55 protein-coding genes and 3 pseudogenes (2 of these 58 cut by a window edge) are annotated in these 56646 nt (G+C 50.7%); 34 read left to right on the top strand and 24 right to left on the bottom strand.

The window, feature by feature from the left end:
- Both bamC and C2M29_RS07265 read left to right on the top strand, forming a co-directional pair.
- Positions 1-964: the 3' portion of an outer membrane protein assembly factor BamC gene (bamC, locus tag C2M29_RS07270; protein WP_105189121.1), read on the top strand. Its footprint begins 89 nt before the window's first position; 964 of the gene's 1053 nt are visible here — the last part of the coding sequence; the start codon falls outside the window, past its left edge; it ends in the stop codon at positions 962-964.
- A 110-nt stretch (positions 965-1074) separates the two neighbouring features.
- Positions 1075-2439, top strand: coding sequence for a YjiH family protein (locus C2M29_RS07265; protein WP_105189120.1), 1365 nt, complete (start codon positions 1075-1077; stop codon positions 2437-2439).
- A gap of 51 nt (positions 2440-2490) precedes the next feature.
- Here C2M29_RS07265 and C2M29_RS07260 read toward each other — a convergent pair whose 3' ends face one another.
- Positions 2491-2682 carry a DUF2897 family protein gene (locus C2M29_RS07260; RefSeq protein ID WP_105189119.1) on the bottom strand — a complete coding sequence of 64 codons (192 nt, stop codon included), beginning with the start codon at positions 2680-2682 and terminating at the stop codon, positions 2491-2493.
- A 105-nt stretch (positions 2683-2787) separates the two neighbouring features.
- Here C2M29_RS07260 and C2M29_RS07255 point away from each other — a divergent pair, with 105 nt between their 5' ends.
- Positions 2788-4125, top strand: coding sequence for an ankyrin repeat domain-containing protein (locus C2M29_RS07255; protein ID WP_105189118.1), 1338 nt, complete (start codon positions 2788-2790; stop codon positions 4123-4125).
- A 285-nt stretch (positions 4126-4410) separates the two neighbouring features.
- On the opposite strand, the gene C2M29_RS07250 is transcribed toward C2M29_RS07255, so the two are convergent.
- The 4 genes from C2M29_RS07250 to C2M29_RS07235 form a co-directional block, all read right to left on the bottom strand.
- The gene (locus C2M29_RS07250) at positions 4411-4863 is read right to left on the bottom strand and encodes a DUF2069 domain-containing protein (protein WP_105189117.1); all 453 of its coding nucleotides are present in this window, start codon (positions 4861-4863) and stop codon (positions 4411-4413) included.
- Positions 4856-5407, bottom strand: coding sequence for an NAD(P)H:quinone oxidoreductase (gene wrbA / locus C2M29_RS07245; RefSeq protein ID WP_105189116.1), 552 nt, complete (start codon positions 5405-5407; stop codon positions 4856-4858). Before wrbA ends, C2M29_RS07250 begins: the two co-directional genes overlap by 8 nt.
- Complete coding sequence (arsC, locus tag C2M29_RS07240) at positions 5407-5754, bottom strand: arsenate reductase (glutaredoxin) (protein ID WP_105189333.1); 348 nt, start codon at positions 5752-5754, stop codon at positions 5407-5409. The genes wrbA and arsC overlap by 1 nt, the downstream gene beginning before the upstream one ends.
- Before the next feature lie 125 nt (positions 5755-5879).
- Positions 5880-7325 (bottom strand): M48 family metalloprotease, encoded by a 1446-nt coding sequence (locus tag C2M29_RS07235; protein WP_105189115.1) that lies wholly within the window; start codon positions 7323-7325, stop codon positions 5880-5882.
- A 406-nt stretch (positions 7326-7731) separates the two neighbouring features.
- Between C2M29_RS07235 and C2M29_RS07230 the strand changes: the two genes are divergently transcribed.
- From C2M29_RS07230 to C2M29_RS07200, 7 genes and pseudogenes are all read left to right on the top strand, one after another.
- Complete coding sequence (locus C2M29_RS07230) at positions 7732-7965, top strand: hypothetical protein (RefSeq protein WP_105189114.1); 234 nt, start codon at positions 7732-7734, stop codon at positions 7963-7965.
- The gene (locus C2M29_RS07225) at positions 7958-9043 is read left to right on the top strand and encodes an AI-2E family transporter (RefSeq protein ID WP_105189113.1); all 1086 of its coding nucleotides are present in this window, start codon (positions 7958-7960) and stop codon (positions 9041-9043) included. Before C2M29_RS07230 ends, C2M29_RS07225 begins: the two co-directional genes overlap by 8 nt.
- A 130-nt stretch (positions 9044-9173) precedes the next feature.
- A pseudogene (locus C2M29_RS07220) lies at positions 9174-11416 on the top strand (aminotransferase class V-fold PLP-dependent enzyme).
- Between the two features lie 31 nt (positions 11417-11447).
- Positions 11448-11942, top strand: a complete 495-nt coding sequence (locus C2M29_RS07215; protein ID WP_105189112.1) for a GNAT family N-acetyltransferase — start codon at positions 11448-11450, stop codon at positions 11940-11942.
- Between the two features lie 291 nt (positions 11943-12233).
- Positions 12234-13583 carry a DNA-3-methyladenine glycosylase 2 family protein gene (locus tag C2M29_RS07210; protein ID WP_105189111.1) on the top strand — a complete coding sequence of 450 codons (1350 nt, stop codon included), beginning with the start codon at positions 12234-12236 and terminating at the stop codon, positions 13581-13583.
- Positions 13580-14062, top strand: coding sequence for a methylated-DNA--[protein]-cysteine S-methyltransferase (locus C2M29_RS07205; protein WP_105189110.1), 483 nt, complete (start codon positions 13580-13582; stop codon positions 14060-14062). Before C2M29_RS07210 ends, C2M29_RS07205 begins: the two co-directional genes overlap by 4 nt.
- Positions 14063-14138: 76 nt before the next feature.
- Positions 14139-14726: a thymidine kinase gene (locus C2M29_RS07200; protein WP_105189109.1), complete on the top strand. Its 588-nt coding sequence runs from the start codon at positions 14139-14141 to the stop codon at positions 14724-14726.
- Positions 14727-14751: 25 nt separating this feature from the next.
- Here C2M29_RS07200 and rlmF read toward each other — a convergent pair whose 3' ends face one another.
- Entirely contained in the window at positions 14752-15657 is a 906-nt protein-coding gene (rlmF, locus tag C2M29_RS07195; RefSeq protein ID WP_105189108.1) for a 23S rRNA (adenine(1618)-N(6))-methyltransferase RlmF, read from the bottom strand.
- Positions 15658-15823: 166 nt separating this feature from the next.
- Between rlmF and C2M29_RS07190 the strand changes: the two genes are divergently transcribed.
- From C2M29_RS07190 to C2M29_RS07180, 4 genes and pseudogenes are all read left to right on the top strand, one after another.
- Positions 15824-16108, top strand: coding sequence for a hypothetical protein (locus C2M29_RS07190; protein WP_105189107.1), 285 nt, complete (start codon positions 15824-15826; stop codon positions 16106-16108).
- A 36-nt stretch (positions 16109-16144) separates the two neighbouring features.
- A pseudogene (locus C2M29_RS16570) lies at positions 16145-16369 on the top strand (YcxB family protein); the annotation flags it as partial.
- Entirely contained in the window at positions 16362-16739 is a 378-nt protein-coding gene (locus C2M29_RS07185) for a hypothetical protein (protein WP_105189106.1), read from the top strand. The pseudogene C2M29_RS16570 and the gene C2M29_RS07185, both read left to right, overlap by 8 nt.
- 34 nt (positions 16740-16773) lie before the next feature.
- Positions 16774-17037, top strand: coding sequence for a hypothetical protein (locus tag C2M29_RS07180; protein ID WP_105189105.1), 264 nt, complete (start codon positions 16774-16776; stop codon positions 17035-17037).
- A gap of 121 nt (positions 17038-17158) precedes the next feature.
- Here C2M29_RS07180 and C2M29_RS07175 read toward each other — a convergent pair whose 3' ends face one another.
- Positions 17159-17554 (bottom strand): hypothetical protein, encoded by a 396-nt coding sequence (locus C2M29_RS07175; protein ID WP_105189104.1) that lies wholly within the window; start codon positions 17552-17554, stop codon positions 17159-17161.
- 150 nt (positions 17555-17704) lie between these two features.
- Between C2M29_RS07175 and C2M29_RS07170 the strand changes: the two genes are divergently transcribed.
- Positions 17705-18610 (top strand): alpha/beta fold hydrolase, encoded by a 906-nt coding sequence (locus tag C2M29_RS07170; protein ID WP_105189103.1) that lies wholly within the window; start codon positions 17705-17707, stop codon positions 18608-18610.
- Here C2M29_RS07170 and C2M29_RS07165 read toward each other — a convergent pair.
- Positions 18543-20036, bottom strand: a complete 1494-nt coding sequence (locus C2M29_RS07165) for a tetratricopeptide repeat-containing sulfotransferase family protein (RefSeq protein ID WP_105189102.1) — start codon at positions 20034-20036, stop codon at positions 18543-18545. The genes C2M29_RS07170 and C2M29_RS07165 overlap by 68 nt on opposite strands.
- 112 nt (positions 20037-20148) lie before the next feature.
- Entirely contained in the window at positions 20149-22731 is a 2583-nt protein-coding gene (locus C2M29_RS07160; protein WP_105189101.1) for a TonB-dependent receptor plug domain-containing protein, read from the bottom strand.
- Positions 22732-22954: 223 nt separating this feature from the next.
- Between C2M29_RS07160 and C2M29_RS07155 the strand changes: the two genes are divergently transcribed.
- A complete protein-coding gene (locus tag C2M29_RS07155) occupies positions 22955-23344 on the top strand; it encodes a hypothetical protein (protein ID WP_105189100.1) in 390 nt (129 codons plus the stop codon).
- Between the two features lie 17 nt (positions 23345-23361).
- On the opposite strand, the gene thpR is transcribed toward C2M29_RS07155, so the two are convergent.
- The gene (gene thpR, locus C2M29_RS07150) at positions 23362-23895 is read right to left on the bottom strand and encodes an RNA 2',3'-cyclic phosphodiesterase (protein WP_105189099.1); all 534 of its coding nucleotides are present in this window, start codon (positions 23893-23895) and stop codon (positions 23362-23364) included.
- Between the two features lie 71 nt (positions 23896-23966).
- On the opposite strand from thpR, the gene C2M29_RS07145 reads away from it, so the two are divergent.
- Positions 23967-25337: a leucyl aminopeptidase family protein gene (locus tag C2M29_RS07145; protein WP_105189098.1), complete on the top strand. Its 1371-nt coding sequence runs from the start codon at positions 23967-23969 to the stop codon at positions 25335-25337.
- 53 nt (positions 25338-25390) lie between these two features.
- Here the strand turns inward: C2M29_RS07145 and C2M29_RS07140 are convergent, their stop codons facing one another.
- Entirely contained in the window at positions 25391-25789 is a 399-nt protein-coding gene (locus C2M29_RS07140; RefSeq protein WP_105189097.1) for an STAS/SEC14 domain-containing protein, read from the bottom strand.
- A gap of 134 nt (positions 25790-25923) precedes the next feature.
- Positions 25924-26997: a ketoacyl-ACP synthase III gene (locus C2M29_RS07135; protein ID WP_105189332.1), complete on the bottom strand. Its 1074-nt coding sequence runs from the start codon at positions 26995-26997 to the stop codon at positions 25924-25926.
- A 218-nt stretch (positions 26998-27215) separates the two neighbouring features.
- Here C2M29_RS07135 and C2M29_RS16565 point away from each other — a divergent pair, with 218 nt between their 5' ends.
- The 6 genes from C2M29_RS16565 to C2M29_RS07110 all read left to right on the top strand — a co-directional run bounded on the left by C2M29_RS16565 (position 27216) and on the right by C2M29_RS07110 (position 30297).
- Positions 27216-27386 carry an amidohydrolase family protein gene (locus tag C2M29_RS16565; RefSeq protein ID WP_267894150.1) on the top strand — a complete coding sequence of 57 codons (171 nt, stop codon included), beginning with the start codon at positions 27216-27218 and terminating at the stop codon, positions 27384-27386.
- Positions 27358-27768 (top strand): nuclear transport factor 2 family protein, encoded by a 411-nt coding sequence (locus C2M29_RS07130; protein WP_105189096.1) that lies wholly within the window; start codon positions 27358-27360, stop codon positions 27766-27768. The genes C2M29_RS16565 and C2M29_RS07130 overlap by 29 nt, the downstream gene beginning before the upstream one ends.
- A 247-nt stretch (positions 27769-28015) precedes the next feature.
- On the top strand, positions 28016-28420 hold the full coding sequence (locus tag C2M29_RS07125) for a DUF1761 domain-containing protein (RefSeq protein WP_105189095.1): 405 nt from the start codon (positions 28016-28018) through the stop codon (positions 28418-28420).
- A gap of 138 nt (positions 28421-28558) precedes the next feature.
- Complete coding sequence (locus C2M29_RS07120; RefSeq protein ID WP_105189094.1) at positions 28559-29596, top strand: DUF2804 domain-containing protein; 1038 nt, start codon at positions 28559-28561, stop codon at positions 29594-29596.
- Positions 29597-29683: 87 nt separating this feature from the next.
- Positions 29684-29935: a hypothetical protein gene (locus tag C2M29_RS07115; protein ID WP_105189093.1), complete on the top strand. Its 252-nt coding sequence runs from the start codon at positions 29684-29686 to the stop codon at positions 29933-29935.
- 92 nt (positions 29936-30027) lie between these two features.
- Complete coding sequence (locus C2M29_RS07110; protein ID WP_105189092.1) at positions 30028-30297, top strand: CBU_0592 family membrane protein; 270 nt, start codon at positions 30028-30030, stop codon at positions 30295-30297.
- Between the two features lie 100 nt (positions 30298-30397).
- Here the strand turns inward: C2M29_RS07110 and C2M29_RS07105 are convergent, their stop codons facing one another.
- The 3 genes from C2M29_RS07105 to C2M29_RS07095 all read right to left on the bottom strand — a co-directional run bounded on the left by C2M29_RS07105 (position 30398) and on the right by C2M29_RS07095 (position 32885).
- A complete protein-coding gene (locus C2M29_RS07105; RefSeq protein WP_158684663.1) occupies positions 30398-31018 on the bottom strand; it encodes a hypothetical protein in 621 nt (206 codons plus the stop codon).
- 181 nt (positions 31019-31199) lie between these two features.
- A complete protein-coding gene (locus C2M29_RS07100) occupies positions 31200-31910 on the bottom strand; it encodes a PP2C family protein-serine/threonine phosphatase (protein ID WP_105189090.1) in 711 nt (236 codons plus the stop codon).
- Positions 31911-32159: 249 nt separating this feature from the next.
- Positions 32160-32885, bottom strand: coding sequence for a tetratricopeptide repeat protein (locus C2M29_RS07095; protein ID WP_105189089.1), 726 nt, complete (start codon positions 32883-32885; stop codon positions 32160-32162).
- Positions 32886-33111: 226 nt separating this feature from the next.
- Here C2M29_RS07095 and ppc point away from each other — a divergent pair, with 226 nt between their 5' ends.
- Together ppc and cdd are read left to right on the top strand one after the other, a co-directional pair.
- On the top strand, positions 33112-35736 hold the full coding sequence (gene ppc, locus C2M29_RS07090; RefSeq protein ID WP_105189088.1) for a phosphoenolpyruvate carboxylase: 2625 nt from the start codon (positions 33112-33114) through the stop codon (positions 35734-35736).
- A 90-nt stretch (positions 35737-35826) separates the two neighbouring features.
- Positions 35827-36738, top strand: coding sequence for a cytidine deaminase (cdd, locus tag C2M29_RS07085; protein ID WP_105189087.1), 912 nt, complete (start codon positions 35827-35829; stop codon positions 36736-36738).
- Here the strand turns inward: cdd and udp are convergent.
- Positions 36699-37457 (bottom strand): uridine phosphorylase, encoded by a 759-nt coding sequence (gene udp / locus C2M29_RS07080; RefSeq protein WP_105189086.1) that lies wholly within the window; start codon positions 37455-37457, stop codon positions 36699-36701. The genes cdd and udp overlap by 40 nt on opposite strands.
- A gap of 164 nt (positions 37458-37621) precedes the next feature.
- Between udp and C2M29_RS07075 the strand changes: the two genes are divergently transcribed.
- The 4 genes and pseudogenes from C2M29_RS07075 (at position 37622) to C2M29_RS07060 (ending at position 43394) form a co-directional block, all read left to right on the top strand.
- Positions 37622-38401, top strand: coding sequence for a DUF2189 domain-containing protein (locus C2M29_RS07075; protein WP_105189085.1), 780 nt, complete (start codon positions 37622-37624; stop codon positions 38399-38401).
- A gap of 280 nt (positions 38402-38681) precedes the next feature.
- Entirely contained in the window at positions 38682-39791 is a 1110-nt protein-coding gene (locus C2M29_RS07070) for an arginase family protein (RefSeq protein ID WP_105189084.1), read from the top strand.
- 120 nt (positions 39792-39911) lie between these two features.
- Positions 39912-41597, top strand: coding sequence for a hypothetical protein (locus C2M29_RS07065; RefSeq protein WP_105189083.1), 1686 nt, complete (start codon positions 39912-39914; stop codon positions 41595-41597).
- Between the two features lie 175 nt (positions 41598-41772).
- Positions 41773-43394 (top strand): annotated as a pseudogene (locus C2M29_RS07060) (diacylglycerol kinase family protein).
- A gap of 22 nt (positions 43395-43416) precedes the next feature.
- Here the strand turns inward: C2M29_RS07060 and C2M29_RS07055 are convergent.
- The 3 genes from C2M29_RS07055 to hmgA are packed head-to-tail and all read right to left on the bottom strand — an operon-like array spanning position 43417 to position 45688.
- A complete protein-coding gene (locus C2M29_RS07055; RefSeq protein WP_158684662.1) occupies positions 43417-43740 on the bottom strand; it encodes a DUF1496 domain-containing protein in 324 nt (107 codons plus the stop codon).
- A 20-nt stretch (positions 43741-43760) separates the two neighbouring features.
- Complete coding sequence (gene maiA, locus C2M29_RS07050; RefSeq protein WP_105189081.1) at positions 43761-44387, bottom strand: maleylacetoacetate isomerase; 627 nt, start codon at positions 44385-44387, stop codon at positions 43761-43763.
- Entirely contained in the window at positions 44387-45688 is a 1302-nt protein-coding gene (gene hmgA / locus C2M29_RS07045) for a homogentisate 1,2-dioxygenase (protein WP_105189080.1), read from the bottom strand. Before hmgA ends, maiA begins: the two co-directional genes overlap by 1 nt.
- Before the next feature lie 114 nt (positions 45689-45802).
- On the opposite strand from hmgA, the gene C2M29_RS07040 reads away from it, so the two are divergent.
- Positions 45803-46249, top strand: coding sequence for a MarR family winged helix-turn-helix transcriptional regulator (locus C2M29_RS07040; RefSeq protein ID WP_105189079.1), 447 nt, complete (start codon positions 45803-45805; stop codon positions 46247-46249).
- Positions 46250-46301: 52 nt separating this feature from the next.
- On the opposite strand, the gene C2M29_RS07035 is transcribed toward C2M29_RS07040, so the two are convergent.
- Entirely contained in the window at positions 46302-49481 is a 3180-nt protein-coding gene (locus C2M29_RS07035) for a TonB-dependent receptor (protein WP_105189078.1), read from the bottom strand.
- Between the two features lie 92 nt (positions 49482-49573).
- Positions 49574-50416 (bottom strand): S1/P1 nuclease, encoded by an 843-nt coding sequence (locus C2M29_RS07030; protein WP_105189077.1) that lies wholly within the window; start codon positions 50414-50416, stop codon positions 49574-49576.
- 208 nt (positions 50417-50624) lie between these two features.
- On the opposite strand from C2M29_RS07030, the gene C2M29_RS07025 reads away from it, so the two are divergent.
- Both C2M29_RS07025 and C2M29_RS07020 read left to right on the top strand, forming a co-directional pair.
- Positions 50625-51515, top strand: a complete 891-nt coding sequence (locus C2M29_RS07025; protein WP_233998373.1) for a phosphate/phosphite/phosphonate ABC transporter substrate-binding protein — start codon at positions 50625-50627, stop codon at positions 51513-51515.
- Positions 51512-52501, top strand: coding sequence for a hypothetical protein (locus C2M29_RS07020; RefSeq protein WP_105189076.1), 990 nt, complete (start codon positions 51512-51514; stop codon positions 52499-52501). The genes C2M29_RS07025 and C2M29_RS07020 overlap by 4 nt, the downstream gene beginning before the upstream one ends.
- Here C2M29_RS07020 and ushA read toward each other — a convergent pair.
- A complete protein-coding gene (ushA, locus tag C2M29_RS07015) occupies positions 52488-54107 on the bottom strand; it encodes a bifunctional UDP-sugar hydrolase/5'-nucleotidase UshA (RefSeq protein ID WP_105189075.1) in 1620 nt (539 codons plus the stop codon). The genes C2M29_RS07020 and ushA overlap by 14 nt on opposite strands.
- Before the next feature lie 133 nt (positions 54108-54240).
- Positions 54241-54426 carry a hypothetical protein gene (locus tag C2M29_RS07010; protein ID WP_105189074.1) on the bottom strand — a complete coding sequence of 62 codons (186 nt, stop codon included), beginning with the start codon at positions 54424-54426 and terminating at the stop codon, positions 54241-54243.
- 236 nt (positions 54427-54662) lie between these two features.
- Here C2M29_RS07010 and C2M29_RS07005 point away from each other — a divergent pair, with 236 nt between their 5' ends.
- On the top strand, positions 54663-55412 hold the full coding sequence (locus C2M29_RS07005; RefSeq protein WP_105189073.1) for a peptidylprolyl isomerase: 750 nt from the start codon (positions 54663-54665) through the stop codon (positions 55410-55412).
- A gap of 6 nt (positions 55413-55418) precedes the next feature.
- On the opposite strand, the gene C2M29_RS07000 is transcribed toward C2M29_RS07005, so the two are convergent.
- Positions 55419-55832 (bottom strand): MAPEG family protein, encoded by a 414-nt coding sequence (locus C2M29_RS07000; RefSeq protein ID WP_199774867.1) that lies wholly within the window; start codon positions 55830-55832, stop codon positions 55419-55421.
- A 186-nt stretch (positions 55833-56018) separates the two neighbouring features.
- Between C2M29_RS07000 and C2M29_RS06995 the strand changes: the two genes are divergently transcribed.
- On the top strand, positions 56019-56646 hold the 5' portion of the coding sequence (locus C2M29_RS06995; protein WP_105189072.1) for an insulinase family protein. 2249 nt of this gene lie beyond the right edge of the window; 628 of the gene's 2877 nt are visible here — the first part of the coding sequence; it begins with the start codon at positions 56019-56021; the stop codon falls past the right edge of the window.

The following is a 56646-nucleotide window of genomic DNA, read 5'->3' as shown; positions in this document are numbered from 1 at the left end:
GCGTAACTATAAAGCCAATCAGCCATTAGTGACTCCAGAGGGACTCGATGCACCGCGCCAGGACCCCACCTATAAAATGGACGTGGCCAGCTATGACAACAGTGAAGAAGCCAAGGCCGTTAAGCCGCCGATGCAAATTATGCCGATCGCCCAGGGAAGCTGGATTGAAGAAGGCGATAAGGTAGCCAAGGTCTACTTCGATAAGAACGATGGCATCGACGATCTCGACCAATTTATTCTGGCGGCCGTAGAAGGCGTGTTGGAAAGCTACAACACTCCGGTAGCAAATAAGACGCAAAACAGCATTGAAAGCGATTGGTTTTCTGTCGTAACCGTTGAAGAGGGCTGGTTATGGGACGATGAAATCGTTGCCGAGCAGCGCTATAAATTTACCGTTGAAGAAAAAGATCACCAGCGTACCGCGTCTTTGCGTGCCGAGATGCTTGATTATCGCTCGCAGCAAGTGCCTTTAACGCCGTTATTGCAACAACGTTTGGAAACCCGTGCTCTCAATAGTGTAATTGCCGAATTCGATTATCGTTATCGTCAGCTTCAGGTTGAACTGCGCCAGCGCCAAGGCATTATTTCTCTGGCTTTAGGCTTTGATAATCAAGGCAATGCAGCGTTAATGACCGAGCAGGACATGAATGTGGTCTTGGAGCGCTTCAGTGGCTTCTTAGAGCGCCTTCAATTTACTATTATTGAAGTGGATGCCGACAAGGGCCGTATTATTGCTGATTACGCTCAGCCTGAAAGCAGTGTGTGGGATTCGATTTGGGGCGAAGAGGCGATGCAGCTGCCGTTAGAAGACGGCCAGTATCAGATTCTTTTGGATAACGCTAAAGCCGGTGGTACCAGTATTACCTGGATGGATAAAGACGGGGAAGTGCTAGAACCCGGCACCATGAATGATTTACAGCAAGCCCTAGTGACGGCCCTACGCGCCCGCGGGATTCAAATGTAACCCTTTGACTTTGCTGTAAAAAAGGAAAGGGCTTGGAGCACCTTTCCTTTTTTGTTTGTAGCCAAAACGGCAGGGCAGCCCAAAGATAACAACGAAAATAAGTAGCGATTATGACAACAAGCCAGCCACGTACCATGGCCAACACTTTACTGACATTCTTAATTCCTTCGCTGATCGGCGTCTTTCTCTTTATGGTGCCGATCCCCTGGGATGGGCAGATCAAAATCAGTGTCGCTATTTTGGCCGATATGTTACGTCAAACCCTGGCGCCCGTTGCCAGTACTCTGTTGTTGGTGATCATTAGTATGACCGGCGTGTTGTCTTTGTTGATGACCCTGATACAACCGCGCTCGCTGTTTGAAAAACCCATGATGCGCCATCTATTCCTGGTGACGCCGACCTGGCTAGTGGTGCGCGTTGTGGGCATGGTGTTTGTGGTTATGACCTATTTCCAACTTGGCCCCGAGGCGATTTACTCTGAAGCCACCGGTGCCTTTGTATTGGTGGAATTGTTGCCGCTGTTGCTAACCGTGTTTATTTTAGCCGGTTTCTTACTGCCGCTGTTGTTAAATTTCGGTCTGCTGGAGCTGGTCGGCACCCTGTTTACCAAGATTATGAAGCCCTTGTTTGGCGTGCCCGGTCGCAGCGCCGTAAACTGTGCCGCTTCTTGGCTTGGCGATGGTAGCGTCGGTATTTTGATGACCGCCAGACAATATGAAGAAAAGCACTATACGCAAAAAGAGGCGGCCATTATTGGTACTACCTTCTCGGCGGTATCCATCACCTTCTGTTTTGTGGTCATAGGTCAGGTTGGCCTCGAACATCTATTCGCGCCCTTTTATCTGACCGTGTGTCTGGCCGGCGTGGTGTGTGCGCTGATTTTGCCGCGTATTCCTCCTCTTAGCCTGAAGAAAAACATATATGTTGATGGTGACAGCCAATGTGACGACAACGAGGCGGTGCCGCAAAATAAAAGCCTGTGGCGACAATCTTTGGACATGGCCCTGGATAAGGCGCGCCATGCCAAAGGGGTAAAAGGTACGGTCGAAGAAGGTCTGCACAATGCGCTAGACATGGTGTTTGCCGTGTTGCCGGTGGTTATGGCCGTAGGTACCTTTGCGCTTATCGTTTCCGAACATACGCCGGTATTCCAATGGCTGGGTAAGCCTTTTATTCCTTACCTTGAATTGCTGGGTGTCCCCGAAGCAGTGAAGGCCTCAGAGACCATAGTGGTGGGCTTTGCCGATATGTTCATCCCGTCTATTTTGGCGGCGTCGAATATCGACAGTGAAGTGACCCGCTTTATTATCGCGGCCATGAGTGTGACTCAATTAATCTATATGTCGGAAGTGGGCGCACTGCTATTAGGCAGCAAGATCCCGGTGAATATTCTTGAGCTGTTTGCTATTTTTATTCTGCGCACCTTGATCAGCTTGCCAGTGATCACCTTGATGGCAAACTGGCTGGTAGCCTAGGTTTTTACCTAGGCTCTAAGAAGTGAGCGCTATGCGCTGGGTTCCAAGACCCTAGGACTCTTTGTCGTCTGTCTCTGAGTCTTGCTTTTGGGCCTTTTCGGCAAGGCTGCGTTTGGCCTTTTCGATCGGGTCCTGATTGAACTTTTTAAGGTCCATTTTCGCCGAATATTTTAACAGTGCGATATTGCTCCAGATCACCGCCAATACCAAGACGATGATCAGGATTACATGCCAGGTTTGCATTGCAGTGTCCGCTATATTAAGTGCAGGGTAAGGGAGTGCCCTTTATAACTGACAACCTAGTTGCGATGCAACATCTAGAACGATTTAGTGGAGTCTTCATAGGCAATGGAAAAGGTACTAATTTGGCCGGAACAATATCCGTTATTACTCAAAGGACTCATTGAGCAGAACGGCGCCTTTATACTCGATGCTTTGGAAGCATGGCCAGCTTGTAGTACAAAAATCGAGGAAGAGGTCAGCACCACCACGCTGCCACCTCTGTATTATTTAATCTGGCTGCAGCCGCGCGACCCTTTTGAAGAGTGTACCTTCCAGCATATCAGCGATTTTGATGAGCAGGCACTGCGCTACATTCACGCGGCCAAAGACTACTTCCTTAACAACGATTACACCGCCGAGCAAATCAGTGAGATGCTGTTGGAGCGTCTTGCCCAGTACGCGAATATCAATGCGCAAATTCAGGTGGAATCGCCGCTATCACTGGCCAAGTTGCTGTTTGAACATCGCTATTTTTCTTTACTGGCGCAGTTGTTGGAGCGCGATGTAAAACTCAGTAGCGCCGATATCCTGCTGTTATGGCAGGAAGTGGACTTTCGCCCTAAGCTGGAGCCTTTCCTACCAGACTGTGCTGCCGATCTGCCAGATTTGTTGGAAGCGGCAAAAACCGAGTTGATCCAGGGGCATGACTTTTTCACCCTGTTGCAATGCATTTCCAATGAGGAAAACCTGCAGCACCTTTTAGAGCAAGCACTGTTGGCCCATTTGCAAAGTGAGCATGCTAAACAGAGCCTGGCTATGCGTTTTATAGAGCAGGGCGCCCGGGGCAGCGAACATAACGAGCAAGGGCAAACGGCGCTGATGTTGGCCGCCGAAAAAGGCTTTGTGAGTGTCATTGAAGCGCTGTTAAATCAGGCGTCACTCGATGCCAAGGATCATCAGGGCAACAATGCCTTGCACTATGCCGTGGGTGCCGATAACGGCAATTGTTTAACCGTGTTGCTGCGTGCCGGCGCTAATTTTCATGCCAAAAACAACGCTGGGCTGAGCTGTTATCGCTACGCCGTGGAACAAAACCGTAAGGCTCTGGTGCGGCTGATGGAACGCGAGTTTGGTATCAAGGAATTATCGCCTCAGGGTCAGTATATGCGTATCGCCAAGGTGCATAGCTTGCATGCGCTGGTCATGTTGCTGCTGCCGCTGCAACTGTTTTTCTTTTTCGATGACGGTATCGAGTATAAGAGCGAGCTGACCATGGTCTTTACCATGCTCTCGGTGGTGGCGATATTCTTTGCCATTAGCCTTAAACGGTGCGCCTTGTATCCGCACTTGCGTCACCCATTTGGGCTTGGCATTTTGCGCGTGGGGTCTGTGTTGTCTTTATTGGCACAATTGGCGCTGTTAAGCGTGGTCGGGCTGGCATTTTTAAGCCAGTTAGGCAGTTAACTGAGCGCCTGAAGTTCCATCTCAATAAATAAAAAACGCCGAGTTGATAAATCGGCGTTTTTTATTGCTTGGATAGTATACCAATTCACTTAAATAGCTAATCATTCTAGGGGGTTAAATATCATGCTTACGGCGTTGGAATTTTTCTATGTACGCCTACATGGATATAGTCGGTAGCGCGGCGCAGGCGCCAAAGCCGATAATAACTACATCAGGAAAATTCCGTCTTGTTATCGCATCATTTATCCAGCGCTCTATCTGATCACCTACTGAACAGAATGGGTATTATTTCTTATCCTGGTTTTGGCGATGATATTCCTGTGCCGCCTTTTCATTGGCTAAATCGTCTTTCAATTTACCCACCTTTAAACCCAACTCCTGACCGCGATGGCGGGCGTAGTAGGTGCAGCCGATAAACATACAGCTGGCAAAGAGCAGCTCCAGTACCACCCACACTCGCTCGTCCGGGCTCACCCACAACAGGGTAAAGCCATGAATAAAGTAAATCATGACGATAAAGTTGGCCCAGGCATAGGTGTAAGGCTTATCTTGAATGATGCCTTTAAGGGGCAACAGCAAGGGCACTATGTACAGGCCAAAGGTGAAGGCGAAGCTGTAATCGCTGCGTGGTGAAAATACGAATAGCCACAGGGGCATTAACAGCAACAGGCCGATATAACCGACCAGTGCGAGACGCTGATAGCGCTTAGTCAGCGGCTTTTTTGCGATATTAGTCATTGAGTTTTCTCGCTAAATTAGCCAAACGCCGACCAAGGGCTTGGCAAATTTGTTTTTCATCGTTACTGAGCTGGGAATTATTATCCAGACCGGCAACATGGCTAGCACCATAGGGAGCACCGCCTGTGGTAGTGGCGTTCAGGGCGGGCACATCATAGGGAACGCCGACCAACAACATGCCGTGGTGCAGTAATGGGATGCTCAGGTGCAGCAGGGTTGTTTCGTTGCCGCCGTGCATGCTGCTGGACGAGGTAAAGACGCAGGCGGGCTTGTCGATCAATTGACCCTTAAGCCAAAGATCGCTGCTTTGCTCCCAAAATGACTTGGCCTGCGAGGCCATCATGCCAAAGCGCGTCGGCGTACCGAATGCCAGGGCTGCACAGTCGATGAGCTCCTGCTTATTTACCTGAGGGTGGTCACCGTCATCGCCGATACAGCGCAGCCAGACATCACTGCCCTGTGCTTCTATGCTGTCGGCGATTTCCTCGGCCAGCGCCTGAACACTGCCACTGCGGGAGTGATAGAGCACCAAAATCGGTGCCATTAAATGATCTCCAGGGCATTTTCCGGCGGTCTGCCAAGCACCGCTTTGTCACCGTTTACCACGATAGGGCGCTCGATCAGTTTTGGGTTGGCGTGCATGGCATTAAGCAGTGCCTGCTCGTCCTGTTCGTTTTGTAAATCAAGCTCTTTATAGATGTCTTCCTTGGTGCGCATCAGTTCGCGGGCCGAGCTAAAACCAAGCTTGGTAAGCAACTCGCTTAGGGTCGCAACGCTCGGTGTGTCTTCTAGGTATTTTACGATGGTGACCGGCGTGCCTTTGTCTTCGATAAGAGCCAGGGTTTGGCGCGACTTTGAGCAACGCGGATTATGGTAGATAACGACAGACATAAGAATTCCTTCAATACAAATAATAGCGTTAGTGTAAAAGATAGTGGCGTATAAGGGTAGGGGGTTGCCGCCGGTGGTGCGCTTTTTAGCCAACCCGGGGAGCTTCCCAGGCTGGCTGTGTATGATTATAAGCTTGAAAGCTCTTTTTGCATGGCGCGATATTGGCTTAACAGGGCTTTTAAGCGTTTTTGTTTAAGGATTTCGTTGGGTTCTATATGGTTGAGTGCCTTCTGCACCTCGTCGGCGGCCTTCATATAAGCGCCGTACTGGGCCAGTAAGTCGGCGTTGGCTTCATGATATGCGGCTCTGTTTTCCTGATGCTTGTAGGTGTCGGTCAGCAATTGCTTGGCGAGGATATGGTCGGGTTTTTCCAAGGCAAAGCTGCGTAGCAGCTCTTCGGCGAGCTTATATTGTTTGGCCTCAATGGCTGCATGGGCAAAGTTTAGGGTAATAACCTGATTATTAGGGCGTAACTGATGGAAAGGGCGCAGGTGCTCTACGGCCTTTTCCGGCTCGCCTTTGCCGACGTAGTAATCGGTTAGCGAGTCGAGATAGAAGAGGTTGTCGGGGGCTTTTTGTAATAGTTCATCAAGCAGGGATTTTGCTTCATCAAACTTTTTTTGATCGATCAAGGTTAAGGCCAAACCATAGCGTAGCGCCGAGGTGTCACCAAAACTGTGCTCTTTAAGCTGCTTACGAAACTGAGCTTCGGCATGGGTGCTGGAGCCATTGAATCGGGCGATCACCCGGCTTTTGGCTAGATGAAAGAGCAGGTTGTCTGCGTAAGGTCGATCTTGATATTGCTGTGCGCGCAGGCGTACATCGCTCACCCGGCTTTGTGGCAGCGGGTGTGTAAGTAAGAAGATTGGCGGCTTTTGCTTATAGCGAATTTGCGCCGACAGCTTGGTTAGAAATTCCCCGGAGGCTTTAGGGTCAAACCCGGCATCGTAGAGGGTGCGCATGCCAATGCGATCCGCCTCTTGCTCGGCGCCGCGGCTATGAGTGAGCTGATTTAGAGCGCCTTGCGTTTGCGTGCCGGAGATAATTGCCAGACCGGCATCGGGAGATACCATGGTGGCCAACACACCGGCTATCAAACCGGCGATGGTCATGCCCGAGTTGTCCTGTTGTTGCTGCAGTCGGCGGGCCAGGTGGCGTTGGGTCACGTGGGCTATTTCGTGCCCTAATACCGAGGCGAGTTGACTCTCGTTATCGGCCTGGGCGATAAGGCCGGTATGCACGCCAACATGGCCACCATAGAAGGCGAAGGCATTGATGTCCGGGTTATTGACCCAAAAGAAAGAGAAGGGAAAACGGATATCGTCGGCATGGGAGACCAATTGATTGCCCAGACCGCGCAGGTATTCGTCGAGCACCGGGTCGTTAATCACCGGCGAGTTACCACGAATTTGCATCATCATCACGTCACCTATGACGCGTTCCTTTTCAATGGGCAGAGCCTTTAATGCAGAGGTGCCTAAGTCGGGCAACTCAAAGGTGTTTTGCGCCCGGGCTCCAGTTAGGCTAGTGGCCAATACCAAGGCGCATAACAGCAGACATCTAAATAACATATGATTCCTTGCGGTCTTAATCTTTATTTTGCAGCAGGCACGTGGGCAATCTGATGCTTTATGGTGGCTTTATCACTAGGCCTCGCTATCTGTTCTTAGAGTTTGAGACCCCAGCCATACGACGAACGTTCACTTTCAAGGGCAATAAAGCCAAGTTAGTATGCACTGGCTAAAGTACATGGAAGGTGAACGTACGCACAAGGCTGTGTCTGTTCGCCTTGGTGTATTTCGACCATACTAGGCTTAGGATAAACGAATGCGAGAAGGCTTTTAAGTCTTTTTACGGTATTATGGCTTACGCGCCAAGGGCATAGAGACCATCAGTGGGTGAGTGAATGATTCGTTTAGACTTCAGGCGCAGGGTGTTTTAACAAGATATCTATAATGAGACATACGGTTAGGGGATATGAAACAATCGGACTTAAGGTGTTATAGCTGCCCCGAGCTGTTTGTTCGCTTTAAACTGGCGTTACGGGCGGCGCAATGCGAGCAGCAAAAGATTGCCTTCGTGTTGAAGGGCAATGACAAACAAGGCGTCCGTGATATTAAGCGTTATTTAACCAAGCAAAAGTTAGCATTCGTTGTCACAACAACGGCAGAACAATTAATAATAACCGTGGAGAGAGAAACTCGTGTTTGAATTTGTGCGTGCGTGGTACCAAAGAAAATTTTCTGATCCTCACTCGGTGACCCTGCTTTTACTCTTGCTCAGCACGTTTGCTGTGCTCTATTTCTTCGGTGCTTTGTTGATGCCGGTGTTGGTCGCCGTGGTGATCGCCTATTTACTGGATTGGCCCGTGACTCGTTTGCAGCGCGTGGGTCTGTCACGCACCATAGCCACCATAGTGGTGGTCAGTTTGTTCTGCTCCTTGGTGATTGGCACCCTGTTCGGCTTTGGCCCAATTCTATGGCAGCAAACCAGTAACTTATTGCAAGAAGCGCCCACCATGCTGGAACAGGGAAAACATTACCTAATGCATTTGCCTGTCGACTATCCAACCTTGATCACCCCAGAGCAGGTTCGCACCTTAGTGGCCAGTGTTGAGAGTAAGGCGGTGGAATTTGGTCAGGTGCTGGTGTCGGTGTCGCTGACTTCGCTCAAAGACGTGGTGGCTTGGTTGATTTATCTGGTGCTGGTACCGCTGCTGGTGTTCTTTATGCTCAAGGATAAAGCCCAATTAGTGCACAGTGTGAGCGCCCTGTTGCCGGCGCAGCGTCGCTTAATCCAGCAGGTGTGGTTGGAAATGAATCAACAGATTATGAATTATATACGCGGCAAGGTGTTTGAAATCCTGATCGTCGGTGGGGTGTCCTTCGTGGTCTTCACCATCTTCGATTTGCGCTATGCCGCCCTGTTGGGGGTGTTGGTCGGGTTGTCCGTATTGATCCCCTTTATTGGCGCAGCCTTGGTGACCATTCCAGTGGCCGCCGTGGCCTTATTCCAATTCGGTTTGGGCAGTGAGTTTTGGTCGGTGCTGGTGGCCTACGGCATTATTCAGGCGCTCGATGGTAATGTCTTGGTGCCGCTGCTGTTTTCCGAGGCGGTCGATTTAAACCCGGTGTTTATTATCATGGCAGTGCTGTTCTTTGGTGGCTTATGGGGCTTTTGGGGCGTATTCTTTGCTATACCCCTGGCATCTTTGGTGCGCGCCTTAGCTAATGCCTGGTCGTCGACTTTGGAAGACGCCAACAATAAAGCCACACCGGCCCAGGAGTAGTGCCCCGCTTGCTCGGTCTTTAGATGAAAAACTGATAAAAGCCAGCGTGATGCAAACAAATCGGTATTAATAGCGCATGGGCACTTGTGTACAATGGTTATAAGTTATAGCTAATTGGAATATGGTGCCCATGACCCAGCGTTTTTTCACCCAGACTAGCCAGGATATCGTTTATCTCGATGCCAATGCGACCACTCCCGTGTTGCCGCGCATTGCTGATGTTGTCTCTCACACCATGCAGGTGTGTTTTGGTAATCCGTCTAGCTCGCATATTACTGGGGTGCAGGCCAAGTATCTGCTGGAGCAAACACGTGCCAAGGCGCGTAAGGTCATAGGTGCCGAGCAAGGTGATATTCTCTTTACCTCCGGTGCCACCGAGGGTATCCAAACTGCCGTGGTCTCAACGCTTTTAGCCAATCGTCATAAGGCCACCGAGCACAGCGTGTTATTGTATGGTGCCACCGAGCATAAGGCGGTGCCCAACACCCTCAAACATTGGAACGAGGTGCTGGGTTTGGGAGCCAGGTACTAGCCATTCCCGTGGATGAAGCCGGTTTGCTGGACCTGGACTTTATCGCCCAACACGTGGGCAAGGCACTGATGATCTGTACCATGGCGGTAAACAACGAAACCGGTGTGTATCAGGACTTGGCTAAGCTCGAGCAGGTGATCCGTGCCAATAACGATCATGTCAGCTGGATGGTGGACTGTGTGCAAGCCCTGGGTAAGCAGGATTTGGCCCTAAGTGAGACCAGCATAGATTATGCGCCGTTTTCCGGTCATAAACTTTATGCACCTAAGGGCATCGGCTTCCTCTACATTCGTGAAAATAGTCCATACACTCCCTTTATCGCCGGTGGCGGCCAGGAAAGTGGCATGCGCTCGGGGACCGAGAATCTGCCTGGAATCGCCGGCCTTTATGAGCTGTTCGATTTGTTGCTCGATAAATCGCAAGAGGTGTTTAAGCCGGTTGCCACCTTGCACCAGTATCGCCAACAACTGATCCAAGCCCTGGAGCAAACGTTCGGCGATATCAGCTTTAATGCGCCGCTTGAAGGCTCTGTGCCCACTACCTTGAATTTTTGTGTTAACAGCCTGACCTCTAAAGAGGTAATGGACCTGTTTGACGCCGCTGGTATTCGCGTGAGTGGCGGCTCCGCCTGTAGTTCGGGTGCGTCGCGCAGCTTTGTGCTAGACGCCATGAATGCCAGTGATTGGCAAAGTGAGAACGCTATTCGTATGTCCTTCGGCCCCGCCGCCACAGAGCAAGAAATTGCACTGGCGTGTGAGCGTATTCGAGCCCTTAAACCCGTGCTCGCCAATAACTGTTTAATTGTTTCCGATGCCGCCCAGCCAGAGCATGAAGTCTGCGCCCTGGGTTTGACGCAACTGCGTCATCAGGGCAGTTGCTGTTGGCTGTATGTGGGTATTAACAATGAGGCGGTGATTATCGATCCGATTGTGGAGTTGGTGCCGCGGATCGCACGTTTGGTTACTCAGCAACAACTGCATGTGAAGGCCGTGTTGGAAACCCACAAACATCAGGATAAAGACTCGGCCCGTACCCTGTTATCAGAGCGCCTGGGCTTGGCCCAAGTGCAAGATCCATTGGGTTGGCCGCAAGGCGACGCAATAACCCTGGGCAAGCAGCGCTTGACGCGTGTCGCCACCCCGGGCCACAGTGCCGATAGCCATAGCTACTTGTTGTATCAAGAGGATAAAGTAAGCGCCTGTTTCTGCGGTGATCTCTTTATCTTTAGCGGCTTAGGCAGCACGCAGTTTGCCGATGCCGACGCAGAGCAGATGGTCGACTCAATTCACGCGCTGGCGACCAAATTGAATGCGGATACCGTGTTGTGTCCTGCCCATGACTATGAGCAGTGCTTTGCTCTGAGCTGGCAGGCTCAGATCCAGGCAACGCCTTTGCTGCAGCAGTTATTGCAAGAGCAGATCAGCAAGGCGCAGTTTGCCGAACAAAAACGTGCTCTGGACCAGGAGCTGAGCAATGAAAGCGGTGCCCTGTGTGGCTTTAGTCATCAGCCTAAGCACGCCAGCCCGCAGCAGCTCAATAGTGCCGAGGTACAACAGATGCTTGCCAGTGAGGAATTCGAAACCGTGATGTTGGATGTGCGTGAACCCTATGAGCATGGCGCCAAAGACATACGTTCGTTATTCAGTGTCCATGACGATCAACTGCTAAACGTGCCACTAAGCCGTATGGCCAATGCTTTGTTTGCCCATCAGCTGGCGCCGGATACCCGTTATATCCTGGTCTGTCGTACCGGAAACCGCTCGGCTCAGGCGATAAAGAATTTACAATCTTTGGGTTACAAGCATGTCTACAACTTGCAAGGCGGTTTGGCGCTAGTATGATGGTGGCTTAATTCATAGCCCAGGAACCACCATGAGCCAAGTATTTATCCGCGATGCGGTGATCAATGATGTGCCCTTGATCTATCAGTTTATCAAGGCGTTAGCTGTGTATGAGCGCGAGCCCGACGCCGTTGCCGCCACTGAGCACGATATAGAGCGCACCCTGTTTGATGAAGGGGCGACCGCCCACAGCGTTATTTGCTTTGAAAGTGACGCCCCCGACGCTGAAGCCATTGGCTTTGCGGTGTATTTTTATAATTACTCCACCTGGCTTGGCCGCAATGGTTTATATCTTGAAGACTTGTTTGTTAGTGAAGATAAGCGTGGTCGCGGTGCCGGTAAGGCACTGATGAAATATTTAGCGCAGCGCGCCATCAGCAAAAACTGTGGCCGTTTTGAATGGGTGGTACTTGACTGGAACCAGCCTGCCATCGATTTCTACCAGAGCATAGGTGCCGAGGCTCAGGCACAGTGGCAAATCTATCGCCTAAGTGGCGATAAACTGCTGCAATTTGCCGAGCAATAATCTGCCCTTTTATGAGCGCGCTATACCAATTCTGTTAAGTATGTGATCAGATATAGCGCTGGATAAATGATGTGATGGCAAGGCGGAATTTTTATTATGTAGTTATTCTACATAGAAAAGTTCCAACGCAGTTAGCATGAAATTTAGCCCGCTAGAATGATTAGCTATTTAAGTGAATTGGTATCAAAGCGCGCTTTTTACATTTTTACCATTGAGTGCAAAATCCGGCTAGTGCCGCGCCACCAATAGGGTAAGCTAAGCACATTAATCACCCTTGCTGGATCCTCGTTTATGTTCACCGCCGATATCTGCCAAAAAGCCCGCTTAAGCCGTGACAAGCGCTTTGATGGCTTATTTTATGTAGCGGTGCGCAGCACGGGCATTTATTGTCGACCTATCTGTCCGGCGCCACCGGCCAAAGAGCACAATGTCGAGTATTTTGAGCATGCCCATTTAGCGGCGCAGGCCGGTTTCCGCCCGTGCTTGCGTTGTCGCCCCGATGCCAGTCCTGGCAGTTACCCCTGGCTGGGTGCTCAAACCACGGCGCTCAGGGCCAAGCGCTTAATTGACCAGGGTCATTGGTCCGCTGGAGGTGCCGAGGCATTGAGCACCCGTTTGGGGGTGTCATCCAGCTATCTTAGTCAGTTATTTAAAAAGCATTACGGTATAGCCCCGGGTCAATATGCGCTGTTTAGCCAATGTCAGTTTGCGAAACAACTCTTGCAGCAAACTCAATTGCCTATCACAGAGATAGCGTTTGCCGCCGGTTTTAATAGCGTGCGCCGTTTTAACGATGCGTTTAAGAAGTTGATGCAGCTGACCCCCAGTGCCATTCGTAACAAAACACAACCTGACGCCGGTCATATCAGCCTGTTTTTGAGTTTTCGTCCACCTTATGACTGGCAGGCCATGCAGGCATTTTTACACAAGCGTTTGGTGCCCCCCATGGAGTGGATAACTGCCACCAGTTATGGTCGCACCTTCACTTATCAGGGTGGGAAGGGTGAGTTTACCGCTCATTATCAGGCTAAAAAGCAGGGCTTTAGGGTGGAGATCAGCATGGATAACTGGCATTGCCTGCAAGGGGTGGTTGCCAATATTCGCCGGGTCTTGGATCTGGATGCCGATACGCAGGTGATCAACTCTCAGTTAGAAACTGCGGTGGGTGAGCAGTTCCAGCTTGCTTCGGGGCTACGCCTGCCGGGCATTTGGGATCCGTTCGAGGCTGGCATACGTGCGGTGCTGGGTCAGCAGGTGAGTGTCAGTGCGGCGCGCACGCTCACTTCTACCTTGGTTAAGGAGCTGGGTGAGCAGGGACGTTATTTCCCCAAGGCGGCACAAATGGCGGCAAGCGAATTGGCGTTCTTTAAGATGCCCGGGCGACGTAAACAGGCGCTGCGGGATTTAAGCACGTATATTGCTGAGCACGGCAGTGATGATCTGGACGCCTGGCTGGCGATCAAGGGCATAGGTCCGTGGACGGTCAATTATGCAAAAATGCGCGGTTGCAGCGACCCGGATATTTATCTCGGCGGCGATCTCGGCGTGCAAAAGGCGCTTGCGGGCTTCGCCGGCATAGATATCGAACGTGCGGCGCCGTTTCGCTCTTATCTTACCTTTCAACTATGGCAACAATTATGAGCTTATATCAAGAATGTATCGACACGCCCCTGGGCGAGTTGGTGATCCAGGCCACTGACACAGGCCTATGCTATGTGGGCTTTGATCTTGAGCACAAGACCGATACCAGTGCGGGTGCAACTGCCAATAGCATCACGGCGCAGGCTGCAAGCCAATTGCAGGAATACTTTCGAGGCGCGCGAGCACAGTTTGAGCTTCCCCTGGATATTAAGGGTACCGAGTTTCAGCACCAGATTTGGCAGGCCTTAGGCAGTATCGCCTATGGTCAAACCGGCAGTTATGGCGATATTGCGCGCTTGGTGGGCAACCCCAAGGCGGTGCGTGCCGTCGGTGCGGCCAATGGCCGTAATCCCATTAGCATTATTGTGCCTTGTCATCGGGTAATAGGCGCCAATGGTACCTTGACCGGGTATGCCGGTGGGCTGGAGCGCAAGCGCTGGCTGCTGGCTTTAGAGCAAACTCACTGTAGCAAGGAATAACCCCTAAAGAGTTTGCCTTGGCCTTGAACGGGGGCTTAGTGTAAGCTTGGCGCGCGAAATTTTTAGAAGAATAACCATGGCTCAACTGTATTTTTACTATTCGGCAATGAATGCCGGTAAGTCCACCACCTTATTACAATCGGCGTTTAACTATCGTGAGCGCGGCATGCGCCCCATGATCATGACCGCTGCCATCGACGATCGCGCCGGGGTAGGCAAGGTCGCCTCTCGTATCGGCTTGCAGGCCGATGCCTTTGTTTTCGATGGCACCAGTAATGTCTACGATTTGATTTCCTCGCAACATCAGGAAGAGCCCCTGCATTGCGTGCTGGTGGATGAGAGCCAGTTTTTATCCAAGGAGCAGGTGTGGCAATTGACCGAGGTGGTCGATCGGCTAAAAATTCCGGTGCTGTGTTATGGTTTACGCAGTGACTTTTTGGGTGAGCTGTTTGTTGGCTCCCAGTATTTGTTGGCCTGGGCCGATAAGCTGGTGGAGCTAAAAACCGTATGCCATTGCGGGCGCAAGGCCAATCATGTACTGCGTTATGACCACAATGGTGATGTGGTCGCCAGTGGCGACCAGGTGCAGATCGGCGGTAATGAGCGCTATGTATCCGTGTGCCGCAAGCACTATAAAGAAGCGCTCAATCAAGATTCAGTCTAAAGCTTAGCCAAGGCTTAGCCGAGGCTTAACCCAACAGTCTTTCTAGCTGCGCCCGGCGCTCGGGCGCCTCCATAAAGGTCCAGGCAATAAAGCGGCTGCTTTTTTGCCCCTGGGCCATGGCCACCACCTCGATTTGCGCGGCACCCAGTTTACGTAGCGTGCTCTTCAAGGGGCGTTCATTTTCCTTCTTCGACACCAGGCTGGTAAACCAAATCACCTGCTCGGCAAAGTGCTTGCTCTCCAAGGCCATATTGCGGATAAAGGCCAGCTCACCGCCTTGGCACCATAGCTCATTGGCGCGGCCGCCAAAGTTCAGGGCATTACTTTGCTGTCCTTTTAAATTGCGCCATTTGCGTTGCGATCCGGCCTGGGCACTTTGCTCGCTGTCATGAAACGGCGGGTTGCACAGGGTTGCCACCAGTGTGTCTTGCGCCTTGATGATGCCAGCGAAATACTGAGTCGGCTGCTTTTGCTGTATCACCTTGACTGGCAACGCATTGAGCTGAGCCAGCTGTTTTGCCAGCTTAACCGACTGCACATCTATATCGCTGGCTAAAAACTGCCAATTAAACAGCTTGTTACCTAGGATGGGGTAGATCAGTGAGGCGCCGGTGCCGACATCCATCACCCGCACCTTTGGCTGCTCTAGATTGTGCTGGGTATCTTGGCTTATCAAATCATAAAGATGGTGCAAGTAGTCGGCGCGCCCGGGCACAGGCGGGCACAAAAAGCCCTCGGGCAGATCCCAAATAGCAACATCGTAATGGTGTTTAAGCAAGGCCTGATTTAGGGTTTTAAGTGCCTTGGCATCGCTAAAGTCGATACTGGCTTGTCCGTCGGGACGCATAATCACATACGCTTTTAGGCTGGGCAAGCTGTTGCACAGGGCGTCGAAGTCGTAGCCGTTTCGATGGCGATTTTGTGGATGCAAGGGAGGGTCTCTGTTGGCTGATTATGCGCATAGTATAAGGGATTGGCCCGCTAGAATGTAGCGTGCATTTTAGCGCCGGTTTTATTTACACCTTGGTTAATAAGTGTAAATATATTGGTTATTAATTAGTTAGCAAAGTCTGAGTGGCATCTTGGAGCCAAAGCATATGGACATCACTATCACATTGGAACAACAAGACTGGTGGCGGTTTCAACGTTATGTTGAACGTGAGCTGCCCAAGCAGTATCGCACCTGGTTTGATGGTTTTTGGGGGAGCATGTTGACCTGGATGGTAATGGGGGTTGCGCTTTTGTGGGCCTTTAACCAAGTCAGCGAATTTCATTGGCCCAGTGCGCTTATTGCCTTGCTGGTGTTTGTTTTTATTTGGCTGCTGGCGATACTCAATATGCGCAAGCTGCGCCGAGCCTTGGAGCCATCGGCTACTGGCTAGTTTTGTGGAGAGCATCATTTCACTTTTGACCAGCAAGGTATCGCTTCTCACGGTCAGGGTTATCAGGGGCGCCATGCCTGGTCTATTGTCAAAAGAATCGAGAGGGTGCAAGGCATGATCCTTATTTACTTAGACAATGCCTACGCCTTTGTGTTTCCAGAGGAAAAATTATCCGACGCGGATGAGTTTTATCGTCAGGTTTGCGTCTACCAAAAGCAAGCTCCGGCAGTTTCAGCGGATGAGGAAAAGCATCATGCATAAGTGTTTGCTTGGCGTGCTGGTTATTTTTTATTTAACGGGCTGCGACCTCAGAGTGCCCGGTGCTGATGAGCAATTTGGACAACAGAACTTTGTTTCGGCGGTAGCCTTGATTGAATTACATAAGGTGCGTCATGGCCGGTATCCAACCACTTTAAACGAGCTTGAGTTTCTTGGTGATTGGGACGGTATTTGGTTAGGGGCGGTGCGCTATGAGCGATATGCTGATGGTTACAACCTCTATGTTGAGCGCGGTTGGGTCGGTACCCCGGATTTAGCCTTTTCTAGTCGTTTTAAACAAGGGCTAGGCATTCGAAAAACCAATGTAAGATGGCTTGAAGACGTGACTGTTGGCGTTGACGGGCAAGAGTAAGAATTAATACATAGAGAACTGATAAGGAATTAACATGAACGATAATAGGGAAGCGCAACGTAGCGAAATCAATAAAAAAATGCTTCAGGCTCAACTAATAGGCGCGCCTGGCTCAATTTTATTCGGCTTGGGTCTTTATGGAGTATTTGCCGTTAATGGCGATGCGTTTATTTCGTTTCTAAATGAAATAGAAAATAGCTATGCCTTACTCGGCATCGGTGGTGCGCTTATGGTGTGGCAGTTTATCACCGTGATCAAGTTGACCCTAAAGAAGGCAAAATTGGGGCTAGGGGATTAGTCTAGTTGGTTTGACATTAATGGCTGCATGTTTTTGAACTTGGGCCATTATGCCAACAGGCTGATGGAGGCGTAAGTTAGCCTTCAGTACCGTGTGCAAATACTGAAGGCTAAAAGGGAGATTAGTTACACTCGCCTTTGGCGCGATCTTTTTCGTCACACTCTTTAAGCATGTCTTCTTTTTTATCTTTAGCCTTGTCCTTAGCTTTCTTTTCCTTGTCTTTCATTTTGTGCTTTTTATCTTTTTTGTGCTCGTGGGCTTTGTCTTCAGCCATTTCGTGCTTTTCTTCAGCCATTTCTTTTTTGGCTTCGGCTTTTTCTTTAGCCATTTCACGCTTCTCTTGGGCGTGCTCTTGAGCGTTTTTGTGCTTAAGTTCAGCGTGCTCATTCATTTCTTTAACTTGTGCTTTTTGCTCTTTTACTTCTTTTTCTTTTTTATCTTGAGCACTGGCTTCAACGCTAACACCTAGAGAAACGGCTAGCATTAAGGCAACACTTAGTGGACGTAATGAGTTCATAATTTTTACTCTTGAGTTGTTAATTTCGTGTAAATCATATCACAGTAGCCTAAACCCAAACTGAACGAGAAATTCATTGGAATTTTAATAACTTGTTGACGTATATCGATACTGGTACGATGAGGTGAAAATAATAAAATGGGCCGAATTATGACCGACATTCAGCAGCAGTCGCTTTTTATTGACCTCAATGCCTCGCAGCAACTCCACCTGCGTTACATAGCAAAAGCCGATGCCTGTGGCCCATCCGTGTTTTTTATGCATGGCGCGGTAGAGAACGGCAAGATTTTCTACACCCACAGTAATAAAGGCCTCGCGCCATTTTTAGCGCGGCAGGGTTATCGTTGTTATGTGGCTGACTTGGCGGGACGAGGAGAGAGTAAACCGTCCATTGCCCGGGGGGCTGCCTATGGTCAGACCGAGGCCATCTGCGCCGAGATCCCTGCCTTTATCGATAAAATTACCGCTCACAGTGGTGAGTTTCCCCGCTTTTGGGTAGCCCATTCATGGGGCGGTGTGCTCTTTAACAGCGCCTTTGCTCGTTTTCCCGAATACGTCGAGCGGGTGAGTGCTTGCGCCTACTTTGGTTCCAAACGCTCGCTCTATAACCGTCATCTCGGTAAATTTATTAAGGGCAATTTAATCTGGTATTGGCTCGCCCCTAAATATGCGCAGAAACATGGCTATCTGCCGGCGCGCCAGCTTAAGTGGGGCAGCGATAATGAAACCATTAAGTCGCATTATCAGAGCATGCAGTGGGCCAAGATTTCGCCCTGGATCGACAGTGATGATGGCTTTGATTACGGCGCGGCGCTGCGGCACAAGGCTTTGCCACCGATTTTTCATATTGCCGGGGTCAAGGATAAGTCTCTTGCCCAGCCTATCGATATTAAGAAGTTTATGCAGGAGTCCGGAGTCGGGCTTCAGGAGTTAAAAATATATGGCCGCAGCCATGGTCATCACCATGATTATGGCCACATCGATATGCTTACTCACCCTCAGGCAGTGCGGGATCAGTTTCAGGATGTCGTGACCTGGTTTGCACGACATGGTTAAAGCAGCTTAAAAAAGCTTGTTCATAGTCTTTATAGGCGAGATTAGCGCCCTGGTACAGAGGTTGGCGCACCTGAACCCGACTTAAGGTGGTGACCGCCTCGCTGCTGTTGTGGTAATCAAGGCATTGCTCGGTGTAGACAATATCCAGCCAGGCGCATAGTTGGCGCAGCGTCTTCTCCGGGTGCTCGATTAACTGCTCATAATGCTGGGTATAAAGGCTGTCACCAATGCTCTGGCGCCAATGCTGCATCAGTCGCTCATAGCCTTCGTAATAGTCTTGCAGCTTATTCATATCGCAGAAAAAAGCTTCATTGGCGCCAAAGTAGTGGCCAAACACCGACCAGGCCATGGGATAAAAACTGCGGCGCATGTCGATAAATAAGGCATTAGGGAACAGTGCCTTGATGGCGCCGATAGCCTGAAAGTTGGCCGGCAGCTTGTTAAGAATAAACTGCTGGCCCAACTGCTGCTTGGCGACTTCGTCTGCGTACATCTGCCTGAGTTTTGCGCGCATCTCAGTATTCAACTCGGCCATGCAGGCGGGGAATGGACGCTCTGTAACTGTGCTAAGGTAGGCCATAAGTTTGCCGCTAAAAACCTGGTTTTCACCTAGGCTTGCCACCTTAGGATGTTGGCACAGCATTTGTTCTAACAGGGTCGAACCACTTCTGGGCATGCCGACGATAAACACGGGTGTGAAACTGGCCTTAATCGCATCGCGCTGGGTGGCAATAAAATCGGCGCTAAACAAGGTCTTAATCTCATCAAGGTAGGAATCAAATCCCTTTTTGCTAAAGGCTGGGCAGAGCTTGCCCTGTAACTTGTTGGCGAGGCGATAATGGGCGAAGGCTTGATTCTTATCGCCCGCCTTATGGTAGCTTTTACCTAAGGTATAGTGGGCGACCACCTTGGCATGCTTATTTTGTGTGCCCCTGAGTAAGGTGTGCAGGTGGGCGATTCGCTCGTTGCCTAACGCCTCGGGGTCAAGGTGTGCCAGTTCATAATAAAGGTAAAGCGTGACGTCGTGATCCGGGCAGGCCAAACCACGCATAAGCGTCTGTTTTGCCTGTTCCATAAACCCATACACCAACTGATGCTGGGCCAAGCGATAAAAGGCTTCGCCATTATGCGGCGCGATCTTGCAGCAATAATCCAGGATGGCGTAGGCATCTTGTTGTTTTTTAAGGGCATCAAAGGCATCGGCAAGGGCAAAGAGTGGCTCCAATACCTTGGGCAAACGCTGACAGGCTTTTTGTAGCAGGTACACCGCCTGTGGATATTTCTCCAAACGCATGGCGATGCGGCCCAAGCCGAACCAGGCTTCACCCTGATTGGGGTTGGCTTCTAACAGCGACTTAAAATGAAACTCAGCTTGTTTTAATTTGTTTTCGCCAAGCAGTCTGTTGGCATGCGCGAGTACATTCATATTGTTTGTTTGCTGGTACGAGTAAATTCAACATAACGCTCGGCGGTTACGAGCGCAAGCATAAAAAAGCGGGCTGACGCCCGCAGTGGATAGTTAGGTTAAGGCTCGAGCCTTAGAAGCTATAAGACGCCTTCAGATAGTAGTAGCCGCCATTAAACCCATAGGGTGAAGTCTCATAAAACTTACCGCCCCATTGGTTATTTGGAATACCGGTCTTATCTTCAAAGTCGAGTGGCTCGCCTTCTTCATCAAAGATGTTTTGTGCACCCAGAGACAGGTCGATGTTATCGTTAACATGGTAGGTCAACTCCATGTCGAAGGTCACTGTGGCATCGGCCATTTTTACCGTGTCTTCAAAGTCTACGTGCACACCCTGGTATTCACCATAATAGTTGGCGCGCACAAAACCTGAGATGGATTCCCATTGCTGTGCCCAGGTGGCAGTCGCGCGATGGTTCGGCAGATCGTCTTCAAGACGGCTCACCTTGAAGCCACCGGTGATTTCACTAAAGCGCGTGACTTCGGTTTCATTCCAGTTGTAGGCAAGGCTAAAGGTAGAGGAGCCATTCAGTAGGTCGGTGCTGTAGTTGGCGACGATATCAACACCCTTGGTGGTGGTATCGAAGTCATTGGTAAAGAAGCTGACCTGCGCCAACTGTTCAACATTGGGTACGCCTGCTTCCCTTAGCCTTTGTCTGTCGTCATCGTCCAACTCGATTTTATCCGACTGACTGATGCGGTCTTCAACATCTATGTTGTAGTAATCCACCGTCAGGAAGAAATCACCGTCCTGATACACCGCACCCAGGGTGTAGCTGTCGGACTCTTCCGGTTGCAGCTCTTCACCACCAAGCAATACGGCGATGGGGTTGGTCGGCGGCAGCAGGGCCGAGTCGACCAACACACCGCTGCTCAGGTTGGTCTGTACGTTACTAACATTGGCCTGGCCCACCGTGGGCGCCCTAAAGCCAGTGCTCAGTGAGCCGCGCAATGCCAACACATCGTTGATGGTGTAGTGGGCGGTGACCTTGTAGTTGGTGGTTGAGCCAAAGGTGTCGTAGTCTTCAAAACGCACCGCCCAGCCCATGAGTAGATCCTCGGTGAATAGGGTTTCTACATCCACGTAAGCGGCGTAGTTTCGGCGGGTAAACTCGCCGGCTTGTGATGGTTTAAAGCCAGGGAAGCCGTTCGAGCCGATACTAAAGCCTTGATCGAAGAGCGGGCCAACCTCAAAGGACTGCTCGTCGCCGGAGATCACCGTAAAGGTTTCCTCGCGCCATTCCAGGCCGCCGGCCAGGTTGGCATCGTCATACAGGCCCCAGTCAAAGGCTTTGCTGAGATCAAAGTTAAAGGTTTTCTCTAATTGCTCGTATTTACCAGGAGAGAAATCGCGCGGCGTATCCGGGCCCAGCGAGGCGTTAATGGAGTCATAGAGGAAGTAGCGTGAGGCATTGTAGCCCACCGAGGCGCTGGCATCGTAGAACCAGCCTTGTAACCAGCCATCGGTAAATTCACCTTTCACCCCTGCGGTTAGCGAGGTATCAACGACATTACCGCCAAAGTTAGGGGTGAAACCGCCGGGCAGCAACTCGTTAAAGGCGAAACAATCCGGGTTATTGGCAACGCGGTTAATGTATTCCGGGTTATCGAGCACATTTTCATCAATTTGTATGTCGGTAGGGCAGTTGCCGCTCATATCACTGGTTAAATCACCAACGAGTAGCGTCTGACCTTCATCCGGGGAGTAAACGTTGGGGCGGGTGTGCGGGTTACGGTAGTAGAAACCGCCGCGAACGTCACGCTCGGAATAGTTACCGAACAGATAGAATTCATCGTCCTTGCTCAGTTGCAGGCCGATATTACCAAACACAGTGATGTCGTCATCGATCTCCGGCGAGCCCCAAATCTGTGCCGGATCGGCGACATCGGGCACGCCTGCGGCCGCGAGTTTTTCTGCATCGTAATGTTGGACGCTGCGGCTGGTGGCGTCGGCATTTTTATACTGGAAGCTAAAGTTAGCAAAACCATCATCGGTAAATGGCAGGCCGATATTACCGGCAAGCTGTGTGCTATCACCATCGCCTTCGTAATATTGACCATGACGCAGCTCCAAGGTGCCGCCTTCGCTGGCGTCTTTGAGCACAAAGTTCATCACCCCGGCGATGGCATCTGAGCCGTATTGCGCCGCGGCACCATCACGTAGCACTTCTACCTGCTTTAGGGCGATGCTGGGAATGACCGAGATATCCGGGCCTTGGGCGCCATCATTGATACCACCACCTAAAAAGGCAATGACCGAGGCGCGGTGGCGACGTTTACCATTTAACAGCACCAAGGTGCTGTCCGAAGGCAGGCCTCGAAGGTTAGCCGGGCGCACCAAGGTTGCGGCGTCGCTGATCGGGTTACCATGCACGTTGAAAGACGGCACGCTGCCTTTTAGGACCTCCAGCATATCCGAGTTACCGGTTTTACCCAGCTCCTCGCCGCCGATGATATCCACGGGAACCGGTGAACTACCGATGGAGCGGGGTGCCGAGCGCGAACCCACTACTGCGATTTTTTCAATATTCTTGGTGTCTTCTGCTTTGGTATCGTCTTCGGCCAGTGCCGCAGTGCTGTGCAGAGCCGCTAAAGCGGATGTAGACAACAAGGCGCAGCGCACCGCCGCTTGTAACTTTTTGTACTTTAACTTCATGTGTCATCCCCCAGTCATATACAGATTTCTGTTGCATATAGTTATTGTGTACAAGTTATGTATACAGATTGTTAACATTAAATTCAACCAGGGGTTACAAAAGACTTGGGTGTGAGATGTTTTTATCCAAGGTAGGTGCAGATGTCGGTCCTCGGTTACAGGAGCTAGAGAAACGCGCAGAAGTATGTGACAATGCACAATCAGATCCCTAATTAAAGACAGTATGCGAATCTATCGTTCGTTTCATCGTGCCCCACTGCGGGTGCTTATGATTTCGCGGCGCCGACAAAAGCTGAAATTGCGCCGCGCCATGGTCACGCTAAAATGGGCGCTTGCCCAAGAGCGGCAAGAAACAAGGGAAATGCTCGATATTTATAAGCGCTACACCAAGGGACAGGCGTCTAAACAAGACTTACAGGTAGCCAATAAACAATTTGTCGATATTCTTAAAGGCCTCGGCCTAGGGGTGTTTGCCGTGCTGCCGTTTGCACCTATCACCATTCCTCTGGTGGTCAAAATTGCGCACATGGTTGGCGTCGATATCCTGCCGAGCTCCTTTAGCCACCCCAAACCGCCAAAGACCAAAGCGGACAACAAGCCTAAAGACGATTAACCGCGGCCAAGGCTGGGTTAGCGGCAGGCAAACTCGGCAAGTGGTAAATACACCAGTCCCTGGTCGTCACGGGTCGAGTGATACAGGGTGAAATGGTCAATCTCTAGTTGCAGTGGTGTTATCGGGCTATCGACCGTCGGTGGCTTTTTAAGATTGCGTGCCAAAGTGACATGGGGGCGATAACGCGCGTGCTGGTCGACAATTTGCTGTTGCCGGGCAAGGGTTTTGAGCTCACCGGCCAAGTTTAGCAAGCCCGGGGCGGGAGCGCTTGGGCGCAGGTGGAAAATGCCGTTGTGCGGCCAATAGTCATATTCGTCCAGGGTGGTAGAAAAATGCGGCACTACCAATTTGCGGGCGCCATCGATCAATTGCTGCGCTTGGGTGTGTTCAACCTGACCGAGAAACATCAAGGTTAAATGCCAATTACGACGTTGAGTTGGCGCCTTGCTTAAGGAAACATGGCGGCTTAACCAATGATTGATATGCTGCTTATCCTCGGCGCTCAGCCCCAAGGCAAAAAACAGCCGACGTGCTTGCTCGCTAGGTCCCATGGCTCGGCTATATCATTTACTTTTTTAACTTGATATCCTGCTTATTATCAGTAATAAAAAGTGAGTCCGCAATGAATTTACTCATCAATAAACCTCGTCTCGATACCGCCTTAATCCCGCTTTTCGTTTTTGACCAACAAGGCTGCGATGCTTGGTGTGCAGAGCAAGATGACTTTACCCGTACCTGGGTGGCCCGCTCACTGCAACAGCAACCCGGTCTTTGTGTCCTGCCAAACCCTGAAAATGGTGAGCCGCAAAGTGCTATTCTGGTGGCCGCCGATGTCGCCGATATGTGGGCTGCCGGCGATATTATTGGCAAATTACCCAAGGGTGATTATCAACTACAAAATACAGCGAACGAGCGTGATATTGCCCTGGGTTTTGTACTTGGTGGTTATCAATTTAGCGGTTATAAACAAATTCAGCAGCCGCAGGCGCGCTTGTTGATCGGCAACTCAGCCTTATACGATGATTTAGTGGCGTTAGTCGAGTCAACGCAACTGGTGCGCGATTTGGTCAACACGCCAGCCGCAGACATGATGCCGCAGCATCTTAGTGAAGTAATGAGCGATCTGGCACAACGTTTTGGCGGTGAATTCAGTCAGTGGATAGGCGATGAGCTGCTAGAGCAAAACTATCCCACCATTCACCTCGTTGGCCGTGCCAGTGAAAATAAGCCGCGATTACTCGATTTACGTTGGGGCAAGAAGGATGCGCCTAAGATTACCTTAGTCGGTAAGGGCGTGTGTTTCGACTCGGGTGGTTTGGACTTAAAACCTGCCGCCGGTATGCGCTTAATGAAAAAAGACATGGGCGGCGCCGCCCATGTTATTGGTCTGGCGAACCTGATCATGGCCATGAACCTTAATATTCAGCTGCGCGTGTTAGTTCCTGCGGTGGAAAACGCCGTCTCACGCAATGCGTTTCGCCCGGGCGATGTGGTAAAAACCCGCAAGGGCCTGACCGTGGAAATCGATAATACCGATGCCGAAGGTCGTTTAGTGTTATGTGACGCTTTGGATGAGGCACAACAGGATGATCCGGATATGATCATCGACTTTGCTACCCTGACCGGTGCCATGCGTATTGCCTTGGGGACCGAACTGCCAGGCTTCTTTAGTAACGATGACGCTGTAGCCGAGGCCTTGACTCAAGCCGGTGAGCAAAGCCAAGACCCGGTGTGGCGCATGCCCTTGTTCGCTCAGTACAAAAATCTGATGAAAAGCGATGTGGCAGACTTAACCAACTGTGCACCGGGCCCATTCGGTGGTGCCATAACTGCGGCATTATATCTGCAGGAGTTTATCGACGCCAAAACCCCTTGGGTGCACTTTGATGTGATGGCCTGGAACGTGCGTGCGCTGCCCGGCCGTCCGGTTGGCGGTGAAGCCTTTGGCATTCGCGCCGTGTACGCCATGCTCGCAGAAAAATACGGGCGCTAGGGTTTAATCACCCGCAAGCACCTTACTTACGAGCCGCTAATGCGGCTCGTCTTTTACTCACTTTCGGACTCGTCCTCAGGCTCATTGAGCCAAGCCCTTGCCTCATCACCATCGGAAAAATACTTTACCTCGCCGCTGGTAAACCAATTGGCGATGCGCGCCGCATAATCTTGCCATTGGTGGCGACCATAAAAGGCGATACGGCGAAATTGATGTCTGTGGGCAATGCCAAGTTTAAAGTCATCCCACAGGGCGTGGGCGGTAAATCCTTCCAATTCGCTGGCGTCGATAAACACATCGACGATGCGCTCATCCAATCCCTGTAGGGCGTCATCAAACATCGGGGTGATCACTTCATAGTCGTGATGATCTAATTTGCCGATCACTACCAGGGAAAAGTAAAAGCGCGATTTGGTGCGCTCTATACCTATGTGTAAACCATGACGTTCCATTGTTTGACCCTCATTGCGTGTTTAGGTGTTTAGTTAACATAGCAAAGGGTGGTGAGAACGCCGATGATGTAGCGCAAATAAATGTGCAAAAAACAGTCAAGGCCGCAATGGCGACCTTGAAGTGAGGCGGGGAGTTAGCTTTGTTGCTGGCAGGCGGCAACGGCGTCGGCGATAAGCTCCAATCCGGTTTGCGTACAAGGCGCTAACGCGGCATCACTCTCGCGTACCGGCGTGACTCTTTGACCCCACTTTATGTAACTGGCCGCCCAGGTTAACCCGGCGCCAAAGGCCGCCGACATAATGTTGGCACCCGGCTTTATCATGCCGCGCTCTACCGCTTCACACAGGGCGATGGCAATGGTGGCCGCCGAGGTGTTGCCATATTCATCGATATTAACCATCACCTTTTCATCATCGACTTTAAGGCGCTGTTGAATGGCCTGGATAATGCGCAGGTTAGCCTGATGCGGTACCAGTACATCAATGTCATCCAGGCTCAGTTGCGCCTGATTCAGCACGTCATCGCAGGCGCCACTCATGCCTTTGACCGCACGCTTGAAAATTTCCGGACCGACAAAGTGCAGTTCTGAACCGCCAATGGCTTCGTACTTATTGATGTTCGAGCCAAAGTTGTCGATGTGCAGGATGCTGCGATCCGAGCTGTCGCAGCCGGATTTACTGGCCAATAAACCAAGCGGTTGCTCGCTTGCTTCAAGCACCACGGCACCGGCGCCATCACCAAAGAGCACGGCGCTATCACGGCGGGCCCAGTTGATATACCAGCTCATTCGCTCGGCGGCGACAACCACGGCGCGTCTGATCATCCCGGCCTGAATTTGTGCGGTGGCCATTTGCAGAGCATACAAAAAGCCCGAACATGCGGCGTTACTGTCGCAGGCCGCGGCACCGGTAGCACCAAGACGTTGCTGTACCTCAGACGCGGTGTTCGCCACAACCGTACTCGGGGTACAGGTGGCGACTAACACCAGGTCCAGCTCTGTGGCATCCAGACCGGCACAGTCTAGGGCACGTTGCGCCGCTACGGTGGCCATTTCGGCGGTGCTTACGTGGCTCACATGGCGCGCTTTAATACCGGTGCGCGAGCTGATCCATTCATCGGAGGTATCGACGACGGTGGCAATATCCTGATTGCTGATTCGAGCCGGTGGGACACACTTTCCCCAGCCGGTGATCTCTGCATAATGCATATAAAATCCTAGTAGTTGCTGCATTGGCGACAGCTTTTCTCAGCTGGCCCGATGTCTTTGCTATGTAGCTGCTTTATATCAAACTGAACCTGTTTGGTCGAGTTCTAGTCGCGTCTGTGGTGAAAGTAGTTTTGTTAATTTGCGATGTGAGTCACTGACACTGAAATAAAAACCGGTGACGAAATAGATGTGTCAGCCTTCTGCGAGCGCCTAAGGTATTGAATATGGAGTACGAAGTTGGCAAATTGGCGCCCGGCTACTACGCTGATCTAATCGCGTTAGATAAATCGCCGCTGAACGATATCGGCCAGTTATCGGCAGTTTGGTTTGTTATGCAGCAAGGAAAAGTCATTCACCACCATGAACAAGATAAAAGCGCAGTTATTTGAGCACCTGATCGAGCTTGAACGCTCCTTGATGCGTGAAGATGTGCGCGCCGATGCGGCACGCCTTAATGCCCTCATTGACGATGACTTTATTGAGGTGTCCTCCGACGGGCGGCGCTTTACTAAGGTCAATGTGCTTGAGCGTTTGCCAAAAGAGCAGTCTAAGAGCCGCAAGCCGCTTTTTCATAATCAGGAATTTGTCGGGCGCATGCTGAGCGACACCGTAGTGCAGCTTTATTATCGCAGTGCCTTGCGGCGCATTAAAGGTGGCCAGTGGCACTTTTCCGTGCGCATGTCATTGTGGCGCCAAGATGACCAACAAAATTGGCAGGTGGTGTATCACCAAAGTACGCCCTGTGAAGCCTTTGCTTTGGAGCAGCCTTAGTGTTCAAAAACGACGGGGTGATTTATTCTTAATACTATCATTACCTTGAGTTTTTATTCTTACCCAATGGCCATGATGGTTACTGTTGGTTCTTAAACTAACATACAATTTTCACCAGGTAAGTTATTAAACCTCTGTTTCGTTATGGGGGCGCGATAGTATGCGGTGGTCGCCATCAAAGCCCCAATTTTGCCGCTATGCAAATCGCAGGCTACGCTTAAGCTAATAGTGGCCGGTGGGCTTGATTATGAATTTTGCAGAGTTTAACTTTTTAGCGGTGCTCTTAGCCGCCGTAGCAACCTTTATTCTGGGCGGCTTGTGGTATTCGCCATTGATGTTTAAATCAGCCTGGCTTGATGGCTGTGGCCTAACCGATGTGGACTTGGCACAAGCTTCCATGGGCAAGGTCTTTACCTTAGCGTTTATCCTCTCCTTAGTGGCGGCCTTTGTGTTTGCCTTGTTTTTAGGCCCAAAACCTGGTCTGGGCTTTGCCGTCGGCGCCGGATTTGCGGCCGGTTTATGCTGGGTGGCGACCTCCTTCGGTATCAGCTATTTGTTCGAACAAAGGCCACTCAAGTTGTTTTTGGTCAACGGTGGCTATCATACCGTGCAATTTACCCTTATCGGTTTGATCTTGGGGCTCTGGCATTAGCCTAAAGGTTCTTAGTTGCGGCTAAGCACCCTGAGGGTTTTAACTTATTGCGTAACGGGTTAGAGTTAATGCTCAACACCCACTCAACGTAGCCCAGACAGCTGCCCAAGCATTAAAAAAATAATAAAAAGGACGAAAATGGATATTCACCGCGGCGCCCAATCCACCCAGGCGAGTCCAGAGATCCTGGTTTGCGAGTCGGGAGAGGTGCATTTTGGCCACTTCGATGGCCCGGTTAAATGCTTAGGCCTTGAACATTTTCACTACACCAATGCGATGGATAGGCCCGCAGGGCGATTAGCGCGGCATTTTGGTTTTAAGCAGTTTCAGTTTGTCTCCGTGGTCACGCCCAATTTTTTAATTGGTATGGCCATTGCTGATATTCGCTATGCCGCTTCCGGCTTCTGTTACCTCTATGATATTGCTGCCAATAAGCTGGTGGAAACCAGCTGGCTTAAGCCCCTGGCATTGGGTTGCCTCATGGCGCCTTCGCCGTGGGACGGATGCTCCCGGTTGGGCGGCGCACAGGGGCAGATCAGCATGGAAATCAATGCCGGGGTCTGGCAATTGCGTATCGCCACCAAGGAAATCACCGCCGATCTAACTCTGATACCACCAACCGCCGGTCTGCCCATGGCCATGTGCAACCCCACAGGTTACAGCGGTTGGACCTATACTCAGAAACACAATGCCATGAGAGTAGGTGGCTCGCTTGTGATTAACCAAGAATCTCAAGCCCTTGATAAGGCACTTGCGGGCTATGATTTTTCCGCCGGTTTTATGCGCCGGGAAACCAGTTGGCGCTGGGCCAGTATCAACGGTCGTATTGGCGGCTCATTATTTGGCCTAAATCTCGCTGCTGGGGTCAATGAAACCGGTTACAACGAGAATGTATTCTGGATAAATGGACAGCGCCACTTGCTCGGTCCTGTGCATTTTGATTTTACCCGTGAGGCGACCAATCAAGACTGGCGAATAAGTTCATTTGACGGGAGGGTTTCCTTGACTTTTCGCCCGCTAAACAAGCGCCAGGAGCGACTTGACCTGTGGCTGTTGAAAAGTAACTTTCGCCAGTATATTGGCTATTTCGATGGCCAGATTGAAGATACCAAGGGCCGAGTGCATCGCTTTGAGAAGGTCCTTGGCTTAACGGAAGATCACTTCGCCTTATGGTAAAACGAGGCTCATCCTCTTAGTCTTTTGCGAGCCAATAGCCCACTTCGCCCTTAAAATGCTAAAGTAGAACCAAACAGTGGGGGGAGTATGGCCAAGCCGAATAAAAAAGGGCCAGTTCGTACGGTGGATATTTTTTGTAGCAAATGCCGTACGCAACTATATAAGTATCGAAAGGGCGGAAAGGGCGCGCTGGTGAAGTGTTTTCTTGAGCGTATCAGCGAGGATTATACTCGCGAAGTAGCCACCTGCCCCAATTGTCAGCAGGTATTTGCGCGACAAACCCTGATCCGGGGAACTCCGGCGTTAAAAATGATCGGCCAAAAGGTGTATATGAAATAAGCCCGGACTTGTGCATGCGGGGCGGGCATTTGTCCTTAGGTGCCAGGGGCCGGCTTGGTAGGCTGAAGGGGTCTATTTTGTGGAGCTGGGTAATGGACCTATTATTTGATGTTATTGGCATGAGCGGCACCTTTTTGGTGGTGGGCGCCTTTTTCTTACTGCAGTTAGAGAAGTTACCGGCCTCGGGCCTGGGTTATAACCTGATGAACTTAAGCGGTGCCATCTTGCTTCTAGTTAGCCTGTGTTACAACTTCAACCTAGCCAGTTTTGTTATCGAAATATTCTGGATAGCGGCCTCGCTTATCGGTATTTACAAGCATGTTATGGCTCGTCGCGAGCTAAAGTCGGCACCTGCTTCCTAACGCCTCAAGGTGGGGCTTCTGGATGCACCGCGCCGTCAGCCACAAATACAAAAAAAGCGGGCTTATCAGCCCGCTGAGTTTTGGCGCATCAGAGTGAAAATTAGCGAGGGAGATTTTTGCTTACTTTTTTGTTTTTATTCATAACGCCGCTGTAATAACCATGCAAAGCATCATTGAGCTGTTTTTCACAGCGTTTCAATTGTTCGCCTTGGCTGATCACCTGCATGCTGAGTTTAACTTTTTCTTCACGCATGCTGTTGATGTCGTGCGTTTGCCCTTGCAAACGTCGCTGCAGCTCTTCTACCTGTTGTGTTGATGATTTAAGCAGTTCATGCAGTTCCTTGTTGCGCTCCTGAAGATCGCGACAATGATGTTTCATTACATGCTTACTGGTATTCGCTTCTTCTAACTGTTGCTCTAGTTCTGCCAATTCCACCTGGACATCGCGTTTGGCTTGGATCTGTACCTGTTGCATCTGCTCAGCCATTTTGTCCATGTGTGCCAGGGCTTTTTTATTCAGCTCATCCGCCTGATTTATTTGGGCCAACAGTGGTGCTTGCGCTTCCTTCAATTGCTTTATTTGTCTTTCTTTTTCTTGCAACAATTGCTTATACAGGTGCACCTGCTCGTGAACCGAAGGCTCGCCGGAAGATTTGTTAATATGAGTGACGTTGGGCTGCATAGCCGCCTCCATGGGAGGATGTAAGTCAGAGTGCGCCATGATCTATCCTTGTTTACGTTAGAATTTGAATTGGTTAAATTTTAACAGGGATATTGAGCGCAACTTATTGATCTAAATCAGCTTGGTGAGGCTATATGCGGCACAGTTGCGACGAACTTTGATCTAGCGCAAGGGCTGCACCATAAATTTTCACACAGCGCCCTGCGTAGGGCGGTGGATTTTACTTAACCAGAATGCAGGTGACATTATCGCCTGCACCGCGGGTCAGTGCCGAGTGCATTAATGCCTGACCGGCAGCGTTAATATTATTGCTTGAAAGTGACACCTCTATTTCAAAGTCGGATACCTTTTCCGTTAAGCCGTCGCTACACAATAAAAAGATATCGCCGGCCTGCCAGTAGCCTCGCACCACTTCCACCTGAACGTCGGCCTTAACGCCTATGGCCCTCACCACCTCGTGCTGTAAAGGGTGGCTGGCGGCTTGCGCTGAGGTGATCACACCGGCATCAAGCAGCACGTTGACGCGGCTATGATCCCGGGTTTGTTGTTCCAGTCGGCCGTTTCTAAACAGATAACCCCGACTATCGCCAACCCAAATAAAATAGTACTCAGCGCCGTCCAGCACCAAAGCGACGGCCGTTGAGCCCATTGTTTTTCCCTGCATACGCTGTTGGGAGTGGCTAAAAAGTTGGGTATTGGCGTCTTCAAAGGCGCCGCGCAGGGTACGGTAGAGAGGAGAATGGTGAGTGTGGTTGGCCAGGTGCTGTTTAACGACCTCGATCACCTGCGCGCTGGCGTAATCGCCCCGACTGTGGGCGCCCATGCCATCGGCAACGGCCCAGACCTGCTGTTCGGGAAGAGCCAAGAAGGCGTCTTCATTTTTGCTGCGGATAACGCCGCGATGGCTTTGTGCAAAGCTAGTAAAGTGCATGCGTATGTCCACAAGGACGGCGATCTTTTAAGTGGCTCCGACCAACAGCGGACACGCGCCAAAGTAAGTAAACCATGGTGACCATAAATCTTGTCTATTCCCTTAGTCAGCGCCCATCTTTGTTAGCTAGTATTTCACACCTTGCCCTTACATTAATCCTTGTGAGCTCAACAGCAGATGAAGGGTCAATGGACTAGGGGCGAGCATCTGGCCGGGCCCGTTGTCGCAACAACGAAGCCCAGTGACAGCCTAGAGGCGTCGGCCTTCACCGGCGTAACGTCCGGCAAGTATTTTTTCATACATATCGTCGGCTATCTTTTTCGCTCGTTTGATAGCATCCGGTTGTAATTTGCGTTCGTCGAGCTTGCGGCTGGTGCTGGCATCTGGATTACCGTTGTATTCGGCGATGGTATTCCATATATATGACTTTTCAATGCTTTTTGGTACGCCAAGGCCTTCGTAATACATCAAGGCAAGGTTAAACTGGGCCAGGGTGTAATTTTGTGCCGCGGCTTTTTGATACCAGTCTACCGCCGTGGGGTAGTCTTTAAGCACACCTTCACCATTGGTATACATAACGCCTAAGTTGTATTGGGCGGCGGCCACGCCCTTATCGGCGGCACCGGTAAATAGTTGCACCGCGCGTTGCAGATCCACTTTAACGCCACGCCCTTCCTGATACATAACGGCTAATGAAAACATTGCGTCGGCGTAGTCTTTATCTACGGCTTGTTGGTAGAGCTGAGCGGCTTTGTGTTGATTCTTGGCGACGCCATGGCCATTTTCATAAAGCTGGGCCAGCTCATAAATTCCTGGTGCAAAACCCTTGTCGGCAAGATATTGAAATTCGCTGATGGCGGTTTCGAAATCACCTACATTGGCGGCAGCAATTCCTTCTTCTAAACCAGCTTGGGCAGGAGGGGTGAGCACGAGTGCGGTGCACAGACTGACAGTGTATAGGGTATATCGCAACATAGTGTGTCTCCGGGGATGGCTGCTATCTATCTGATTCTAGCTTGTTTATTGATTATTATCCAAAGTCTATCGAGAAATAAACACACGGATTCTGAAGTTTTTTAGTTATATCTAATACCTAGGCGAGTTCTAAAGCGATGACGCAAAACCTGCCTTAGACACAAGCCTTTAATTCTGACCCTGTTCCATGCTACAACAGACTAAATTCTGCACACAGGAGAGAGGCATGAGCGACCAATACAGTGCACTGCGTAGCAATGTCAGTTTATTAGGACAAATATTGGGACACACCATAGAACAGGCCTTAGGTGCGCCAGCACTTGAAAAAGTTGAAGCCATTCGTCAACTGGCTAAGAGTTCACGAGCCGGTGATGAGCAAGCTCGGGAGCAACTGCTTGACGAGTTGCACCGCCTCAGCGACGATGAACTCTTATTGGTGGTACGCGCATTTAACCAGTTTTTAAACCTGGCCAATGTGGCCGAGCAGTACCATACGGTTTCACGTCATGCCGATACCGGCTTTTGTCAGCTCGACCCCCTAAAGCAAACTCTTAAACGTCTTACACAGAGCAATATTAGCAGCGAGCAAATAGCGCAAACGCTGGCCAAACTCGATATTAACCTGGTATTGACCGCGCATCCGACCGAGGTGACTCGACGCACGTTAATAAACAAGCATGTGCAATTAAGCGATTGCCTTGACAAGCTTGAGCTCGACAACCTCTTGCCGACGGAACGCACTCAGTTACTTGCGCGTATGCGCCAGCTTATCGCTCAGGCCTGGCATACGGATGAGATCAGGCACAGCCGGCCAACGCCGCTGGACGAAGCCAAGTGGGGCTTTGCTGTCATAGAAAACAGCCTGTGGCAGGCGGTGCCCGAGTATGTGCGTGAGCTCGATACCTTGTTGCAACAGGAGTTAAAGATGGGGCTGGCGCCGAGCGCACGTCCGGTGCGTTTTACCTCCTGGATGGGAGGCGACAGGGACGGTAATCCTTTTGTTACCGCAGAGATAACCCAAAGCGTGCTCGAACATGGTCGTTGGATGGCGCTGGACTTGTATATTCGCGATATCAATCAGCTGATCAGTGAGCTCTCCATGCACCAGGCCAGTGAAGAGCTGATGGCGCTCAGTGGTCCTACACATGAGCCTTACCGTCAGGTTCTTAAAGCGCTGCGCACGGACTTGCAACTGACCCATAAATACCTGGAAGCAAAAATTACCGGCCAGCCGTCACGGGGTGAAAACCGTATTACCGATATAAAGCAAATCATTAATGTACTGCAGCTATGTCATCGCTCCTTAAGCAGCAATAATATGGCGGTGATCGCCGATGGTCTGCTGCAAGACACCCTGGTACGATGTCGCTGTTTCGGTTTGCAATTGAGCCAGCTTGATATTCGCCAGGACAGTGACAAGCATGCCCAGGTGTTGGCGGAGATCAGCCAGTATCTGGAGCTGGGTGATTATTGCGCCTGGGATGAACCGACTAAGCTGGCCTTTTTAGCCAAGGAGCTGGCCAATCCGCGGCCTTTATTGCCACGACACTGGCAGCCTTCGGAGCAAACCCGGGAGGTGCTCGACACCTTTAAGGTGATCGCCGATAACCACGCCGATAACTTTGGCATTTATATTATTTCCATGGCCCGTCAGGCCTCGGACGTGCTGGCGGTGAAGCTGCTGTTAAAAGAAGCGGGCTGTACATTTAATATGCCGGTGGCACCTTTGTTTGAAACCTTGGATGACCTTAATCGTGCCCCCGAGGTGATGCGTACCCTCTATGATAACGACGTCTATCGCGCCGTGATGGGCGATCAGCAATACGTGATGATAGGTTATTCCGACTCGGCTAAAGACGCGGGCATGATGGCCGCCGGCTGGGCGCAGTATAGCGCCATGGAATCCCTGGTGGCTTTGAGTGACGACTACGGCCTTGAGCTGGTACTCTTTCATGGCCGTGGTGGTACAGTGGGGCGCGGTGGCGCGCCGGCGGCACAGGCACTGCGTTCACAACCGCCGGGGAGCTTGAAAAATGGTCTGCGGGTGACCGAGCAGGGAGAGATGATCCGCTTTAAGTTTGGCCTGGCCAGTGTCGCCAAGCAAAGCCTGCACCTGTATGTGGGTGCCGTGCTCGAAGGCAACCTAATGCCGCCGCCACAACCTGAGCCGCAGTGGCGTGAGGCCATGGCGGTAATTAGCGATGTATCCTGTCAGCATTATCGCGATATAGTGCGCGGCAATCAGGATTTTGTACCTTATTTCCGCAGTGCCACTCCAGAGCAGGAGTTAGGTAAACTCCCCCTTGGCTCACGGCCCTCGAAAAGGAATCCGGACGGCGGCGTGGAAAGCTTAAGGGCGATCCCCTGGATATTCGCTTGGTCGCAAAACCGCTTAATGCTGCCCGCTTGGTTGGGTGCCTATCAGGGCCTAGCGGCGGCCATAGAGCAGTTTGGGGAGCAACATCTTGCCCATATGAGTCAGCAATGGCCCTTCTTTCGTACCCGCTTAGAAATGCTGGAGATGGTATTTTGCAAAGCTGATAGCTGGCTCAGTGCCTATTATGATCAGCGCCTGGTGGCGCCGCAGCTGCAACCCCTGGGTGAGCAACTGCGCACCGAGCTGACCAAGGCTACGGCTCTTATCAAGGAGCTGAGTCCTGAGCATACTCTGTTGGGTCATCAACCCTGGATCCGCGAGTCCATCGCCCTGCGTAACCCCTATACGGATCCCCTGAATGTGCTTCAGGTCGAGTTATTGAAACGGGTGCGTGCCGGCGGCTCGCAGGCTTTGGACAATGCCTTGATGATCACTATGGCCGGCATCGCCGCGGGGATGCGTAATACCGGCTAAGGCAGGGTGAGTGGCGCTATTGCGGGCCGGTTGCCGCGTTAGCGCCGCTAGGGTACTATCGGCCTAAATTCCTCATCTCAAGGACAGCCTGTGTCCCCAACCCTAATATTTGAAAGCATCAAGCAGCAGCGCGGAATGATTAGTGCGCAGCAATTTCAAAATCTCGCTCATTTGTTAGGGAATAACCGCAAAGACACCGCGCAATGGTTGCTGACGCAATTACAGGCGTGGGCGGTGGCGCCGATTTCGCGGTTTCAGGTGGCGGCGCTGGTACATGCTCGCAACCAACAAGGCGAGGACTTCTATGCCGCCGGTGTCAACGTCGAGTTGACTCATTGCGGGCTTGAGAGCGCCGTACATGCGGAGCAAACCGCGCTACATAACGCCTGGCTCAATGGGGCCACCGAGATACGGCGCCTGTATGTAAGTGCCACGCCTTGCGGATATTGTCGTCAGTTTATCAATGAGTTTTGTGCCGACACCGGGGTGGAAATCAGCATAGGCGAGGTCGATGCGACACTTGGCGAATTATTGCCTTTGGCGTTTGGCCTCAGTGATTTAGCCGTGAGTGAGCGTATTTTGGACGCCAAGGGAAAGAGTCACTTGGGCTTTGCCATAGACTTTGCCACGGGCGTTGCCACAGGCGTAGACGAAGACGGTAATATTGAGCAACTAGCTCAACATGTGCAGCATAGCTATGCGCCCTATAGTGGGGGACGGGCGGCGCTGATGCTGAGCATGGGCGAGCAGCATTTTTTTGGCCGTTATATTGAAAATGCCGCCTTTAATCCCAGTTTTCACCCCTTGTTGGCGGCCTTAAGTCAGGTGGCGCTTAAGGGGCAAGGGATCGATTTTAACGCCATCAATGCGGTGACCCTGCACGAAATTGACAGCCTAAAATCTCACCGGGACAGTACCGAGGTCATGGTGCGACGCTTAGCGCCGCAGGCCAGATTTCAGTATCACTGCGCCAATAATAACGCAGCCGCGGCCAATACCTGAGTAATGGCGCGCTGTTCAATGGCGGAAATATCCACCGCCGGGATCTCCTGATCACAGCGGTTCACAAGTACCCCGGCAATACATCCGGCGCGTAATCCTAACGCACTGCACATGGTTAACAGGGTGGCCGATTCCATTTCATAATTCATCACCTTGAGCGCCTGCCACTGTGCCATGCTGCCTTGCAGATGCTGGGGGACATAGCCGCTGTGGGTGTCGTAGCGCTCTTGGCCCGGGTAAAAGGTGTCACTGGAGGCGGTAATACCTATATGGTGTGCTTCCTTGTTCTGCTCACAGGCAGCAACCAGCGCCGCGGTGGCTTTAAAGTCGGCCACGGCCGGATAGCTGGCTGGGGCAAAATGGTGCGAGGCACCATCGAGGCGAACCGAGGCATGGGTGATAAGCAGTTCGCCCACCTTGATATGGGGCTGGATGGCACCCGTGGTGCCGACGCGCAAGAAGGTGTCGACACCGAGCTGTGCCAGCTCTTCAACGGCAATGGAAGTCGAAGGGCCGCCAATCCCGGTGGAACACACCACCACACTTTGACCGTTTAACTCACCTAGATAGACATGGAACTCACGGTGTTGGGCCAGGCATCGATGGTTATCCAGTTGCTGCGCTATCACCGCGGCGCGCTCCGGGGCGCCGGGGATAATAGCCAAGGTGGCGCCGTTTAGTTGGGCTTTTGAAATGCCGAGGTGAAACATTGTTTTCATATTAACTCTCTGATCCCTATGCGTGTTAAGCGAGCGAGTGGACATATGCTGGCGTGCCCGGCTGTTTTTTATAAGGACATATGTCCTAAATTGACGACGTCCTGGCTTGCCAGTGCCGTAAATCTAAACTAGATGTTAAATAATACCATCAGAGGAGTTAGCATATGGCCGTATCGTCAAATGTCACCAGTCATGGCGAGTTTGCTCGTTGTTTTGAATGTAATCGAATTAGTGCCCTGGCGCCACTGCATTGGCTAGCCTTGGCCTTTAAAGACATGGCGCGAGCGCCAATTTTAAGCCTGCTCTATGGCTTGGTGTTTACCCTTATCCCTGCCACCATTTTATTCTTTGTGTACTCCAGTCAAACTCACTTGGTTATCCTACCGGCAACGGTGGCCTTTGCCCTGGTGGGACCGGCGTTTGCCGCCGGTCTCTATGATGTTGCCTGGGAGTTGGAAAAGGGGCATACGCCCACCTTATTGCACAGCCTTAAATCCATGTTTCGTAATCCAGCCGGTGAGTGGGGCTTTGCGGTGTTGCTCATGGTGATCATGATAGTCTGGATGCGGTTGGCAGCCTTGGTTCATGCTCTGTATCCCAATACCGTTAATCCCAGCTTTGAAGAGCTGAGCGCCTTTTTAACTCTGGGCAGTATTATCGGAGGAGTGCTGCTGGTGACCGTGTTCGCCATTTCCGCCTTTACCCCGCAGATCATGATGGAACGCCGGGTTGATCTGATGACCGCCGTAGTTACCTCAATGCATGCGGTGCGTAACAATATCGGCGCCATGGTGGTTTGGTGTATCTGCATACTATGCTTGATTTTGCTTGGCTTTCTTACTGGTGCCGCCGGTTTTATCGTGATTATGCCGCTGCTCAGCTATGCCAGTTGGCATGGCTACATTGCCACCATTAAAACCAAGCGCCCCCGTCGTTACGAATAGGCACATTGGCTGGCTTATGCAGCATTTATGCATAGCCAGTCACCCTCCCCAGTTGGGCCCGCAGAGGCGGGTTTGACTTCTGTGCTCGGCTTGTATATTGATCCTGTATTGGTGCCGACTTACTGCCGATGTGATTTTAAAAAATTAATATAAATCAATTTGTTATGTGTTGACTTGTATTTTTCCAGTTGCGCTTAGGGTGAGTCCCGAAGCAATCTGGGGTTATTTTCACCAGCATCGGTAGTAAATCTAAAAAATGCATAAATATTGAGGAGATAGCATGACCGCTAAGTGGCAAGACTTTCGAACTAAGGTAGCACAGTGCTTGTGTCCACCGGGGAATGGTGTATTTACGGTAAACACGGCGCGGGAAAGAAAAGCGGCGTTGCAACAGAAGCTTTACGGACAAACCGACAATGTCGATGCCCTGTGGCAAGCGTCTCTCGATGGTCTGCAAACAACCGAACACAAGGCGGTGATGCTGGGCATTAGCTCAGACTGCGGCGGCGGTATTTTGCGTGGTGCCAACTGGGGCCCGTTATTTCTTCGCAACACCCTGATTGAACAGCAACCTCAGGCGCAAGCCTTTGACCTGGGCGACGTGCGCGTTATTCCACACCTGTTGCACGATAAGTATTTAAATGAAGGCACCATTAGCAACTGTCAAAAGGCGCTCTACGCCGATACCGACAGTGAGTACCATGTCAGCCCTTTGTCTATTACCGAGGACGTATGTACCGACTTTTATGCTAATTTCCCAGAGAAGGGGATCTTCGGCATTGGTGGTGACCACTCGATCAGTTATCCCCTGACCAAGGCTTATCTAAAGGCCAAGCGTGAGCAGGGCAAGAAGGTGGCAATTATTCACTTTGATGCCCACACCGATCTCTTGGTGGAACGTTTAGGTATCGACCTGTGCTTCGGCTCATGGTGCACCCATATTCTTGAGTACCTGCCAAGCCCTTCACACTTGATCCAATTTGGTATTCGTTCAAGTGGTAAGCCTAAGGCGCACTGGGAGGGCACGTTCGGGGTGAAGCAGCATTGGGCTCATGAAATCAATGAGCGCGGCACCGATGCCGTGGTTGCCGAGGTATTAGCGCAATTGCGTGCCGATGGGGTGGATGAGCTGTATGTGAGCTTTGATATCGATGCTCTGGACTCGGAATTTGCTTCGGCCACCGGCACACCGGAAAAAGACGGTCTTAATCCGCAACAAGCACTGGATATTCTTGGCGCACTGGCGGCTGAATTTCCCATTACCGGTGCCGATATGATGGAAATCGCGCCGTTCACCGACAGCTCGCTAGAAGGCAAGTCGAGCTCGGAAACAACGCTTCGTGAAGGTGCGAAAATTTCCGCATTCTTGCTTGAGCAAATGAATAAGTAAACTTGATTTCGCTTAGAAATGAACACAAAAAAGAGCGCGTTAGCGCTCTTTTTTGTGGGCGCTTTGTGGCAGTATAGGAGCTAATCACAGGTGGTTGCCCAATTTTTGCGAGTTGTTTCTATGAGCTTTACCGTCTTTCGTTTTTGTCACCATACCTCTTTGGTCTTATTACTAGGCGCCAGTGCTTTGATAGCCTCTCTTTTTTCTGGCCAAGCTTGGGCTCAAAGTCCTAAGTCGATATCAACGCAAACCCAAGTGTTGGTTGGCGGTGGATTACAGGTGTGCTCATCAATGACACCGGAGCATTGCCTGCAGCCCATTGTCGGCGGTAAAACACAGGTCCTTTACCGTCTTGACCATCAAGCTCTGATCCGCCTGGACAGGCAATGGCCGGCGCAATATCAGGCGCACAAGGCGGCCGTGGTGAAGACGTTGACATCGATGGTGAGTGACCAGGCTCTGACTCAGGAGCAATTACTGGCGCTGTGGTATCAGCATGACCCACAAGCTCAGCTTTTGGCTCGGCCACTTTATTATTATGTGCTCGATACCCTGGAGTCCGCAGAACCTTCGCTAACTGAGCGTATCGACGTCGACCTCACTAAGGATGAAGCCACAGGCGATCTGATTGCCTTTATGCACAGCGCAATTAGCGTAGCAGCAGGGCAACAAGCTCAGGCACCGCGAGTACTGATGCTTTCCAGTGCCAGCCGTGACCCCTACGCCAGAGCGGATTATTATGACCAATTGTTGACCACAGATGGTATCGACGGTCAATGGCTGCCCTTAACGCCTGCGTTGGCCAAGGCGCTTAGCCAGGGGCGATGCGAGATGCTCGAAGAGTTTCGTCGCCAGGCACTGACGTTTGATAGAGCGCGGGTATACCCGAAGCAAATAGCACAAGAGCAGGCGCTGTGCGCGCAAGGTACCGAGGCATTGCTAGCGCAGATTAATGCGGCAAGCGCGGTGTTTTTTAATGACGGTGATCAAACTCTGGCTAGGAAGGCGTTGTTTGATGAGCAGGGTAAGGCGTACCCCTGGACCGAGGCCCTTCGTAGCCGGCCCGTAATCTTGGCCAATGGTGCCGGTACTGCGTTGCAAAGTGGCGGGCGCGACGGCAAGGCTAATGTGACGATGATCACCGGCGGAGACGCGTTTGCGGCGCTTGAAGATGAGGTTGCGGTTGTGACTCAGCCAGGGCAATTGCCCTCCGGCTTTGCGGCCATTAGTCACGAGCCCAGGGGCGGTTTGGGCAGCTTTCATTTCGGTGTGCTTGATACCTACTTTAGCGAGCTTAACCGTAGCGTGCGCCTGTCCAGCCTGTTGTACGGCACTGGCCAGCCGGCCGGTTATGGCATTGATGCAGATACGGCCTTGGTGGTGATCAAGTCCGAGCAAGGCAGTGTCGCAACCGTGCTAGGCAAAGCGGGGGTCGTTAAGATTCAGCCCACGGATAAGCACAGTTTTCGCTATAGCTATTATCCAAACGGCGTGCGCATGACGCTGGACGAGCAACAATGGCGTTTGGCCGCCAGCACTCAGGCCATTGAGGTCCGAGGGCCCAGTGCCCAGGCCCTGCCCCAGATGCGTTTTGGCGATATTCTCTATGATAGTAAGCTACGCAGTCTGACTCAGGCCATGTGCCTATCGAGTAGCGCCAAGGCATTGGCAGCCCAGTACACCCGTGGGAACTATAGGGACTTTACCCTGCGCCGAGATGAACATACGCACATGCTTAATACAGGGATCCGCGATAACGCCTGTGCTATCGAAGGGTTGATCATCGAATTTGCACCGCGCAAATAGAGGCTGTTTACTTTTGTGACTTAGAATAACTATTCTGTCATTTGTTTGTTTATTGAGCAGTTGAGGTTGCTGGAACCAGGGAATTGTGCGTTTTATCCGCTAATTCCCCTTGCTGGGCTTGCGTCTAGTTGTTAGCGTGATACTTTTAAATATAAACACTTACCAGGAGTGGTTGATGTTTGCCGCTATTGCATACTTGGTGCTGGCCGTGGTCCTATGCGCGTCGGCGTGGGTGATCCGGGTTCCTTATATCGCAGTTTTCTTTTATTGGAGCGCGTTGTCTTTATTCTTGGTGTCCCTGGCCTACATTGCCAACGCCGGACGAATTTTTCGCAAGCGTCAAAATGGCACTATTCCCTGGTATATCCGCTGGGCTTTTATTCCCTTTTTACTTGGCGCGCAGCTCTATAACGCCTGGCAGCGGCGCAATGATAAGGTGCCGCCCATTCAAGAAGTAGAGCCCGGCCTTTTCTTAGCCTGCCGGCTATTCCCACCGGATGTCGATGCCCTAAAACATGAAAACGTCACCGCTATTTTGGATGCCACCTGCGAATTTGATGGCCTGGATTGGACGGTAATGGGCGAAAATATTAGTTATTTAAATATTCCCGTGCTGGATCACGCCGCACCCAATAAGGCGCAGCTACGTCAGGCCATTAACTGGATCCATCATCACCGTAAGCGCAAGCGTAATGTGGTGGTGCATTGCGCCCTAGGGCGTGGTCGTTCGTGCTGGTTATGGCAGCTTACTTACTGGCCAAGGAGCCGGATGCGGACGTCGATGAGGTGCTGGGTCGCATTCAGGAAACTCGGGAAACCGCGAATCTAAATCGTTTCCAGCGTAAGGCCCTGAAGAAATTGCATAAGCGCGGCGAACTGGTGGTGCGTAATAAAGTGTGCTTAATTGCCAACCCGGTTTCCGGGCGCAAGCTGTGGGCCGATAAAAAGCACGACATTATGACCAGCCTCAACAGTTACTTCGATATGTGCATTAAAACCACCACACCAACGCAAAATGGCACGGATTTAGCGCGTGAGGCCATGGAGGAACATCCGGATATGATCATCGCCTGTGGCGGCGATGGCACCGTTGCCGAGGTAGCGTCGATCACCGCTAACACCGATGTGGTGCTTGGGATCATTCCTTTAGGCACCGCCAATGCCCTGGCCCATGTACTGATGGGCATTGAAAGCAAGGCCTTTGGCGTACAAAAGGCACTTGATGTGTTGATCAGCGGCGATGTTAAGGACATGGACACTGCAACCTGCAATGACGAGCTGGTGCTACTTCTGGTGGGCATAGGTTTTGAGCACAAGATGATCGAATCGGCACACCGTGAAGCGAAAAATAGCAGTGGTCAGTTTGCATATTTGCAGGGTTTTTGGCAGGCACTGAGTGAGCATAAGGCCAAGGACTACACCCTTACGCTCGACGATATGGAGCCACAGCAGATACACACTAACAGCATGATCATTGCTAATGCCGCACCTATTTTCACCTTGCTGGCGCAAGGGCAGGGTCAGCCAGAGCATGACGATGGTTTGCTTGATGTAAACTGGCTCGAGCCAACGAAAAACTCCAATGTAAATGTGTTGAGTATTGCCGAGCTGGCATTTAACAGTGTGGCTCATACTCAGCTTGATAAAAATGCTCACCATACCCATGCTAGACGGGTAACGGTCACCTGTACCGAGGGCATTGATTACGTCATAGATGGCGAAACTCGCCAGGCAGAGAAACTGGAGATCCGGGTGCACCCAGCGTCATTAAAGGTGATGGTGCCGAGTAAACCTTAGGCAGGCCTAAGTCCAGGAGGTATTAGTTAACGCGGATTTTGTGCTTTAACTGGGGGTAGATGGGCTCGCCTTTGGCATCGACGCTGCGCCACATTAGCGGTCCGTTTTCGTGCTGCGGTTGCTTGCGGGCACAGATCTTCAATATGTCTTCCATAATAAGCAGCGCTCCTTCACTGTAGCGCTGCCCTTGATACCAACAAGCGGGCGCCGTCGGGGCATCTACCAAAACATGGGCACGTGCCCCGCTTTTCCCATGCACCTCATTGGCTTGTGTCTGCCACGCCTCGGCAAACGCCTCGGCATTTGCCGAGGCGAACATGCACAGTACGAGTATCACTTTTGTCATCAAAAGCCGCATTGTGGCCCTTATTGTGCGTCGATTTGCTGCTCTGGAGCTGCGTCTACGAATGCTTTAAGGGTATTACAATGCTGATAAATTGCCATGATTTTAGGGTACTTATCCATGGGTACCTTAAAGCGCAAAGCGTTAAATACCTGCGGTACTAGGCACACATCGGCCAAACTCGGCTGGTCACCACAGCAAAACTTCGTGTCGCCAAGCATCTGTTCGACCTTGTCGAAGCCGGTGATGATCCAGTCTTGATACCACTTGGTTTTTTGCTCGTCGCTCACACCCAGCTCATTGCTTAGGTATTTCAAGACGCGCAGGTTGTTAAGCGGGTGAATATCAACGGCAATGGCATAGGCCAGGTTGCGAATTTGTGCGCGCTGCCAGGCATCGCCGCTGAGCAATGGTGCCTGATCTGTGGTTTCATCAAGCCACTCAAGGATAGCCAGAGACTGTGCCAGCACACCTTGCTCAGTCTCTAGCGCCGGTAACAGGCCCTGGGGGTTTTTGCCCAGGTAGTCCTCACCTTGCTGTTCCGACTTGAGCAGGTTAACTGGTACTAATTCGTGATCGACGTTTTTCAGATTGAGGGCGATGCGCACCCGATAAGCCGCCGAAGAGCGAAAATAGCTATATAATTTCATTACTTAGCTCCGTTAAAGTGCTTTTTAATGCCTTTCCAGCAATCAAGGTAATCGCTTTGACGCTCTTGACCCTCTAGTGCATACTTGGTCGGCGCAATGATGTAACGCGACTCAAACATAAAGGCAAGTGTGTCTTCATAGCGTACCGGCTCAAGTTCAGCATTGCTAGCCTTTTCAAACACTTCTGCTTCTGGGCCATGAGGAGACATACAGTTGTGCAGGCTTGAACCGCCGGGCACAAAGCCCGCTTCTTTGGCGTCGTACACACCTTTGATCAGGCCCATAAACTCGCTCATGATGTTGCGGTGATAATAAGGTGGGCGGAAGGTGTGCTCGGCAACCATCCAGCGCTCAGGGAAGATCACAAAATCAACGTTGGCCACGCCCGGCGTGCCCGAAGGTGAGGTCAATACGGTGAAAATAGACGGATCCGGGTGATCATAGCTTACCGTATTCATCACATTGAATCGCGCCAGGTCATATTTGTACGGGGCACTGTTACCTGTCCAGGCAACTACGTCTAGTGGTGAGTGTGTGATATCGGCGCGATATAACTGACCGCTGAATTTGGCCACGATCTCAAAGTCGCCTTCGATGTCTTCAAATGCCGCCACTGGGTATTGGAAGTCACGGTCGTTGGCGTAACCATTGGCACCCACCGGCCCACGCTCAGGCAAAATATATGGGTTGCCGTAGTTTTCACAGATATAACCGCGTACCGGGCCGTCCGGCAGTTCTACTGAGAACTTCATGCCGCGCGGGATCACCGCAATTTCACCGGCGTCGATCTCTAAAATACCGCATTCTGTTTTCAGGCGCAGGCGTCCTTGTTGCGGCACAAACAGCATTTCACCGTCGGCATTGTAGAAATAACGACCTTCCATTGACTGGTTAGCCACATAAATATGAATACCGATACCGGCTTGGCCATTAACACTGCCGTTGGCGGCCATGGTCACCAGACCATCGATAAAATCGGTTGCCTGCTCTGGAATAGCAACCGGGTTCCAGCGCAACATGGTCGGCGGCGTAGGCACTTCGGTGATGGGAGCTGAGCGTAGCAGGCCGTTGTCCATTAGCTCGTAATCGCCTTGAATTACAGAAGGGCGAATGCGGTAAAGCCAGGTACGGCGGTTCTCGCCACGAGGCGCGGTGAAGGCGGTGCTAGAGAACTGCTCCGCATACAGACCATAATTTACTTTCTGTGGGCTGAATTGGCCTATTGGTAAGGCGTTTTCGAGGGCTTCGGTTTCAAATTCATTGCCAAAGCCAGTCATATATTTAAGGCTGTTATTGCTCATGGTGTCACTCCTGTTGTATTGTGTTTGAAGATACTCTCATGTGAGACTAATTTCAAATCCCATTTATAATTCGGCTGTAAGAAATTATTTACGCTAACCAATGGTAACTAGACTATGGCTTTTAAGCTGGAAACCTTTATTCCTTATTTGATGACTTTAAGTGGCGCCAAGGTGAGCGAGGCCTTTGCCCAGGTCTATGGGGGGCAATTGACCAACCCGCAATGGCGTATTGTTTGCCACTTGGCTCAGGTGGAGGATGGGCTGACATCGAAGCAGTTGTGCGTTAAGGCCATGTTGGATAAATCGACGGCCTCGCGGGCTATCAATGAATTAGAACAGCTGGATTGGCTCTCGGTCAGTGCGTGTGACAAGGATAAACGCGCTAAACAGGTGCGTTTGAGCGAGCAGGGCAGGTTGCAATTTGATGCCCTGATCCCAAAAGCTTTGGACTGGCAGCAGGAACTGCTGGCGGGATTTACAGAGCAAGAGAAGGCACTGTTGGTGGATCTTTTGTGCCGCTTGGAGCTGCGTGCTGCAGATATAAAAAAGGCCCATCAGTAGGGATGGGCCTTGGCTTAACTTTGCGCCAGGCGCAAATTCGCGTTAAAGGCTATTAGAAGGTGTAACGAACACCGATACGCATTTCCCAAAGTGACGCATCGCGTTCCACACCCGTGTTTTGTTTGCCTTCGTTGAAACCCGTATACACGTAACGACCGTTTTCGTCGATTTCCATATCAACCATGCGGTTACCACCGAATGAGCCCTTCTTATAGGTGCCCCAGTCGTCGTTAAGCAGGTTAGTCAGGTTATCGATAACGAAGAAGGCTTCGCCCTTATGACCTTCCATAAAGCCAGGAAGCTCTTGGCTTACTTTTAGGTCGAACTTAACAAACCACTCGGCATTTTCACTGTTACGACCCGTGATAGAACCGCGTTTTAGGTTTTCGTCTTCAATGAACTGATTGAATGCAGCCAGCTCGTTTTTGTCCATTGCATAAACAACGTTAGGATCGTTCTCAAGCGGTACATAAAGCAACTGACGCGAGCCGTAGCCATAGTTGTTGAAATCGCCAAACTGGCTATCCGCCGTATCATATACATAGCTATAAGGTAGGCCTTCACTCGCTTGACCCAGTAGGCTAAAGCGCGTTGAGTAACCATCGAAGAAGTCGTGTGTATAGCCAAGCTTGAAGGTAAAGCGGTGCGGTACTTCATAATCAGACGTATGTGCACCAGGGTTGCCCGGGTTGGTTGTAGTAAAGTAGCTGTAGTTAGACGCAGCTACCGAGCTATTCATAGGGTTAACGTCTTTTGAGTCCGTGTAGGCGTAGGCGATGGTGAAGTCGATACCATTGTCGTAACTTTTACTAAGAGCCGCAGAAATAATGGTCGATTCACCAGCATCACCATCGACATTTGTTAGCATATATTCTTGGTTACGGCCTGGCCCTTGTGGGTTTAGAGGGTCAGGCTTTGACTCATAAAAAGGACGACCGTCAAAGGAATACATAAGCTCACCAGTTTCAGGATGTCTTGCTTGCTGTAATGCATGGTCTCTAATAGTTGCCGAGTCATTTTTCTGCGTATGTAAGATGTCTAGATTTACGACATACTCGTTTTCGAACGTGTAGGTGGCGCCGATTGAGTATTTCCATTCTGATGGAAGCTCGAAATCAGGGTCGATTGAATGTGTAGCTGAGTCACCAAGTCCCGGTTGCGTGTCTGCAATTTCATCGAACTGTGATTGTGGAATATCAAAGCCCGGTGTGCCGCCATCAAAGTTGGTCATTGGTGTGTTGAATAGATCCACATCGTACTCGGTAAGCTGGATTTGGGTCACCCCATCGTTTTGATAGGCACTAGACGCCCAAACGTTCGGGTTACCACCCGAGTAAAGGCCAAATCCTGCGCGTACTTCAAGGGCCTCATCCACAAACCAGTTAAAGCCAACGCGTGGCTGGAGCAGGTCAACACCGTCTAGGTTTTGCTGGTTAGAGAAGCCATAACGCTTCTCGAAGTTGGCATTGTAATTTGGATAGTCGTCACTGTTATATTTGTCGTAGCGTAAACCGAACAACAAGGTAGCATCAATATTGCTGAAGCTGTATTCATCTTGCACATAGAATGAATGTACTTGATATGAAAACTCTGCTGCTAAATCGTCAGGGTTATTGGTGCCCGCGGCGTTGTAATAATAAACACGATCTGCAAAGCCTTGCTCGTATTCATCGATTGAACCAAAGCGGAATTCGCCTTCTGTGTGCTGTACGAATAAGTTGAATACATTTAAGTCTTCATATTCGTAACCTGCAGTGATTGTGTGTTGATCTAGGTAGTAGGTACCGGCTAGCTTAACCGTGAAGTTATCCCAGTCCAAGTCGTTAGAGTGACGTGAATCATCGGGACCAATGTAAACGGTATCGCCATTTGCTGCCTTAATTTGGAATTCACCGAATCCACTGGCGCTGTCTAGAGACTTTTGACGCGCGTCCAAGTCTGATTTACCTATGCGCACTTCGGTTGAGAAGCTATCGTTCCAGTCCGAGTAGAGTGAACCCACGATAGAAGTGAATTCAGCGCCGCGCTCATAGAAGTGGCTAGAAAAAGCCAGTTCGTCATTGTCGGCATCGGATTGCGACAGCGCAAAACCATCATTGTAGTTGTAAACTAGGCTGGCACGGTGATCGTCATTGATATTCCAGTCTAGTTTAATAAGTATTTTTTCGTCTTCAATCGGCATACTGCCTGGCATACTGCCTAGGTCATAGTTATATACGTTCTTGGTGATGTCACGAATACGGTCGATATCCGCTTGTGAGATAGAGCCGCTATCAACAGGGCCATAGCTAAACTGTTGTACACCCTCGAGTTTTTCATACGAAGTGAAGAGGAACAGGCTGTCTTTGATCAGGGGCAGGCCAACATTAAAGCCATAGCGCTTCTCGTTGTAATCGCCGTTATCAATGTCATCATCGATCTCTTCTATGCTGTCACCCTTCATTGAATCATTGGTGTAGTCGAAGAATACGCCGCCGTGAATTTCGTTGCTACCAGACTTGGATACGGCATTGATATTACAAGATGTAAAGCTACCGTATTGTACATCGAAAGGGGCCATCTCAACGGCAACCTGCTCGATAGCGTCGAATGAGAACGGCTGACGAACAGTAGGGTAGCCATTCGAATTAAGACCGAAGTTGTCGTTCATGCGCACGCCGTCAAGCGTTAAGCTGTTAAAGCGCGGGTTGGCACCACCACAGTGGATAGCGTCACGGCTATCATCTACATAGATACGCGGGTCGGCGCGAACAATGTCAGTCAGGTCACGGTTGATGGCCGGTGCCGTTTCCAGATCTTCCTGAGTGAAGGTGGCTGCAGGGCCGGTACCGCCAGAAAATGAACTAATAGGACGACCGGTTACTACGATCTGTTCCATATCGGTTTTTGCTTGTAGCTGCACAGTTACCGGGTATTCTTTACCCAGAGACAGCTGCACGTTTTCGATCAACTGATCTTCAAACTTATCAGAGTCGATAATGACGTTGTAAGGACCACCTACGCGCAGACCCTTAGCGCTGAAGTAGCCGGCGTCGTTCACAACGGCGGTTTTTGATGAACCGGTTGGTAGGTGGATGATGGTCACCACGGTGCCGGCAGCGGGGTTACCGGCAGGGCCTGTGATCTGGCCTTTAATTGATGATGACGTCTCGTTCGCAAAAGCACCAGTGGATACACCCATGGTTGCCGCTATAGCAGCAGAAATGGCCGTTTTCCTAAGTTGCATTTTCATGTTGTTGTTTCCCGTGTTAATAGTTTATCTAGTTAAACATTTCATTGTTCTCGGCCTCATAACCTGTGGGCCGATACTTATTTTTTGTGCGGCTAGGCCGCGGTTCCTTGGTATAACTGATTTAACAGCGCCGCCAGGCGTAAGCCGCCGCGACGTAGTTGTTGTTCCATCATTGTTTGGTATTGGTAGACATATTCGTAGCCCAAGCGTTCATCGCTGTGGCGATAGATTTTGCTGGCCAGATGATGCGACTCCAGGAGCCAGCCCTTGACGTCAACGTTTTTATTTTGGGCGACTTGATTTTGGGTACAGCATATAAAATCTTTGTATTCGGAATATGACAATTGCTGGTGCGCGATTAATTGTGTATCCCAAAGGCGATGTAGGTTGGTCACTTGCGAGAAAAATTCGACATTGATGCGGTTGCCGCCGCGATCGGCGCTGCGGCCCACATGCAGGGGCTGATGAATGTCGCCAATTAGGTGAATCAAAAAACGCAAATAAAATTGCTTATCGGTGGCGCTGGTATCTGCTTTGCTAAGTGCTGACATGGCCGACAGAATGGCGCTGTAAGCATCTTTTATATCTGTTTTATCGGTATGGGCGTGATGCTCGGTGTTTAAAAATTCGTGCTCTGAGTCGATATTGATATAGTGCCAACGGGATGATTGACGTTGCCAAAACGGGCCGGGGGCGGAGCGCATTTCGTCGGCCCAAGTACTGGCCCTTGCCAGGCTTTGTCCTTGTAAAATAGCCATCACCTGAGCTTTGGCCTCAGGGGTTAAGTGTTGTTCGGCGATGGCACCAATAATGCGATGACCATTTGCACCCCAGGCCCACGCTTGGTTGCCATAGGTAAATCCAAAGGTTGTGCCCAGCATTAGCATCGCCATGACAGCGGCTTTAAATGAGCTACGAATCAGCTGTAAATCCATTGTTGTTATCAAGTTGCATAGTTGCCCTGTGAGTTAAATTTTCCGAGTTTTTAGAGTGAAAAAAAAGGACTTAACGGGATTCATAATTACTTGTTAATAAACATTATAAAACAATGGGTTATGAGCTACTAATAAATTTACCTATTGCAATAAGTAATAATAACTGGTGAAATGTTAGCAACCTAATTTCAATAAGCTACAAAGTCCGTTGCAATCGATAAAACGTTGGCGTGACAGCGCGCTGATATTAACAACTATTACCATAGTTGGATTAGTTAGTTATCTTGTCGGTCAGTATCGATTGGCCGTGCGTTTGCCTCAGCTAGAATCTGTACTCACCACCTCTTTTAGCTGTAATACTCTGAGCGCCGGTAATAAAACCACCTTAACTCTGTTTGCTCCCAGTCAAGCGTTGGCGAGTGAACTGGCACAGCAATTATGTGCCAATGAGGTGGTATCAAAACAATACGGCGAAGTTTTTGCCTACTGGAGCGGTTCGTCTCAATATGAGGTTAATTTTCTTGGCAAAGGGTTAGCGCACCTGATTCTGGCCAAGGATAATATGATCCATGCCTTCGATGCTCGTAACACCTATGGCTATACGCCGTTGATCGGTTACCCCAGTTATACCGCTTATTTTATTGCCAGTCATGAAAAGCCGAGGCTAGACAAGGCGTATTTTCTTGATAAGCGTATCGGTCTTATCGACTATCCCACCAGTCGCTCGGGGCACATTATTCCTAAACAGATCTTTAAGGACCTGGACCTAAATCTCGATAGTCTGGATATTACCTTTGTTAATTCCCACAGTGCACTGCGTGATAAGCTCGCTCAGGGCGAGTTGGATATTATTTCTTCCTACTGGCAGCAATCGGATCATCAGCGTTTTTCCGAGAACTACATCACCGCCATTGGCAGTAATATCAGCGGTAGCCATTGGTATCTTAAACGAGCGGCGGATAACCCGGACCTTGCCTGCGCTATTCAAACCACACTGATGACCCTGGCACAAGCACGCACCTCCAGCTACTTCAACGGTGCTAAACCCTATTGGCAATGCCAACAAGGCGGCGGCCAATACATAGGAGCAGGGCTATGAGTACTCGACGCTTAGTGGTGTCGCTTTTGCGCAGGCGCTTTGCTAATCGTAGCTTTAATGCGCAAAAGGCGATCACCTTGTTCGCCCTCGGCACCTTAATTATCAGCATGCTTGCCTATTATTTAGGTGCGCTTGGCAGTTGGCAGCAAAGTCAGGCACAAGCTTTAGCTCAGTTAAAAACGCGTATCGCCTTAGACAGTACGCACATTGGTCTGGCCTACCCTTTATTGGAGGTACCGGCCGATATTGAACGAACGAAGGCCTACATCGAGGAACTCAATACTCATTTGACTGCTCAGGGTTACCCCTTGCAGTTGCAACAAATAGGCACCACCACGATAACGAGTAAGGTGGCGCAACAGCGCCTGTTGTTGCAGCGTCCCGGCGCCGGCGAATTGACCATTGGCTATTCATTGACGCCCATGCCACTGTATGGCGGAGTGAGCGCCTTACCGCTGCTGCTTAGCATATTTGCGGCCCTGTTCATTTGGCCCTGGTTTAAGGCAATGGAAGAGAAGTTGCAGATATTGGCGGAAGCGCCCGAGCCCCTAGTTGAGAAAAAGAGTCTGCTGCTCGACCTGGCCGACAAAAGCATTCGTTATGGCGAGCATGGCGAACGTGTGACGTTGGCAAATAAGCCCCTGTGTTTCTATCTGGCGCTGCTGGAATTTGCCGTTGAGCACCCGACGGTGACCCTAAATCAAAATAAAGACGTGCCGGCTGAGCTATTGGACTTGGCCCACAAGTATTTTTCACGCCTAATTGAATTGGGCCATACCATCCGTAAGCGGCCAAACTTCAGCAATAGCCTGGAAAAGACCTTAAGCGAAATCCGCGCTGCGTTAGATGAGGTATTCGCCGAGGACGTGGAGCAAAAAGACGCTTACTTTCCGCCCAAAGCCCACGGCGAAGGTTCGCGTTCACGGGTTCATCACTATGGGCTTAGTATTGATGATGTCTCGGCCTTTGACGTTATCGGCAAGTAAGAGCTGCGGGCACCTTAATGGCTTCAAGCGGGCTGTGCTGTTGCACATAGGCGCTTAGAATACTGGCATCCGCATCGCCACTGTCGACAAAGCGGGGGTCGTTATTCAATCTTGGATAACCATCACCGCCGGCGGCATTATAACTGTTAATGCTCATACGGTAGGTCTTTTCTGCCTTAATTTTCTCACCGTTAATACGCACCGACGTTAATGTACCGGCGTCGCAAATGGCAGTGACGTTATTAAAATGAGCATAAGCGCCTGAGTCAGCCGGGTAGGCCGCCACCTTGCGAATATAGGCCAATGCTTCTTTGCCGTTAAAGTCGATGTAACCAATGCGATTCTTAAACGGATGTACGCGCAGAATGTCCTTGTAGTTAATCTCCCCTGCGGCAATGGAATCACGAATCCCACCGCCACTGATCACCGCAAAGTCGGCGTTTACGTGCCGTTTTTGTGCCTCGGTGACTAATTGTGCCAGGTTGGTGGGCATAAAGCGCACCTTGTTGCGATCACCTTCAAGGCGTACGTCTGAGTGCCCCAGGGTTACGCTGAGTTTTTTCTGGCCTTTGGCCTGATAGGGAGTAAGAAAGTTAACCATGTTTTTATCGGGCTCAATATAGTTGCCAACCCACTGGTTTTGCTTATCTTTTAGATTTACCGGATGAAGTTGGTAGCTAAGTAACGTGATTTGCTCATCGTCGATGGCAAAGCGGGCCTCCCCCACATACTTACCCCACTCGTGGGCTTGCATAATCCAGATGCCATTTTGCTGATCCGGTCGACAGGGCATGCCAGGGCGATAATCTTCTACGGCAACATTGGCCTCTTGCATACACACAGGCTCTTGTGAGTGGCCGCCAATGATCATGTCAATGGCGCCTGGGGGAAGTTGTCGTGCTAAGGTGACATCGCCAGAAGCATTAATGCCATGCTCGGCATTGGTGTAATGACCCATATGGGTGACGGCGATAATCACATCCGCTTGCTGACGCTGCATATCGGTCAAAATGGCCTTAGTCGCTGCGGCAGGGTCGATAAAGTCGAATGCACCGATAAAATCCGGGTTGGCGATCTTCGCAGTGTCGGTGGTGGTGAGACCTAATACAGCAATTTTGAGCCCCCGCTTATTCAGCACTACATAGGGCTGATAGGCATGAACGCCATCGGCTTTGTCTAATATGTTGGCACTTAAGAGCGGAAAATCAGCCCATTTTTGTTGTTTCTCTAAAACCGAGAGGGGGTTGTCGAACTCATGGTTACCTATGGCCATGGCATCATAGCCCAACATACTCATGGCCTTAAAGTCCGGCTCGGCCTGTTGCAGATCGGACTCGGGTATGCCGGTATTGATATCGCCCCCGGAGAGCAGGATCACCGCATCATTACGCGCGTTTGCTTTGGCGCGTAACTCTGTTAACAGCGTGGCACGGGCGGCCATGCCGTATTCGCCCTGGGCATTAGGCCAAAAGCGGCCATGATGGTCATTGGTATGCAACACAGTGAGGTATTGTGTGTTGATAGGGGCTTTTGGCGCGACATCCATGTTGCCTGATTGTGTGCAAGCGCCAAGCAAAAAGGCGGAAAATAAAAACAAAAGGCGCACGATACGCTCTCCTTGAACGAAATTGTGCGCCGATCTTAATGCAGTTTTATGAAGATTTCATTAGCGCAAATGGCTAATTAGGTTATTTACTCTAGCTTTTTACCCTGATGGTGTAAGGCAATCGCTTTTGGGTTTAGTGATTTACGGCATTTGCGCTTTGTTGTACCGCCTGCTCCCGACGCGCTAGTTCGGCCTTGGCGATGTCGGCCTGTTGGTGATTCACGCCTATCATCCAATTAAGGAAACAAGCGGGCACCTGCTTATAAGATTCGCCTTTATGCACACCAAAGTCGCAAATGACATTGTTATTGTTGTTCATGGTCACTGCCCTCCAAGTTGCTGAAATCGTGCGCACCATATTAGGCAATTGCAGCGGCTTTGATAAGTTCAATTTGTTTTATAAATTTAAATTTTATAGCCTTTTGTTATAAGCGATGGAGACAAATGTAACTCGCCTTTACATTTAGGTATCAATTTGTTGTTGTGCTCAGTTAGTCGTGGAGAAAGGAGATTGCTACCGCTAAGGTAGGCAAAAAATATAAACAAGGAACTTTTATGAAATCTTCCATTACTGCACCCACCTTGGCGGGCAGCTTGGCAATCGCCGCCGCGACCTTGGCAACACAGGCCCACGCCACTATTGTTGAGTTTCAAACCTCACAAGGCAGTTTCCAGGTAAACCTTTTTGATCAACAAACGCCGACGACGGTAGCCAACTTTCTTGGTTATGTAGAGCGCGGCGACTACCAGTCGAGCTACATTCACCGCTCGGTCGAAGACTTTATTATCCAAGGCGGCGCCTACAGCTTTGACGAGCAGGCTGAGGTCATTGAAACCCAAGCACCCATCATCAATGAGCCGGTGTATTCCAATGTGGCCGGTACCATCGCCATGGCGAAGCGTAGCGGCAATGTAAATAGCGCGACCAGCCAGTGGTTTTTCAATACAAGCGACAACAGCGCCAATCTGGATCTGCAAAACGGCGGTTTCACCGTGTTTGGTCAGGTCATAGGTGAGGGCATGACCGTGGTCAAGGCCATCAATGCGCTGCAAACCTGTGGCGAGATCCCCATGGTGGACTACAGTGCCGAACAATGTAGCCAGGGCGACGATGCGGTGCGTGCCAACTTAGTGATGATCAACGACATTATTGTTATCGATAACGATCCAAATTCAGCTATTGATCTGAACCCGGTTGAAAATACCTTGATCGACGAAGTGGAGCCGGACTCCGACTCTGGTGCGGCTTGGTGGTTTGCGCCACTGGCCTTGTTGGTGGCGCTACGTCGCCGCACTAAGCGCTAGAAACCACTAAATAAGTTGCCAAACAAGCGTCAGCCACATGGCCAAGACCACTAGGCAGCCTGCTAAAAACGTAAAATAGCGGCTGCGCAGGTGGTTTGTACCCAGGTGGATGACGCTGTGGATCACTCGCGTGACCACAAACAACCAGGCCAAAGCGACAAACGTGTAGCCCGATAGGTTGGTGGCAAGGGCACAGAGCACGGCAACATAAAACAACACCGGGATTTCAAATTGATTGATAAAGTTACGCCCGGCGACTTGCACTTGCTCGGGGGCGTTGCCGAGATCCATGGTGGCAAACTGGCGCATCTGTATTTGTTTTTTGCGTGCTGCGGCAAAGCGGCGGCGTCCCATGATCACCATAACAATCAGAGTTAGTAGCACCTGGGCAAACAGGGCAAAAATAAGCTGGCTGGTCAAAAAAACACTCCTTTTAGTCTGAAATAAGCAAAAACACCAAGTGGTGTAGCATAGTTATTACAATTTCATGGCCGAGAAGCAAACAACCTTTTCATAATCTGTTACAAACTTAGGTGTTTTTTTATTGCATTTTTAACCTTGATTTTTGATCATGAGCGGTAATATTCACTAATAAGATTCAGCATAATGAAGAAAACAATTGTCCTCAGTGCCTTGGCGCTAGCCGTATTGGCTGGTTGCAGTGCCACTTCGACGCCGACTACGGGCGCTCAGCAAGTAGTTCCAGAAACCCTGGTTGTTAGTCCAAACGATAAGCGCATGTATGAGACCCTCAAACTTGATAACGAAATCGAGGTGATCCTGGTGTCCGACCCAAGCGCCGAAAAGTCGGCGGCGGCATTAAGCGTTGGTGTGGGCTTGTTGCACGACCCCATGACGCAGCAGGGCATGGCGCATTATTTAGAACATATGCTGTTTCTAGGTACCGAACGTTACCCTGACACCCAGGGTTACAGCGACTTTATGACCAAAAATGGCGGTGCTCATAATGCCTATACCTGGTTGGACATCACCAACTATATGTTTAAGGTTAATAATGACGCCTACGGCGAAGCTCTGGACCGTTTTAGCGACTTCTTTAAATCACCTAAGCTGTACCCGCAATATACCGATAAAGAGAAAAATGCGGTTAATGCCGAGTGGTCAATGCGCCGCGAAATGGACTTCTTTGGTCAGTTTAAGCTTGCCCGCCAAATGATGGGTGAGCACCCGGCCAACCGTTTCCTTATCGGTAACCTGGAAACCCTGGGCGACA

It is taken from the genome of Pseudoalteromonas sp. T1lg48 (assembly GCF_002964785.1).
Classification (GTDB): domain Bacteria; phylum Pseudomonadota; class Gammaproteobacteria; order Enterobacterales; family Alteromonadaceae; genus Pseudoalteromonas.
This window is presented reverse-complemented; position numbering and strand designations above follow the sequence as displayed.

Bases quoted from the DNA above. Each gene is read 5' to 3' on its own strand.
- C2M29_RS07265 (WP_105189120.1), top strand. From the start codon at position 1,075: ATGACAACAAGCCAGCCACGTACCATGGCCAACACTTTACTGACATTC.
- C2M29_RS07260 (WP_105189119.1), bottom strand. From the start codon at position 2,682: ATGCAAACCTGGCATGTAATCCTGATCATCGTCTTGGTATTGGCGGTG.
- C2M29_RS07255 (WP_105189118.1), top strand. From the start codon at position 2,788: ATGGAAAAGGTACTAATTTGGCCGGAACAATATCCGTTATTACTCAAA.
- C2M29_RS07250 (WP_105189117.1), bottom strand. From the start codon at position 4,863: ATGACTAATATCGCAAAAAAGCCGCTGACTAAGCGCTATCAGCGTCTC.
- wrbA (WP_105189116.1), bottom strand. From the start codon at position 5,407: ATGGCACCGATTTTGGTGCTCTATCACTCCCGCAGTGGCAGTGTTCAG.
- arsC (WP_105189333.1), bottom strand. From the start codon at position 5,754: ATGTCTGTCGTTATCTACCATAATCCGCGTTGCTCAAAGTCGCGCCAA.
- C2M29_RS07235 (WP_105189115.1), bottom strand. From the start codon at position 7,325: ATGTTATTTAGATGTCTGCTGTTATGCGCCTTGGTATTGGCCACTAGC.
- C2M29_RS07230 (WP_105189114.1), top strand. From the start codon at position 7,732: ATGAAACAATCGGACTTAAGGTGTTATAGCTGCCCCGAGCTGTTTGTT.
- C2M29_RS07215 (WP_105189112.1), top strand. From the start codon at position 11,448: ATGAGCCAAGTATTTATCCGCGATGCGGTGATCAATGATGTGCCCTTG.
- C2M29_RS07210 (WP_105189111.1), top strand. From the start codon at position 12,234: ATGTTCACCGCCGATATCTGCCAAAAAGCCCGCTTAAGCCGTGACAAG.
- C2M29_RS07205 (WP_105189110.1), top strand. From the start codon at position 13,580: ATGAGCTTATATCAAGAATGTATCGACACGCCCCTGGGCGAGTTGGTG.
- C2M29_RS07200 (WP_105189109.1), top strand. From the start codon at position 14,139: ATGGCTCAACTGTATTTTTACTATTCGGCAATGAATGCCGGTAAGTCC.
- C2M29_RS07190 (WP_105189107.1), top strand. From the start codon at position 15,824: ATGGACATCACTATCACATTGGAACAACAAGACTGGTGGCGGTTTCAA.
- C2M29_RS07185 (WP_105189106.1), top strand. From the start codon at position 16,362: ATGCATAAGTGTTTGCTTGGCGTGCTGGTTATTTTTTATTTAACGGGC.
- C2M29_RS07180 (WP_105189105.1), top strand. From the start codon at position 16,774: ATGAACGATAATAGGGAAGCGCAACGTAGCGAAATCAATAAAAAAATG.
- C2M29_RS07175 (WP_105189104.1), bottom strand. From the start codon at position 17,554: ATGAACTCATTACGTCCACTAAGTGTTGCCTTAATGCTAGCCGTTTCT.
- C2M29_RS07170 (WP_105189103.1), top strand. From the start codon at position 17,705: ATGACCGACATTCAGCAGCAGTCGCTTTTTATTGACCTCAATGCCTCG.
- C2M29_RS07165 (WP_105189102.1), bottom strand. From the start codon at position 20,036: ATGAATGTACTCGCGCATGCCAACAGACTGCTTGGCGAAAACAAATTA.
- C2M29_RS07160 (WP_105189101.1), bottom strand. From the start codon at position 22,731: ATGAAGTTAAAGTACAAAAAGTTACAAGCGGCGGTGCGCTGCGCCTTG.
- C2M29_RS07155 (WP_105189100.1), top strand. From the start codon at position 22,955: ATGCGAATCTATCGTTCGTTTCATCGTGCCCCACTGCGGGTGCTTATG.
- thpR (WP_105189099.1), bottom strand. From the start codon at position 23,895: ATGGGACCTAGCGAGCAAGCACGTCGGCTGTTTTTTGCCTTGGGGCTG.
- C2M29_RS07145 (WP_105189098.1), top strand. From the start codon at position 23,967: ATGAATTTACTCATCAATAAACCTCGTCTCGATACCGCCTTAATCCCG.
- C2M29_RS07140 (WP_105189097.1), bottom strand. From the start codon at position 25,789: ATGGAACGTCATGGTTTACACATAGGTATAGAGCGCACCAAATCGCGC.
- C2M29_RS07135 (WP_105189332.1), bottom strand. From the start codon at position 26,997: ATGCATTATGCAGAGATCACCGGCTGGGGAAAGTGTGTCCCACCGGCT.
- C2M29_RS07130 (WP_105189096.1), top strand. From the start codon at position 27,358: ATGAACAAGATAAAAGCGCAGTTATTTGAGCACCTGATCGAGCTTGAA.
- C2M29_RS07125 (WP_105189095.1), top strand. From the start codon at position 28,016: ATGAATTTTGCAGAGTTTAACTTTTTAGCGGTGCTCTTAGCCGCCGTA.
- C2M29_RS07120 (WP_105189094.1), top strand. From the start codon at position 28,559: ATGGATATTCACCGCGGCGCCCAATCCACCCAGGCGAGTCCAGAGATC.
- C2M29_RS07115 (WP_105189093.1), top strand. From the start codon at position 29,684: ATGGCCAAGCCGAATAAAAAAGGGCCAGTTCGTACGGTGGATATTTTT.
- C2M29_RS07110 (WP_105189092.1), top strand. From the start codon at position 30,028: ATGGACCTATTATTTGATGTTATTGGCATGAGCGGCACCTTTTTGGTG.
- C2M29_RS07105 (WP_158684663.1), bottom strand. From the start codon at position 31,018: ATGGCGCACTCTGACTTACATCCTCCCATGGAGGCGGCTATGCAGCCC.
- C2M29_RS07100 (WP_105189090.1), bottom strand. From the start codon at position 31,910: ATGCACTTTACTAGCTTTGCACAAAGCCATCGCGGCGTTATCCGCAGC.
- C2M29_RS07095 (WP_105189089.1), bottom strand. From the start codon at position 32,885: ATGTTGCGATATACCCTATACACTGTCAGTCTGTGCACCGCACTCGTG.
- ppc (WP_105189088.1), top strand. From the start codon at position 33,112: ATGAGCGACCAATACAGTGCACTGCGTAGCAATGTCAGTTTATTAGGA.
- udp (WP_105189086.1), bottom strand. From the start codon at position 37,457: ATGAAAACAATGTTTCACCTCGGCATTTCAAAAGCCCAACTAAACGGC.
- C2M29_RS07075 (WP_105189085.1), top strand. From the start codon at position 37,622: ATGGCCGTATCGTCAAATGTCACCAGTCATGGCGAGTTTGCTCGTTGT.
- C2M29_RS07070 (WP_105189084.1), top strand. From the start codon at position 38,682: ATGACCGCTAAGTGGCAAGACTTTCGAACTAAGGTAGCACAGTGCTTG.
- C2M29_RS07065 (WP_105189083.1), top strand. From the start codon at position 39,912: ATGAGCTTTACCGTCTTTCGTTTTTGTCACCATACCTCTTTGGTCTTA.
- C2M29_RS07055 (WP_158684662.1), bottom strand. From the start codon at position 43,740: ATGACAAAAGTGATACTCGTACTGTGCATGTTCGCCTCGGCAAATGCC.
- maiA (WP_105189081.1), bottom strand. From the start codon at position 44,387: ATGAAATTATATAGCTATTTTCGCTCTTCGGCGGCTTATCGGGTGCGC.
- hmgA (WP_105189080.1), bottom strand. From the start codon at position 45,688: ATGAGCAATAACAGCCTTAAATATATGACTGGCTTTGGCAATGAATTT.
- C2M29_RS07040 (WP_105189079.1), top strand. From the start codon at position 45,803: ATGGCTTTTAAGCTGGAAACCTTTATTCCTTATTTGATGACTTTAAGT.
- C2M29_RS07035 (WP_105189078.1), bottom strand. From the start codon at position 49,481: ATGAAAATGCAACTTAGGAAAACGGCCATTTCTGCTGCTATAGCGGCA.
- C2M29_RS07030 (WP_105189077.1), bottom strand. From the start codon at position 50,416: ATGGATTTACAGCTGATTCGTAGCTCATTTAAAGCCGCTGTCATGGCG.
- C2M29_RS07020 (WP_105189076.1), top strand. From the start codon at position 51,512: ATGAGTACTCGACGCTTAGTGGTGTCGCTTTTGCGCAGGCGCTTTGCT.
- C2M29_RS07010 (WP_105189074.1), bottom strand. From the start codon at position 54,426: ATGAACAACAATAACAATGTCATTTGCGACTTTGGTGTGCATAAAGGC.
- C2M29_RS07005 (WP_105189073.1), top strand. From the start codon at position 54,663: ATGAAATCTTCCATTACTGCACCCACCTTGGCGGGCAGCTTGGCAATC.